The following is a 56467-nucleotide window of genomic DNA, read 5'->3' on the forward strand; positions in this document are numbered from 1 at the left end:
CAGCACCTCTTCGCCACCGCGGTGGACCCGCAGGTCGGTCACGGCGATCGCCGGCTCGTCCACGGCGTCCTCCTTCCCGCCCCGGACCACTCATGGTGAGCGCCGGGACGGGCCGGGACAAGGCCCGGACGAGGACAGAAGAGCAGGCAGGTGCGCCGAGGGGGGAGGAGGCGCACCTGCCTGCCGGTCAAACGCTAGCGGAGAGTCCGGCGATCCGCCGATCGAAACCCCTCAGCCGCAGGTCTTCCCGTTGACCGCGAAGGCCGCCGGCGACGGGTTGCTGCCGGTGAAGCTGCCGTTGAACCCGATCGAGACCGACTTGCCGGGCGCGACCGACGCGTTCCACGGCATCGCCGTCGCGGTGACGTCCGCACCCGACTGCGCCCAGGTCGCCGACCAGCCCTGGGTCACCTTCTGGTTGCCGGGGAAGCCGAACTTGAGCGTCCACGTCGGCCACGTCGCCGTCCCGGTGTTGGTCACCGTGAGGTACGCGGTGAAGCCGCCGGTCCACGAGTTCGCCGTGTAGACCACCGCGCAGCCGCCGCCCGAGGCGTCCGGCAGGGTCGTGAACTGCGTCGACGCCGAGTCCGGGCCGGTCAGGCCGGCGCCGTTGCGGGCCACCACGACCAGGGTGTAGGCCGTCGAGGGTGACAGCCCGGTCAAGGTCGCGGACGTCCCGGTGACGGTGGCGAGGACCTTGCGGGCCGAGCCGGTGACGCTGACGACGTCGTAGTTCTTGATCCCGCTCTCCGCGTCCGAGGACGCCGCCCAGCTCACCGTGGCGCCGGTGGCGGACACCGCGGACACGGCGGGCTTGCCTGCCGCGGCCGGCGCGGTCGTGTCGACGGCGGACGGCGACTTCTCGGCCGTCCAGTTCGCCAGCCAGGCCAGCGCCGAGTTCCAGTTGATCGCGACCTCGTTCACCGAGTACGCCTGGATGTCGTCGACGAAGCAGCGCTGGGGCGCGCAGCCGGCGAGCAGCCGGGCCGCCGTCGGGTCCTGCAGGCCGCTGTTGGGCCCACCGGACAGCGCCCCGGGCGGCGCGATCGGCAGCGAGGGGTCCAGCTCGTGCGCCCAGAACCGGTGGTGCACGTTCTGCACCGCCTGGTCACCGTGGCCGGAGACGTAGGAGTAGTTCGCCGGGTTGCGGCCCAGCAGGTAGTCCATCGCCTGGAACGCGCCGTCGCGGTACTTGTCCAGCTTGGTGAAGTCGTACGCCAGTGCGAGCACCACGCCGTTGTTGGCCACCAGGCCGTTGGAGCCCCACTCGTAGGTGCCGTCGGCGGTCCGGTATGGCGCCGGGTAGCCCATGCCCGCCATCTGCGCGAGGTGGCTGTCGGCGGTGGTGGTGACGGCCGACTTGATCGCCGCGACGTCCGCCCCGGGCAGGTCGGTGGGCACCAGGGCGAGCGTGATGTCGCCGAGCGCGCCCGTCGAGCCCCAGTCGAAGCCGTGGGTGTTGAAGCTGACGCCGCGGTAGAGCGACGAGCCGGTGACGTCGGTGCGGTAGGCGCTCTTCCCCGTGGTCGCGAACAGCTCCGCGGCCGCCCAGTAGAACTCGTCGGTCACCGTGTTGTCGCTGTAGGTGCCGCCGCCGGTCCCGTCGTTCGGGTCGGCGAGCACGGCCGGGTTGGCCTTCGCCGCGGCGTAGGCCTTCTCCGACGCCGCGAGCAGCTTCGCCGAGTAGGCCGGGTCGATCGTCCGCCACAGCCGGGACGCCTGGGCGGCGACGGCGGCCATGTTCAGCGTGGCCGCCGTGCTCGGCGGGGAGAGCCGGCGCGGCTGGCTGTCCTGGTCGGGCCGGGTGGGCAGGGCGGTCCAGGCCGCGTCGTGGATCTTGTGGTGCACCATGCCCGCGTTCGGCTTGCCGTCGGGCACCTGCATGGAGAGCAGGAAGTCGACCTCCCAGCGGGCTTCGTCGAGGATGTCGGGGACGCCGTTGGCCCGCTCCGGGATGGCCAGCTTGCCGTCGCCCAGCGCGCTCGCGTCGCCGAGCTTCAGCGCGCGCTCGTACTCGTCGAGCAGCTCCCAGGTCGCGATGCCGCCGTTGACGACGTACTTGCCGTGGTCACCGGCGTCGTACCAGCCGCCGCGGACGTCGAGGGTGTAGCCGCAGTTCAGGTCCGACCGGCAGGGGACGTTGTTGTCGCCCTGGTTCGGCGCGACGTTCACGTGGCCCGCGGGCCGCGCGTAGGTGGCCCCGACGTACTGGGCGTCGATCGCGATCCCGCTGCGCTGGTGGTAGAAGAACGCCAGGGCGTCGTAGCGCAGTTTCTTCAGCCCGTCGGCGGCGATGTCGAACGGGAAGCTCGTGTCCGAGCCGACGGCGAGGGTGTAGCCGGTGCCCGCGGTGTCGTAGGCCGAGAAGTCGATGTCGTGGACGTTCTCGCCGGAGGCGGCGTCGGCGCCGCGCGGGCGGGTCTGGCCGGTGGCCACCGCGGTGCCGGCCGCGTTGCGCAGCGTCCAGGTCACCGGGCTCGTCGAGCTGTTGATCACCGTGGCGTGCTTGGGCAGGCCGGGGGTGTAGCTCTCCTGGTTCACCCGGATGCCACTGGTCGGCGGCAGGCCGCCGGGCGGGATCACGCCGCCGACCAGCGAGATGTTGTCCAGGCAGACGGTGTTGTTCGCGGCCTGGCCGCCGAACCAGAAGGCCAGCTGGCCGTTGCCGGCGCCCGGGAAGTCCAATGTGGACGTGAAGGTGACGGTGAAGTGCTGCGTCGACGGCGTGACCGTCAGGTCGGTGCGGGAGATCTGCCGGTAGGGCGAGACCGCTTCGCCCGCGACGGCGGAGATCTGCTGGGTGGTCGTCGCGTGGGCGTCGAACTTCAGCGTGTACTGCTGCCCCGCCTCGAACGGGACGCCGTTCTGGCCGACCAGGGCGTCGTAGCCGTTGGCCGTGCCGCCGGTGACGTCGGTGCAGAACTCGCCGCCGGTGACGCGGCCGGTGGTCCCGGACCCGGCCCACCAGGGGTCGATCGTGCCACTGGCGAAGGTGCCGTTGAGGAGCCGCTCGTAGTCGGCGGCGGACGCGGGCACGGAACCCGCTGTCAGCCCGAGCGCCGTCACGGCCAGCAACACCAGTCCAGCCCGGAATCTTCTTACCCGCATTCGCCATCTCCTCGTCGTCGAGCTCGGCGGCAGTGGGAGCGCTCCCAGACAGGGGACTGTAATCACGCGGGTGCGGCTTTGGCAATGATCCGCGGAGGAGGCTGGACGCGGCAGGAACCTTCGTCTATACATACGTGGGCCACGGGTCGGCCACAGCGAAAACTTTCGGAAAGTTTCACCGCAGTCGGCGAAACCAAAAGTGTTAGCGCTAACTCTCGGTTCCCCGTCCGGAAAGGGGCAACGATGCCCGCTCGAACCCGTTCACGGGTCCTGCACCTGCTCGCCGCGACGGCCGCCGCGCTGTCGTTGTCCACGGCCGTGCCGCCGGCCGCCGTCGCCGCCCCCGGGAGCCCGGCGGTGACCCCGCCACTGGGCTGGAACAGCTGGAACAGCTTCGGCTGCAACGTCTCCGAGGCCACCATCCACCAGGCCGCCGACGCGCTGGTCTCCTCCGGCATGCGCGACGCGGGCTACCAGTACGTCGTCGTCGACGACTGCTGGTTCGACCCGCAGCGCGACTCCCAGGGCAACCTGCGCGGCAACGCGTCGAAGTTCCCCAGCGGCATGAAGGCCCTCGGCGACTACATCCACGCCCGCGGCCTGAAGTTCGGCATCTACCAGGTCCCCACCGACCGCACCTGCGCCCAGCGCGGCGGCACCTACCCCGGTTCGACCGGCAGCCAGGGCCACGAAGCCCAGGATGCCCGCACCTTCGCCTCCTGGGGCGTCGACTACCTCAAGTACGACTGGTGCTCCCCCGCCGGCACCCGCGACGAGCAGGTCAGCCGGTTCGGCCTGATGCGCGACGCGCTGCGCGGGACCGGGCGGTCGATCGTCTACAGCATCAACCCCAACAGCTACCACGCCATCACCGGCGACAAGTACGACTGGGGCCAGGTCGCCGACCTGTGGCGCACCACCGAAGACCTGCTCGACATCTGGCAGAACGGCAACACCAACAGCTACCCGATGGGCGTCGGCAACGTCCTCGACGTCACCGCGCCGCTGACCGCGCAGGCCGGGCCCGGGCACTGGAACGACCCGGACATGCTCGTCGTCGGACGGCCCGGGCTGTCGCTGACCGAGTCCCGCGCCCACTTCGCCCTCTGGGCCCTGATGGCCGCGCCGCTGATGGCGGGCAACGACATCCGCTCGATGTCCGCGGACATCAGCGCGGTCCTGCGCAACCCGCGCCTGCTGGCGGTCGACCAGGACAGCCGGGGTGCCGGCGGCCGCCGGGTCCGCGACGACGGCAACACCGAGGTCTTCGCCAAGCCGCTGTCGGACGGCTCCGTCGCCGTCGGGCTGCTCAACCGCGGCAGCGGCACGACGACGATCAGCACCACCGCGGCGCAGATCGGGCTCGCCGGGTCGTCGTTCACCCTGACCGACCTGTGGACCGGCGGCACGTCGGCCACCGGCGGCACGATCAGCGCGAACGTGGCGGCCCACGACATCGCGGTCTACCGCGTCTCGGGCGGCACCCCGCTCGCGTCCACGACGTCGCGGCTGCGCGGCACCGGCTCGAACCGCTGCCTCGACGTCGACAACGCCTCGACCGTCTCCGGCGCGGGCACGCTGCTGTGGGACTGCCAGACCGCCGCCAACCAGCTCTGGACCACCTGGGACAACGGGGAAGTCCGCGTCTACGGCGACAAGTGCCTCGAGGGCGGTTCGAGCGGTGCGCAGGTGCTGAGCCGCTCGTGCACCGGGCAGAACAACCAGAAGTGGACGTTCGGAGCGGACGACACGGTGCGGAACGTCCAATCAGGACTGTGCCTCGACGCCGAGGGCGCGGCGACGGCCAACGGGACCCGGACGATCCTGTGGTCCTGCAACGGCCAGGCGAACCAGAAGTGGAGCCGCGTCTGAGCCCAGCCAATCTATGAGACAGTTGACTCGCAGTGGCCGGCGTGCCAGCATGGCGTTCTGCGAGACAACTGTCTGGGGCGGATTGGTGGCACTGGGCGCGTCCTGGCTTTCGTTCGCCGTGATCCAGCTGCCGATCCAGCTGCACATCCGGGAAACGGCCGAGCGCCCGGCCATCGTGCGGTTGGTGCGCACCGACTGGATCCGGGTGCTGGCGATGGTGGCGCACTTCGCTTTCGCAGTTGTCGCGATCGCCGTCGCGGGCTAGTCCCGCCAGGTCCCCACGCTGTCGACGAGCCGGCCGATGAAGGCGCCGGAAACCGGGCGGCGTTGCGTCGTCGCCCGGTAGACGATCGGGCCGACCAGCAAGGCCGTCAGGTCCGCCTGCTCGATCTCCGTGACCAGTTCGCCGGCCGCGATCGCCGTGCGGATGGCCGCGTGCAGGCGTTCTTCGATCGTCCGGACCGACTCCTCCTGCCGGTGCGCGGCTTCCGGGTCCGCCAGCGCCGACTGCGCCAAGGTGAGCGCGACGGCGGCCACCGCGGGGATCGCCAGCTCGTCGGCCATCCGGCGCAGCTGGTCGCACAGCCACGGCCGCAGCGGTGGCTCCGGGTCCTTGAACAGCGGCAGGTCCGCGCCGCCCATCGCGTCGAGCAGCAGCTGATCCGCGCGTGGCCAGTGCCGGTACACCGTGGCCCGGCCGACCCCCGCTTCCTCGGCGACCCGCCGGTGCGTGACGGCGTCGAGCCCTTCGCCGGCCAGCAACCTCCTTGCCGCGGCGACCATCGCCGCCCGGCTGCGGGCCGCGCGCGGGTCGGTCGAATAGCTCACCGTCGCATCCTACGAGACCCGGCGCGCCCGGCCGGGTGCGTTGCCCGGTCACCTGACCGAGGGACACGACGGCCGTAACGTCCGGGCGATAACGGAGCGATAACGCGGGTACGGACCGCTCGACCACAGGAGAACTTTCGCGTGGAAACACCGTGCCGAGGCCCCATCGACGTCACCCGGGTCACCGGGTTCGACACCGGCACCGCCGACCCCGACGACCTTCGCCGCGCCGTGGCGGCGTCGCCCGGCTATGCCCGCGCCGCCGGGGAACAGCGGGCAGCGGTGCTCGACATCGTGCTGCGGGTGGGGACCACGCCCGTTCCGGAGCCGAGACGCCGCCGCGGGGTCGTCGCCCGGCTGCTCGGCCGCCGCTAGGCACGAAGACAGCCGCGACCGGATTCCGGTCGCGGCTGTCTTTTTGAACGGTTTTCGGTTGTGCGCCGGGTGGGACCGGCACACCGGCTCATCCCCGGTGGCCGGATCCCACCCGTGCCGGCGTCGGCGCCGGGTCGGTGCGTGCCCGGAACGGGGAACCGGAGTGTGCAGCTCGCTCCCTGTTCCGGGCACGCCGCACGACGACTGGCGCAGCGCCGGTTTCCGCGCCCCGGCCGGCTTCCGCACACACAACGGGCAGCCGCGGCGCGGGGACTCAGTGACCCTGGCTGGTGCCGCCGTCGGCGAGGCCGCCCGAGGCGCAGTTCTCCGGGTTCTCACCGCTGGCCTCGTGCTCGCCCGGCGACAGGATCGGCACGCCGATGCCGTTGAGGGAGTTCTGGATCGGCACCTGGACACCGAGCACGTTGATGTTGTTGTCGCACACGCCGACCACGGCGTTGACGTTGTGCAGCACGTCGGTGTTGTTCAGGTTGAGCAGGCCGAGCTGCCCGGTGTGGCCACCGTGGTGGTCGTGGTCGAAGGGCGTGTCGGCAGCCGCGACGCCGCCGGCCATGAATGCGCCGGCCGCCATCGCGGCCGTGACGAATCCCAGCTTCTTCAGCATTTGTTCTCCTCGTTTGACAGGTGCATCGGACAGGACGGCGGCGAGGGTGTGTTCTCCGTCCCGCGTGGGGAAAACGTACTGAAAGAATGGGAACTGTTCCACTTCGCGCCACCATCGGGTGTGCCCGGCAACCCGCTGACCGGGGCCGGATTGGCCCGATCGGGTCAGTGAGGTTTAGCACCGGAAATCCGATTCCGTGAAAGCGCGGCCGATTCGCACACTCGTTCAGGCAACAACCACCCGGAGAATCGCGACGGAAAGGCGGCGGACACCGTAGGGTCTGCAGGTACGGAAACCCGATCCCCTCGACCCCGGGAGCGGGTATCCGGCTGGTGAACCGGCGAGGCCTTGAACCCCAAGCCGAGCCCGCAGCCGGGCGACGCCCGTCCTCGCCGGTTCCCAGCGGTCAGCCGGCGTCGAGCAAGTGCTTGCAGAGCACCGCGCGGACCGCGCGCTCGGCGTCCGCATCGGACAGTCCCGGCCCGGCTTCGCCCCCGGCGGCGGCCACGACGACCGCGGCCACGTCGCGGAGCTTGACGTTGCTCAGCTGCGACACGGTGACCAGCACGCCGAACGCCTCGGCGGCGGTGCAGCCGCGCAGGAGCATCACCATCCCCTTGGCCTGCTCGATCACCGGCCGCGACGACAGCGCCTCGCGCAGCTGCGCGTTCTCGACCGCCGGGTCCACCTCACCGGCCACGGTCGCACTCCCTCGGCTCGTTTTCCGCCCAGCGAAAAGCCGCCGCGCGGACAGTGTCCACGCGACGGCTTCCCACCGGAGGTCGGTCAGCGGCCCTGGGCCGTCCCGCCGTCCGAAATGGCCCCGCTGGCGCAGTTCGACGGCGAGTCGCCGTCGGCTTCGCTCGCGCCAGGCGACAGGATCGGGACGTCGATGCCCTGCGCGACTTCCTGCACCGGGACCTGCACGCCGAGCACGTTGACCGGGATTTCGCAGACGCCGCCGTCCAGGTTCACGTTGTGCAGTGCGTCGATGCTCTGCACGTTGGCCAGGCCGTACTGCTCGCTCTGGTCGCCGGGGTGGCCGTCGACCGTCACGGTGGTCGCGGAGGCCGAGCCGCCGAAGGCGGCCAGACCGGCGGCCAGCGCGGTCGCGACGAATCCGAGCTGCTTGATCACGAGAAAGAACTCCTCAACTGCCCGCCCCGTCCGGGGCGGCGCACCACGGCGCAAACCGGTGCCGCGCCATTCTCGGAAATCGATTCTTCCCGCTGCCGCGGAAAGTGTCAGTCGCCCTGGCTGGTGCCGCCGTCGGCGAGCCCGCTGGAGGCGCAGTTGTACGGCGTCTCACCCTCGGCCTCGCTCGCGCCCGGCGACAGGATCGGCACGCCGATGCCGTTGAGCGACTCCTGGACCGGCACCTGAACGCCGAGCACGTTGATGTTGTTGTGGCACAGCCCGAGCGTGCCCTGCACGTTGTGCAGCGCGTCGGTGTTGTTCAGGTTCACCAGGCCGACCTGACCGGTGTGGTCGTAGCCGTGGTGGCCCAGCTCCTCGTCCGGCGTCCCGGCGGCCGCGATCCCGCCGGTCACGAACGCACCGGCCGCCATCGCGGCGGCGACGAAGCCGATTTTCTTCAGCATGAATTCTCCTCGACAAGACAATTGCTGGAGTGGCAATCAAGGCATTGTTCGGCCTTGGTGGGAAAAACGTACTGACGGCCCGCCGCGCGTTCCAGCCGATTCACCGATCGTGTGGGGTGCGCAAACCCCTGACCGGGGTTCGTATAGCTCGAACGGGTGGCTCACCCGGAGATCGCCGCCGTTCCCCGGTTGCCTATCGCCGGCGCACACCGAACTGTTACTACGCAACGTGTTCTGCCCCTCGGAACCCTGCGATGCGTCACGCTTTGGGGTTGCCCCCGGAGCGCAGATTCGTCTCGGAGCGTGACGAATTCCGGAACCCCATCCTTCGAAAGTGAAGCCACTTCCGCGTTCCTACGCTTTGCCGGGTCACCCGGTACGCGGTGCGGCACGTGGAGGAGTGGTTCGTGGTGGATTACGCGGTGCTCGTGGCTTCCGCGGTGCTCTACGCGGTCGGGATCGTCGCGCAGAGCGTCGCCGCGCGGCGGGCCGGAAACCGGCCGGGCGCGGGGCTGGGGCTGCTGGCCCGGCTCGCGGCCGACCGCCTGTACCTGCTGGGGTTCGCCGGTCAGGCCGGTGGTTTCGCGCTCGCCTTCTTCGCGCGCGCTTCCCTGCCGCTGTACCTGGTCCAGACCGCGTCGTCGTCGGCCATCGGGCTGGCCACGGCGTTCGGCGTGCTCGTGCTCGGGTGGCGGATCCGCACCGCGGAAGCGATGACGCTGGTGCTGCTGGCTTCCGGGCTGATCGTGCTCGCCGGTTCGTCGTCGGCCTCGGTCGCCACGGACCTGCCGCCTGCCGGGGTGCTCGCGCTGGTGGCCGTGGTGGTCGCGACCGGGCTGGCCATGATCCCGGCGGGCCGGGCGGCGACGTTCCTGCCGGCCGCGGTCCTGTCCGGGGTGGCGTTCGCCGTCGTGGCGGTGGCCAGCCGGACGCTCGCCCACCTCGAGCTCGCGGCCCTGCCCCTCCAGCCGCTGACCTGGCTGATGCTCGTGGCCGCCGTGCTCGGCCAGGCTTCGATGGCTTCGGCCCTGCAGCGCGGGCCGGCCGCCGCCGTGGTGGCCACCGCCGACGCGACCACGATCGTGCTGGCGTCGGTCACCGGCATCGCCGCCCTCGGCGACCACGTCGTCGCCGGGCACGGGCCGTGGGTGGCCACCGGGCTCGCCGTGGTCGTGTGCGGTGTCCTGCTGCTCGGCGTGCAGTCGCGCGCGGGCGCGCCCGCTCTCGCCGGGGAGGCCGCGTGACGCCGCGGCCGCTCGCGAGCGTCTCGGTCGACCTCGACAACCTGTGGGCCTACCTCAAAACCCACGGCGACCCGGGCTGGCGGGACCGGCCCAGCTTCCTGCCGTCCGCGGTGCCGCGGCTGCTGGAGATCCTCGGCGAGCAGGGGCTGACGACGACGGTCTTCGTCGTGGGTGCCGATGTCGTGCGCGAAGACGGCGCCAAGGCGGTCGCCGAGATCGCCGCCGCCGGTCACGAGGTGGCCAACCACTCCTTCGGCCACGAACCCTGGCTGCACCGCTATTCCCGCGACCGGCTCGAGGACGAGCTGAGCCGGACCGAGGCCGCGATCGCCGCCGCGGGCGCGCCCCGGCCGACCGGCTTCCGCGGCCCGGGTTACAGCGTCACGCGGGATCTGATCGAGCTGCTCGCCGAGCGCGGTTACGCCTACGACGCCAGCACGCTGCCGACGTGGATCGGCCCGCTGGCCCGTGCGTACCACAACCGCACGGCGAAGAGCGTCGACGAAGGGGCGGGCGAGCTGTTCGGCGGCGTCTCGCGGGTGCTGGCGCCGGTGCACGCCTACCGCTGGCAGACGTGCACCGGCAGCGCGCTGGTGGAACTCCCGGTGACGACGATGCCGTTGCTGCGCACGCCGATCCACGGCTCGTACCTGCTCCAGCTGCTGGCGGTCTCGCCGCGGCTGGCCCGCGGGTACTTCCGGGCGGCACTGCGGCTCTGCCGCGCCCGCGGGGTGGCGCCGTCGCTGCTGCTGCACCCCACCGACGTCCTCGGCGCCGCCGACGCGCCCGGGATGGAGTTCTTCCCCGGGATGGCCGCGCCGGGCGCGCGGAAGGTGGCCTGGCTCGGCTGGGTGCTTTCCGCGCTGCGGGAGCACTTCGACGTCGTCGGCACCGGCGAGTTCGTCGGCCGGACGAGCGTGCGGCGCACCCGGCCGGTGACCAGGTTGGACATCGGGAGATGACGACGATCGCGGTCGTCAGGCCCTCAGCACGCGAAGCCCGTGAGACAACGGCGCTGCGGGTCCTCGCGTGCGCGACCGTCGCTCTGGCGCCGGTCGAGGGCTACCTGACGGCCGTGCAGAGCCAGCTCGGCAAGGCCGCGCCCGCGCTGCTCACCGTGGTCTGGCTCGCCGTGCGGATCCGACGGCGGCAGCCGCCGCGCCCGGCGCCGTTGCCCGCCGTCCTCGCGCTCCTCGCCGTGGTGCTGGCGGTGACGGCGTCCGTGCACGCGGCCGGCGAGTTCACCGCCGAATACACCGTGCGGTGGCTGCCTTTCCTCGTGGTCACCGCGGCGCTCGCGGACGTCGCGAGCCGTGAGGTGCCGATCCGGTGGCTGCTGCTGGCCGCGGCGGCGGGCGCGACCGTCGCCGGGGCCGGTGCCCTCTTCAGCCTGGTCGCCGAGGGCGAAGCCCGCGCGAGCGGACCGCAACCGGACCCGAACGACCTCGCCTACTTCCTCGTCGCCGCGGTCCCGCTGCTCGCCGCGGTGCACCGCCGCGGCCGCGGGTTCCCGCTGACCGTCGCGGGCATCGTCCTGGTGGCCGGGGCGACCGCGACGTTTTCCCGCGGCGGCGGGCTCGGGCTGGCCGCCGCGGTCGGCTGGCTGCTGCTGCGCCGGGTGGTGCCGTGGCGGGTGCTGGCCGCGGTGGCCGTGGCGGTGGCCGGCCTGGCTCTGGGTGCCCTGCTGTTCGCCGGGCCGCAGCTGGACCGGGCGCTGCAGGAGAAGAGCTTCATCGCGGCGACCAATGTGGACACCCGCGAGCTGCGCTGGCAGGCGGCGGCCCGGATGCTGACCGGCCACCCGGTGCTCGGCGTCGGCCCCGGCGGGTTCCGCGAGCACTACGCCGCCGAGTCGCACAACGCCGAGGTCGACGAGCAGACACCGGTGGCGCACAACATGTACCTCGAGGTCGCCGCCGAGCTCGGCCTGCCCGGGTTCGCGCTGTTCGCCGGGGTGGTCGGCGTCGCCGCGGTGGCGAGCGAGCGGACGGTCCGGCTGGCCGGGCCGGGACCGCGGCGGACGGAAGCGGTCGCGATCCAGGCGTCGCTGCTGGCCGTGCTGGTCACCTCGACGTTCCTGTCGGAGCAGTACTACCTGCCGTTGTGGTCGCTGGCCGCGCTCGCCGCCGCGGCCGAAGCCCGGGTTCGAGAAGGAGAGGGAAGCGCCGATGCGGGTGCTGCACGTGATCAGTGAAATGGGGGCGGGCGGGGCGGAAACGCTCGTGGCCGGCCTGGTGACCCGCGGCGAGGAGTACGGCTGGGTGTCCGCCGTCGCCAGCGGCGGCGGCTTCCGCGCCGACGAACTGGCCGCGGGCGGCACGCCGACGTTCCCCGTGCCGCTCGCCCGCCGCAGCAAGGCGGGGGTGCTGAAGGCGGCGTGGGCGACCCGCCGGGCGGTGTCGCGGTTCCGGCCCGATGTCGTGCTGGCCCACAACGTCGGCGCGAGCCTGGTGACGCGCTTGGCCGGACGGCGGCCGATCACCGTCTTCCACGGCGTCGCCGACGACGAATACCCGGCCGCGGCCCGGATCCTGCGCCGGACGTCCGGCCGGGTCGTCGCGGTTTCGACAGCCGCCGCGGACCGGCTGGCGGCGTCGGGGCTGACGCGGCCGGTGGTGCTCCGCAACGCGGTGTTCCCGCGGCCGCCGGTGTTCGGCCGCGCGGAGATCCGCGCGTCACTCGGGGTGCCGGAGACGACGCCGGTCGCGCTGTGCCTGGCCCGGCTCGAACCGCAGAAGCGCCACGACGTGCTGCTGGACGCGTGGGCGGCGGTCGGCGGCGACGCCGTGCTGTGGCTGGCCGGCGACGGCAGCCTGCGGCCGGAGCTGGAGCGCCGGGCGCAGGCACTGGGCCGCCGGGTGGAGTTCCTCGGGACCCGCACGGACGTGCCGGACCTGCTCGCCGCGGCCGACGTCACCGTGCTGACCAGTGACTGGGAGGGCCTGCCGCTGGCGGTCCTGGAGTCGATGGCGGCCGGGCGGCCGGTGGTCGCGACGGACGTCGGCGGGATCGGCGGGGTGCTGTCCGGTGGCGGCGGGATCGTGGTGCCGCCCGGGGACCCGGCCGCGACGACCGCGGCCCTCGACCGCCTGCTGTTCGACCCGGCGGCGCGGGAAACCGCGGCGGCCGAAGGAATCCGGGCCGTCGAACGCGACTACGACCCGCACACGCTGATGAAGTCCTACGACGAGCTGCTCCGAGGTGCCCGATGAAGTCCCGCGATGTCGGTCTGAGCGTCGTCGTGGCGCTGCTGGTGGGGTTGCTGGTGCTGCTGGCCGGCTTGACGCGCGGCCCGGAGTACCAGGGCCGGGTCAGCCTGCTCGCCGGGCCCGCCGGGCCGGAGGGTGCTCCGTACGGCGAAGTCGTTTCGCTGGCGTTGCCCGCGTTGGTCGAGCTGGCCCGCAGCCCGTCGGTGCTGCAGGCGGCGGCGCCGGTGTCCGGGTACCGCCCGGACGAGCTGGCCGGGCACGTGTCCGTCGAGCTGGTCCCGGCCTCCGGCCTCGCCCGGCTGTCGGTGCGCGCGCCCTCGGCGGAGCAGGCGGGTGCGGCGGCGATGGCGCTGGGCAAGGCGATGATCGATGCCGACCTGCTCGCCCCGGCCGCGAAGCTGCGGACGCTGGACTCGCGGCCGGAGGTGATCACGATCGCGCCGGACGTGCCGCTGGTGGGCGGCCTGGCCCTGGTCGGCGCGGTCGCGGCCGGCCTGGCGACGGCGGCCCTGCGCCGGTTGACCCCGTTCGGTGCCGGCCCCGGCCCGGTCCGCCGCGCACTGGCGGCGGCGGGGGTCCGACGCCCGGTGGCGGTGCTGCGGGAGGAGGACCCGGCGACCCCGGACCGGCTGGCGGTCTTGTGCCGCGCGGCCGGACGCCCGGTCCGGGTGCTCCCGGCGGCACCGGAGCTGACCGAGACGGCGGCCAAGCTGGCGGCCGGCCTCCCGGAGGAGCACGGCGAAGGCGCTTCGGTGGTGGCGGTGACGCAGGGCGGCCGGGACCAGGACGGCCTGACGGCGACGGTGGGCGTGCTGCCCGCCGACGCGGTGCTGGTGGCGGTGGTGCTGGCATGAGCCCCAGACCGCCCACGGCCCACCACCCGGCCACCCCTCCCCGCATCGGCGTCGAAGGTCCGACCACGAGCCGGCGCGTGGCGGTCGATCCGGCGGGGGTCCCGGCATGACCACGCGACAACCCACCGCCGCCCCGCAGTCCGGCGACGCACGGCTGTCCCCGAAGCAGCGGCTCGTCCTCCTCCTCGCGACCCTCGCCGGCGCCGCGAGTGCCTGGCACGCCGTCAAACCGTCGTGGCAGGTACCGCTGCCCAGCCCCGCCGTCCTCGGGGAAGAGCGGCTGCAGGACTTCCGCGACGCCCTCTACTTCCCCGTCCGCGAATTCCTCGACGGCGGCAACCCCTACGACCCCGCCGCGATGTTCGCGCACTGGCCCGTGCGCCAGGACTTCAACCTCTACCAGCCCTACCACCTGCTGCTGCACGCCCCGTTCGCGCTGCCCGGCTACCGCGTCGGCGCCGTCGGGTTCACCCTCTTCTCGCTGCTGCTGCTCGTCGCGCTCGCCGCGTTGGCCGCGCACGCCGTCCGGCGGTACGTCCCGGTTCCCTTCGCCGTCACCACCGCCGTCGTCGCCGCGCTGCTGGTGACCAGCCAGGTCGGGAAGGCGCAGCTCTACGTCGGCCAGGTCAACCCGCTGATCGCCGTCGGCGCGGCCGGTGCGCTGCTCGCCCGGCGCGACCGGCCCGGGCTGGCCGCCGTCGCGCTCGCGCTCGCCTGGCTGAAGCCGCAGTACGGCTTCCCGCTGACCGCCCTCCTGTTCGTCCGCGGCTCGCGGCGGGTCGCGCTGCTCGGTACCGCCATCGCCGCGGCCGCCAGCCTGCCCGTCGTCGTGCTCCTCGTCGTGCGCGGTGGTGGCGTCGGGCCGTTCCTCGACGTCATCGTCGCGAACCTGACCCACGCCCGCGGCACCAGCTACGGCGCGGTGGATTCCGTGACCGCGCAACGCATCGACATCGCCGCGGTGTTCTTCCGCGTCACCGGCCGGACGCCCTCCGAGCTGGTGGTGCTGGCCGGTGCGCTCGTCGTGAGCGCGTTGCTCGTCCGGCGGGCGAAGGAGCCCATCGCCGATCTGCTGACCGTGCTCGCCGTCGTGGTCTGCGTCGTGCACCAGCCCGGTGACGTGCTGATCGCCGTGCCCGCGATGGCCGTCGTGGCCGTGCTGTGGTGGCGGCACCGGGGCGAGCCGGGGTGGACCGCGGCCGGGCCGGCCGTCCTCGCCCTCGCCGTCCCCTTCGCCCATTTGTACACAGTGGACTCCGCGGTGGTCTCGCTCTTCGGGTCGCGCACGGCGGTCACCGTGGACGGTGCCGCGGTGGTCGTCGCGTGGGTCCTCGCCGTGGTCGCCGCGCGGCGGGTGCGGGTCACGTGACCGCGCTCGGGACCCGCGCGGTCCGCGGCTCGCTGTGGCTGGGCGTGGTCAACCTGGTCAGCAAGAGCAGCCAGATGCTGGTCACGCTGGTGCTGGCCGCCCTGCTCACCGAGGGCCGGCTCGGCGCCGTGGCGCTCGCGGTGGCGCTGGTGAACCTCGGCCAGGTCGTGCAGTCGATCGGCGTCTACGACGTCATCGGCCGCACCGAACTCGACCCGCGCCGCACCGCGGGCACCGTGCTCACGCTGAGCGTCGGCGCCGGGATCGTGCTGGCCGTCGCGCTGGTGGCCACGGCCGGACCGCTCACGGCGCTGCTCGGCACGCCGGACGCCGCCGGGCTGGTCCGGCTGGCCGCGCTCGGCCTGCCGTTCTCGGCCGCGGGCGGCGTGCAGATGGGCCTGATGCACCGCGAGCTCGACTTCCGGCGGCGGCTCCTGCCCGACGGCGGCAGCGCGGTGCTGGGTGCGGCGCTGACCGTCGCACTCGCCGTGGGCGGCGCCGGAGCGCTCTCGCTGGTACTCGGCCTGCTGGCCACGGCGGTGGCGCAGCCGCTGCTGGGCGCCCTCGCGCGCGGCGGGGTCCGGCCGTGCTGGGACACCGCGGCGGCGCGCGAAGTCCTGCGCTGGGTGGCCGTGGTGGGCCCGGCCGCCGTCGTCGGCGCGCTGCTGGTCAACCTGGACTACTTCGCGGTCGGGCACGTGCTCGGGCCGGACGCGGTCGGCGTCTACTCGGTGGCGTACCGGCTGGCCTGGGTGCCCTACATCATGGTGGCGGTCGTGCTCGGCGCGGTCGCCTTCCCGGTGTTCACCCGGCTGCGGCGCGAAGGGGCACCGCTCGGCGGGGCGGTCACCCGCTTCACCCGCGCGGTCCTCGTGGTGACCGGCGGGCTGTACCTGGCGCTCGCGGTCCTCTCCGGCCACGTCGTCCTGCTGGGCGCGCGGTGGGCGGGCGCGGCCGGTCCGCTGGTGCTGCTGTCCGGCTACGGCGCGGGCATCTGCCTGCTGCAGATCTGGTACCAGGCGGTGAAGGCGACCGGGCACGTCCGCCGGTACCTGGCGCTCGAGACGACGCACCTGGTGCTGCTCGCGGCCGGGCTGGTGGTGCTGACCCACGCCGGGATCGGCGCGGTCGCCTCGGTGCAGTGCGCGGCGGCGTGGCTGGTCGTCCCCCTGGCCTGGCGGGTGCTGGCCGGGCTCGGCGTGGCGCCGTCGCCCGCCGAACTGGGCGGGATGGCCGTCCGCGTCGCGCTGGCCTGCCTGGCGGGCGCGGTGCCCGCGGTCGTGGCCGGGCCGTGGTTCGGGAACTCGCTGCCGGGAGTGGTGGCCGAGGCGGCGGTCCTCGTCGCCGGGTACGCCGGGGCGACGGTGCTGCTGCAGCGGACCGCGCTCGCCGAACTGCGGCGGGGAGGTCTCCGGTGAGGCTCGTGCACGTCTCCCAGCCCGTCACCGCGGGCGTCGCCGTGGTGGTGCTCGAACTCGCCGTGGCCCAACGGGACCGCGGCTGGTCGGTCACCATCGTCTGCCCGCCGTCCGGCTGGCTCGCCGAGCAGGCACGGGGACTCGGGATCGACGTCCGGGGCTGGCACGCCGGCCGCTCGCCGGGCCCCGGCTCGGCCGTCGAAGCCCTGCGGCTGCGGCGGCTCCTGGCCGAGCTCGACCCGGACGTCGTCCACCTCCACAGCTCGAAGGCCGGGCTGGCCGGACGGCTGGCCGTGCGCGGCGGGCGCCCGACGGTCTTCCAGCCACACCTGTGGTCGTTCGAAACGGCTCGCGGTCCGCTGCGCCGCGCGTCCGCCGCGTGGGAGCGGTTCGCGTCGCGGTGGACCGACCTCGTCGTCTGCGTGAGCGACGACGAACTGGCCGCCGGGCGGGCCGCGGGGGTGCGCGCCGACGCGGAAGTCGTCTGCAACGGCGTCGACACCACCCGGTTCGTCCCCGGCGACCGGGCCGCGGCCCGCCGCCGGCTCGGGCTGCCTCCGGATGCCCCCATCGCCGTCTGCCTCGGCCGGCTCGCCGAGCTCAAGGGCCAGGACCAGCTGCTGTCGGCCTGGCCGGCGGTGCTGCGGCGGCTGCCGGACGCGCGGCTCGTCTTCGCCGGTGACGGGCCGATGGGCCCGCTCTGGCGCGAACGGCACGCGGTGGCGGGACACGCGTCCGTGCGCTGGGCGGGCCACACCGACGACCCGGCGGCCTGGTACACCGCCGCGGACGTCGTCGTCCTCCCCTCGCGCGCCGAGGGCATGGCGCTGGTGCCGCTGGAGGCGATGGCGTGCGCGCGGCCGGTCGTCGCGTTCGACGTCGGCGGGATGCGGCAAAGCGTGGCGGACGCGGGCGCGGTGCTGCCACCCGGCGACGTCGACCGGCTCGCCGACGCCGTCGCCACGCGCCTCGCCGACCCCGGGCTGGCCCGGCGCGAAGGCGAACGCGGCCGCCGCCGCGTGGAACTGTCCTTCGACCGGGGGCGGATGACCGACCAGGTCACCGCACTGGTCGACAAACTCACCCCGTCGGAGCGCCTCTCGTGACCCGCATCGCCTATCTGCTCACCCAGGACCGCGGCGGCCCGGTGGACGTCACCGTCCGGCTGGCCGCGACGCTGGCCGCCGACGGCCACGACGTCCGCGTCTTCGGGCCGGTGCCCGCGCGGGGCGCTTCGCTGCTCGACGGCCTGCACGAGGAAATCGCGGTGGCCGACAAGGAAGACCTCGCGGCGGCGGGCCGGGCGCGGGCGGCGCTGCGGGCGTGGCGCCCCGACGTCGTGCACGCGCAGGACCGGCGGTCGGGGCTGGTGATCGCGGGGCTGCGGTTCGGCCCGCGGCCCGCGCTGGTCCAGACCTACCACGGCGTGCCCGACGACGTCGCGGAGCCGTGGTTCCGGGGTTCGCGCGGCGCCACCGGGCCCTCGGCGTACACCCGGACGGTGCTGGCCGCGGACGCCGTCGTCGCCCGCGTCCTGGACCGGACGGTCGTGCCGGCCGAAGCGATGGGGGCGTTCCTGCGCCGCCGCCTGCGGGTGCCGTCCGGGCGGCTGGCGCACATCGACAACTGCGTGTCGCCCGCCTCGCCGACGCCGCCGCGCGGGCCGGTGCGGCACCTGGTCTTCGCCGGGCTCCTGGTGGAGCGCAAGGGGATCCTCGACCTGCTGGCGGCGCTGTCCCTGCCGGGGGTGCTGCCACCCGACGCCCGGCTGACGGTGGCCGGCGACGGCCCGGAGCGAGCGGCGGCCGAGCGGGTCGCACAGCAGCCGCCGCTGGCGGGCCGCGTGACGTTCCTCGGCTTCCGGCCGGACGTCCCGGCCCTGCTGGCTGCCGCGGACGCGCTGGTTCTGCCGTCCACAATGGAGCAACAGCCGCTGGTGGTGGCCGAGGCGATGGCGGCGGGCAAGCCGGTACTGGCCACGGCCACCGGCGGCGTCCCGGCCATGCTCGACGTCCCGGACGCCCCGACGTTCCTGTCCCCACCGGGCGACGTCCCCGCCCTCGCCGACCGGCTACGCGCCCTGTTCGCGGAGCGGGACCCCGGCCGGCTGGGCCGCCTCCTGGCCGAACGCGCCCACGAGCGCTACCGCCCGGAGGCCTGCGCCCGCCGTCACCTGGACCTCTACCACCAGCTGATGAAGGTGTGTCGTCCCGCCAATCACGCGTAATGCCCTTTCAATCACGTGTGATGCCCTTCGGATCACGCGTGACTCCTGCTCCAGCACAGGAGGTGCGGCTCAGGCGCAACTGGGCTGCCCCGGGCAGCTCCGCATCATCCGGATGATCGGCGCGGCCGGGATCGTCCCGTCCGCTCCCGGCATCCCCTGCGGCCAGGAAATCGACAGCGCCACCGACGAAGAGTTGTTCCGGTAGTTCGTCTCCAGCAGGGTCCGGTCCCCGTTCACCGTGTTCACCAGGTCGTACGTCCCGGTCGGGACGTGGGTGATGTCCAGCCACTGGAAGTCGACCGTGTACTTGTAGTCGTCGCCCGAACCGACCGAAATGCCCTCCAGGACCTCGAGCACCGTGGGCTCGTGGTGGCGGCACATGTTCTCGCGCAACGTCTCGGCGAGGTCCGCGTCCGGGCCGCTGTCGCCCGGGACGTTGGCCAGCCGGTCGGCGTCGTGGACCTCGAAGCGGTCGCCCAGGCAGAAGCCGTTCTTGCGGTCGGTCACGATCGTCTTGCCCTGGCGGGAAACCAGCGAGAAGTGCTCGAAGTTCATCAGGTGCCAGTGCTGGTGGGCCAGCGCCGGCTCGTAGTACGTGTACGCCCCGGTGGCCCGCTGCGCCGCCGCGTAGCTGCCCGGGATCGCGCCGTCCGTTCCGTTGCGCAGTGCTTGGCGGACCGTCATGTTCGCCTGCTTCGTGCTGTCACGACGGCCGTACAGCAGCAGCGGTCCGTCGCCGACGTTCTCCTCCGAGCTGGTGAACCGCAGCCGGACCGCCTTCGCCACCGACGGGGCGACGCAGCGGCCGTTGGGCGCCGCCGGGTCGATCACCAGGCAGACGTCCCAGGCCGTGCACAGCGGGAGTTCGCCGGAACTGCCGCCGGCGCACCCCGGCGGCGCCTGCCGGAGGTCGGGCAGCAGGAGGTTCGGGGCCGCGTCGGCCCGGGGCGCGGACGCGGAAACGACGGCCGTGAGCGCGGCGAGCGCCAGTACCGCGAATTTTCTGAACAACAGCGGGGCCGTCCTGTCCGGTATTCCGATCGCGCTCATTCTAGGGCGTCCGCATTTCCGCCGGACGACACCGCGGTGTCACACGATCGACTGAGTCTCCCCCGGTTTCCCGGCTCCGGTCAGTAGCGTGCGGCGAACTCACCGCCCGAAAGGACCGCACCGCATGTCGACGACCACCGCAGATTTCCGCGCCACCCGTTCCCCGGCGGCCGGGGACGCCGGAACCGGTGAGGTCACGCTGGTCTGCGGCACCCGGCCGGAACTGATCAAGCTCGCGCCGCTGATGCGGGCGTTCGGCGACGCCTGCGCGGTCGTCTACACCGGACAGCACTACGACCGCTCGCTGTACGCGCGCATCCGCGCGGACCTGCCGCCGTCCGACCGGTTCCACGAACTCGGTGTCGGCGCCGGCCGCCGCGGTGGCCAGCTCGGCCGGACGGTCAGCGCGGTCGACGAAGTGCTGGCGGACCGGCCCGGCCGGGTGGTGGTCGTCCAGGGCGACACGACGTCCGCGCTCGCCGGCGCGCTGGCGGCCAACGCGCACGACCTGCCGCTGGTGCACGTCGAAGCCGGGCTGCGCAGCCACGACCGGGCGATGCCGGAAGAGCACAACCGCGTGCTGATCGACCACCTCGCCGACCTCTGCTGCGCGCCGACCGAGCTCAACCGGGCCCAGCTGCTGGCGGAAAACGTGCCGGACGAACGGATCGCCGTCACCGGCAACACCGTCGTCGAAGCACTGCAGGCCGCGCTGCCGCCCGCCGAGGACCGCCGGGCCGTGCTGGCGGCCCGCGGGCTGGAGCGCGACCGGTTCGTGCTGGCGACGATCCACCGCCCGGAGAACGTCGACGACCCCGCGCGGCTGGCGGTGATCCTGCGCGAGCTGGGCCGCCTGCCGCTGCCGGTGGTGTTCCCGCTGCACCCGCGCACGGCCAAGAGCATCGAGGCGGCCGGCCTGCGGCCGCTGCTCGACCCGCTCGTCGAGCTGGAACCGCAGGCCTACCCGGCGTTCCTGGCGCTGGCCGCGGAGGCGGCGGTGCTCGTGTCGGATTCCGGTGGCATCCAAGAGGAAGCCAGTGTCCTCAAGCGACCGGTGGTGGTGGTCCGGCGCAGCACCGAGCGCCCCGAGATCACCGGGACGTTCGGCACCCGCGTGCTGCCCGGGCCGTCGATCGGGACGGAGGTCGCCCGCTGGCTCGACGACGTGGCCGGCCACCGCGAGCGCCTCCGCCACCTCCCGTCCCCCTACGGCGACGGGTCCGCCACGGCGCGGATCGTGACGGCGCTGGCGGCCCTCCTCGATCAGCGGGCCGGCGCGACCGCCGGCTGATCCGCCACCAGGCTCACCACGTCGTTCGCCAGCCGGACGCTGGAGTTCCAGCTCGTCACGTCCGGGTAGACGTGGGCGGTGGTGGCCAGCAGGACGCCGGTGCCGTCCACCGTCACCGGCGGGCGCGCCGCCAGGTAGCCCAGCGGGTACACCGGTTCGACGAACGGGGCCTTGAACACCCGGACCTCCTCGATGCCGTCCGCACCGAGCTCCGGGTACAGCCCGCGCAGCTGGGCCGACCAGCGGGCCGCGATCGCCGCGTCGTCGTCGAGGTACAGCCGCGAGCCGCGGTCGGTGTAGTGCATGACGTACACGAGGTGGCGGCCGTCGTCGGCGCCGGCCAGCGCGGACATCGACACGACGCCGTCGAACTCCGTTCCCGAGTGCAGCACCGGCGTCCAGTAGTGCTCGGTGACCGGCCTGCGGAGGAAGAACACTCCGGTGACCACGCCCTGGTAAGGCAGCTCCGTCTCCGGCAGCCGGGCGGCGAGCGCGTCGTCCGCGAGGTGCCGGAGCAGGGGCAGCGGCACGGTCGAGATGACCTGGTCCGCGTCGAGGACTTCGCCGCCGGCCAGGGTCAGCACCGACCGGCCCTCCGTGCTGGACAGCCGCTCGACCGGCGTCGACGCGCGCACCACGCCGCCCGCCCGGGTGATCGACGCCTGCAGCGCGTCGATGATCGCCTTGTAGCCGCCGTCCGGGTAGCCGCGGGTGGCGACGTTGCGCTCCCGCCCCAGCCGCTGCCACAGGTACAGCGCCGGGACGTCGCCGAAGGCCGGCCCGAACTTCGAGCCGAACATCGGCGCGAAGAGCCGCTCCCACACGACGTCGCCGTAGAGCCCGCGCAACCAGTCCTCGGTGCGCAGCGTGTCGAGGTCGCGGCCCCGCCCCAACCGGCGCAGCAGCAGGGAAACCACGCCGAAGCGCACCCGGTCGGGCAGCCGCAGCGCCGGGAACCGCAGCAGGTCGAGCGCGGAGTTGAACGGGTGGTGGCGCCCGTCGACGACCATGCCCATCGTCGTTTCGCGCCACCGCACCGCGTCCCGCAGGCCGAGCTCGCCGAGCAGGGCCAGCAGGCTCGCGTCCGAAGGCATGATGCAGTGGTAGAAGCGCTCGAGCCACCGGTCGCCGTGCGCGAAGAACGTGCCGAGGCCACCGAGCTGGTCGCTGCTTTCGAGCAGGGTCACGCGGGTGCCGCGGCGGGCGAGGCGGTGGGCGGCGGCCAGGCCGCAGATGCCGCCGCCGATCACGGCCACGTGCGGGGAGTCGGGAGGGGTCACCGGGTCACAGCTTCCGGTAGGGCGCCGGGCTGAGCCGGTCGCGGGCGAGCAGTTTCAGGTATTGCACGACGGTCCGCCGCAGCTTCAGCTTGCTCGGCCCCTGCTTGCGGTCGTACCGCAGGGCCAGCGGGACCTCGGTGATCACCGGGCGGCAGTGGCGCAGCTTGAGCAGCAGCTCCACCATGCAGGCGAAGCCCTGCTCCTCGATCAGCCGCTCGCCCCAGTGCGCCGAAGCCCGCGCCAGCAGTGACGCCCGGTAGGCGCGGTAACCGCTGGTGAAGTCCCGGACGCCGTCGACGTCGAGGGCGCGGTGGAACAGCTGGGCCGCGCCGCGGGACAGCAGCCGCCGCCCGAACGGGGCGGTCCGGTCGTCGCCGCCCGGGACGAACCGGGAGCAGATGGCGACGTCGGCGCCGGCGGTGATCTCCGCCTGCAGCGGGCGGATCAGCGCCGGGTCGTGCGTGTCGTCGGCGTCCATCACCACGACGACGTCGTCGGGGCCCGCCTCCTCCAGCGCCGCGCGGAGCCCGGACAGGACCGCGCGGCCGAGCCCGAGGTTCACCAGGTGCCGCACGACGCGGACGTCGAGCCCGCCGTAGCCGGCCTCGGCCACGGCGACCGTGGCGTCGGCCGAGCCGTCGTCGACCACCCAGACGGTGACCTCTTCGGTGCGGGCCACGTCGGCGAGCCGGCGCAGCAGCGGCGGCAGGGACGCCTCTTCGTTGAACGCGGGCAGCACGACGTGCGCCCGTCCCCCGGTCCGGGCCCCTGCGGGATCCGGTCCGGTGCGGTCCGGTTCGGACAGTGTGGCCAGGGTGGTCTCTTCGCGCGCCACGGTTCCCCTCGTCTCGGTTGTCCTCGTCGTCGCCCATCACCCGGAAGGAATCGGGTTTGGTGGGGCCGTCGAGTCCTATTCGGCTATGTTGTGTGGTTTCTTTAGTGGCCCCGGAAGTCCCCCGGAAGGAAGCGCGTCATCAGAACTACTTGGTGTTTCCAGAAATCACCGGATCGGGTCGCTCACGCGCCCCGATCGAGTGCATTTCCGGGACTTCGCGGGAAAATTCACTCGATCGTGCCGGTGTTGCCTCGAATGGCTGAGTCGTGCTGAAAGCGAGAATGGAATCGTCATGTCAAGTAGAGGTCGAGGCCGGTGACTGAACTCAGAGACACGGTCGTCACCGAAGCGGTGCCGGCACAGCGGCGCGTCCGCACGGGCGAGCGGCCGCGCGACGCCGTGCGCGCCCGCCCGTTCCTCGCCCGGGTCAACGCCGTCGCCGTGCTGCTGGTCGCCGTCGACGGCGCCGCCTGGCTGACCGCGGTGCTGCGCACCGGGCCCGGCCCGGCGTGCGCGGCGGTGACCGCGGCGGCCCTCGCGGGCGCCCGGGTGGCCGGCCGCGTCCACCGCCGCCGCCTCTGGCTGTCCTGGCTGCAGGACCTGCCGCGCTCGGTCACCGCCACCGCGCTGGCGTTCGCGCTCGTCACCGGCTTCGGGCTGGTGTCCGGGATGGACGGTGACGACACGGCGCGGATGCAGGAAGTGGTGCTGTGCTTCGCCGTGCTCAGCGAAGCCGCCCGCCCGGCGGTCTTCGCGTTCGGCCGGTGGGGCAGGCGGCGGTTGCGGCGCTGCGACCGGGCCGTCGTCGTGGGGTCCGGCCGGATCGGCGGCGAGCTGGTCCGCACCATGCTGGAGCACCCGGAGTTCGGGCTGCTGCCGGTCGGCGTCGCGGCGTCCGGGCCGGACCCGGTGCCGCCGGGGCTGCCGGTCGAGCGGATCGAGGGCGACCTCACCGGGGCCATCGCCCGGCTGCGCGCGGGCACGGTGATCCTCGCCCCGGCCGACGAATCGGACGGCGCGATCGTCGACGCCGCCATCACCGCCCACCGCCTCGGCTGCGTCACCCTCGTGCTGCCGCACCTGTTCGAGCTCTGCCCGGACGGGCCCGGTGTCGACCGGCTCCGCAGCTACCCGCTGGTGTGGCTGGGTGGCGCGCCGACCCGGCGGCCGAGCTGGTGGGTCAAGCGCGCCGTGGAGACCGCGCTGGCCGCGGCCGCGCTCGTCGTCCTCGCCCCGGTCATCGCGGTCTGCGCGCTCGCGGTCGCCCTGGAGAGCGGGTTCCCGGTCTTCTTCCGGCAGGTCCGGGTCGGGATGGACGGCGGCACGTTCGTGCTTTTCAAGCTGCGCAGCGTGCGGCAGGCCGCCGTCGACGATTCGCAGACGCGCTGGTCGGTCGTCGGCGACCACCGGGTCGGCCCGGTCGGCCGCTTCCTCCGGCGGTCCTCTTTGGACGAGCTGCCGCAGCTGTGGAACGTCGTGCGCGGCGACATGTCGCTGGTCGGCCCGCGGCCGGAGCGGCCGGTGTTCGTCCACGAGTTCTCCGCCGTCCACGACCTGTACTGGGCCCGGCACCGGGTGCCGACCGGGCTGACCGGGCTGGCCCAGGTGCACGGCCTGCGCGGGGACACCTCGATCGCGGACCGGGCGCGCTACGACAACTACTACATCGCGAACTGGTCGCTGTGGCTGGACGTCAAGATCGTCATCCTCACGGTGGGAGAACTGCTGTGCCGAAGGCAACGCTGATCCGGCGGCACCCGGTGGTGTCCTGGACGTCCGCGGCCGTGCTGCTGGCGAGCTGCCTCGCGGGCTGCGTCGCCAGCTCGGCGCAGGAGCTCGCCGCTCCGCCGCCGAAGCCGCTCGCCCCGTGCGCGTGGTGGTACGGGATCGGCAAGCCGCCGACTTCGCAAGAGATCGAGCAGGCGGCCAAGCGCTACCAGGTCGTCGTGCTCAACGCCGACCAGGGCACGGCCATGCGCCGCCTGCACCAGCTCAACCCGCGGGTGAAGGTGCTGGTGTACAAGGACCTCTCCAGCACGCGCAACTACCCGGGCGCGGTCGACGGCGGCCAGGACGCGGTGTTCCTGCCCAGCGGGATCGGCTACGTCGCCGCGCAGGAGACCCACCCCGAGTGGTTCGCGCTGGACGTCAACGGCAAGCGCATCGAGTGGCAGGGCTACCCGAAGCACTGGCAGATGACGGTCTGGAACCCGGACTACCAGCAGGCCTGGACGGACGCCGTCGTCGCCGAAGTGAAGCGCGAAGGCTGGGACGGCGTCCTCGCGGACAACGACTTCAACTCACTGAGCCACTATTCGTCCGCGGTGCTCGCGGGCACGGCGAACGTCGCGGAGACCGACCGCAAGCTCCGCGACGGCCTGGACGCGTTCCTGGCCAAGGCCGGCGACGCGCTGACGAACGCCAACAAGCTGCTGGTGCCCAACGTGTCCGAGACGCACCTGGTGCCGGGCCGCTGGACCGCGCACTCGCGGTTCGGCGGCGCGATGGAGGAGAACTTCGGCTTCCGCGAGAACGGCGGCACCGGCGGCCTGCTGACCTTCCGCGGCAACGAGTTCCAGGAGCTGCGCGCGCAGGCCGCGCTCGGCGAGTCGCTGCTGCTGCTGGTGACCAGGACGCACAACGCGCGCGAGGAGCGGTCCGGGTACGCGAGCGCGGCCCTGCTCGCCGGGCCCCGCACGTGCTGGACGCGCGCGACGACCGACGACTACCGCACCCCGGAGTGGTCGTCACTGCAGGACAGCGGCCTCGGCGAGGCGGTCGACGCGGCCAGCCGGCTGCCGAACGGCGTCTGGAGCCGGACGTTCAGCCACGGCTGGGTCGCGGTCAACCCGACCGCGACCCGGCAGACGGTGGTGCCCCCGGACGGCCTGATCGCGCCCGGCGCGCCCCCGCCCACGACGACGCCCACCACGGCTCCCCCGGCCACCCGGACCACAGCGCCCACCATGGCGCCCACCCCGGCTTCGACCTCGCCTTCCCCGTCGACGTCGGCTTCGCCCACCACCACGACCACGCCCGCCCCACCGCCGATCACGCTGGAGGCCGCGGACGCGGTCGTCCTGATCGACCCCCAGCAGCTCGTGAAGCGCGGCGCGTGGCGGGTCAGCCGCGACGAGTTCCGGGTCGGCAGGCTCTGGGCCCGGTGACCGGCCCTACCAGGGACGGCCCGCGGTCAGGCGGGCCGTGAAGCCGGTCTCGTCGCGGTGCAGCGCCACCTCACTGCAGATCTGGTGCGCGATCCACAGCCCCCGGCCGCCGACGCGGCGCTCCGCCGGCAGCAGCCCGGCGAACGGGTCCGCCGGGCCGGGGCCCGCGTCGTGCACCGAAACGACCATCTGCCCGGCTCCGGCCCAGATGCGCACCCGGACCGGCGGCCGGCCGTGGCGCAGGGCGTTGTCCACGATTTCGCTCACCGCCAGCACGAGGTCGTCGACCTCGGCCGCGGGCAGGTCGACCGGCGCGGTGGCCAGCACCGCCCGGCGGGCGTCCCCGGGACTCGGGTCGGCGAGCTCGGCCCGCGGCGCCGTGTGCTCGATCGGGAGCGGCGTCATCGGCCGCGGGCCGGTCAGGAACGACAGCGGGTCGACGTAGCCGGTGTTGGCCTCGTGGCCGCCGGGGGTGGCGACGAAGGGGTGCGTCCTGGCGACGTCGTCGAGCACGTGCCCCGGGGTCGTGCGGGTGTCGTAGGCGCAGACGCTGCGCAGCGGGAACTCGCCGTAGGCGTGGTTGACGGCCGCCTCGTAGCGGGCCCACCAGTCCCAGGACGTGTCGATCGCGGCCGGCGGGATCTCGCCGAAGATGCTGATGCCCGCCGCGCCACCGGCGACGAACCCGGCCAGCAGCTCGCGGTAGGACCTGATCGCCGCCGCGGGCCGCGCGTACAGGTCGCGGGTGGACAGGTACTCGACCCGCGCGGACGGCGGCAGGGCGGCGCGCACCAGCTCGGCGCGCTCCGGCTCCAGCGACACCAGCGTCGGCTCGCCGGCGGCCAGCCCGCGCTCGAGGAACGGCACCGCGACGGCGAGCAGCTCCTCGTCACCGCGGTAGTGGACGGCGGCGTGGTCGTAGCCGGGGACGGCGGTCATGCCGCACGCTCCACGCGCACCCCGGGCAGCTCCAGCAGCTCGACGATCCGGGCCGGGGTCGACAGCCGCGTCCGCAGCACGACCGTGGTGGCGTGCCGCTCGGCGTAGCCGGCCAGTGCCATCAGGCTGCGGTGGTCGACGAAGTCGAGGCCGGTGGCGTCGATGGTGGTCGTCCCGTCCTCGGAGCGCAGCCCGGCGCGCTCCAGCGCCTGCGGCCAGAGCCGGCGGGACTCCGGGCCCAGTTCACCGTCGAGGGCCGCCGCGCTGCCGTCCGCGGTGTGCCCGTGCAGGTGGAACGGCGACCCGCCCGCGTGGGCGGCCGGGTGCATGCACGCGAGTTGAGTGACGACCTCGTCGCCGAGCTCGCCGGCGTCGTAGGCGCACATCGCCGACATCGGGTGGCCGGCCATGTAGTGGTCCACCAGGTGCTGGTAGCGGGCGAAGGCGTCCACCTGGGCCGGCGTGCGCACCAGCGACGTCACGTCGGCCGCGACCCGCAGCCCGGTGAACCCGGCCGCCAGCGCCTCGGACGTCGCCGCGGCGTAGTGCTCGACCTGGCCGGCGGGATCGACGACGGTGCCGCTCGGGTAGGCCGCGTCGACCGAGGCGACCTGGACGGCCCCGCGCTCCAAGCCCTGGTCACAGCGCTCGTCCGCGCGCAGCTGCCCGGTCAGCACGGCCTCGTCACCCCGGGCGACGTAGAGCACCCGGGCGCCGGCCGTCAGGCCCTCGGCGAGGAAGTCCTGCGCGTGGGCCACGAACTCGCCGCGCGCGCGGAAGCTCAGGCACACGTGGTCGCGGACCCGCGCGGGCGGGCCGTCCGCCCGCTCGGTCGGCATCAGCACGGACCTGAGACTACGCCGACGGAGGAGTTCCGGGGGTGGCCGCCCGTGCGCCGGGGTCCCGGACCTCGGCCGCCGGTTTCGCGCACACGCAGAACAGGTTGCCCTCCGGGTCGGCCAGGACGACCCAGTCGTCCGCCGGGTCGTCCTCGACGTGGCGGACGAACCGCGCGCCGAGGCCGATCAGCCGGTCGACCTCGTGCTGCTGGTCGTCGGTGTAGAGGTCCAGGTGCATCTGCTCACGCGTGGCGACCGGCGTCGAGGACCGCTGCAGCGAGAGGTTGACGTACCGGCCGCGCAGCAGGCGGAAGGCGTCGTCCTCGGACACCGGCTCGAGGTCCAGTGCCGCGGACCAGAAGCGGGTCATCGTGTCGAGGTCGGTGCAGTTGATCACCGTGCTGCCCAGCCTGATCGCCATGGTCGCCTCCCGCTCGCGTGCGGGCCGGTTACCCGTCACCCCGCCATCGCGAAACCCGGGTGCGGCGGCTGGTTGTAGGCCGTGTTCTGCCAGGCCACCGCCTCGCGGTACTGCCGGTCCTGCATCAGCGACACGTGCGAAATGCTCGTCGGGTCCGTGGTCGAGAAGATCCGCAGCGCCCGGTCGTCCGAAGTCGGCCAGACGACCTCCTCGCGCCAGTCGCCGAACAGGTCGGCCTGCAGCGACGGGGTGCTCTTCGTGCCGTTGTTCGCGTGCACACCGGAGGCGGTCAGCAGCCGGGTGTCGGCCGCGGTGCCGTACTTGTCGATGTGCGTCCCGTCCAGGAGCTCGCGCTGGGCGTCGCCGTCCCACCAGATGACGAAGTTCGCCGACGACGGCTTCCGGCCGATGGTCTGGCCGCTGGTGTTCAGCAGCCCGGACACCGCGGACGACCACGACTCCGCGCCCGGGCTGCCGGCGTAGACGTCGTCCGAGACGCCGCGGCCGTTGTCACAGGTGCAGGAGGCGTTCTGCCAGATGACCTGGCCGGTCTTCGCGTCGGCCATCCAGGCGGCCGGCTTGCTCTTGTCTTCGTCCACCTTGAACTCTTCCAGGCCGGGCCGCGCCGGGATCAGGTCACCGACGTGCATGGCGTCGCCGTGCCCCAGCCGCGTGTTCCACAGTGGACTTCCGGTGTCGTCGACCGCCATGGCGCCGAAGACGATCTCGTCCCGGCCGTCGCCGTCGACGTCGGCGACGGCCAGCTGGTGGTTGCCCTGGCCGGTGTACTGCGCGCCGGCCGAGTTCGAGTCGAACTTCCAGCGCTCGGTCAGCGCGCCGCCGCGGAAGTCCCAGGCCGCGATCACGGTCCGGGTGTAGTAGCCGCGGCTCATGACCAGGCTCGGGTGGACGCCGTCCAGGTAGGCCGTGCCGGCCAGGAACCGGTCGACGCGGTTGCCGTAGCTGTCGCCCCACGAGGACACCGTGCCGCGCGGCGGGTCGTAGTTCACCGTGGCCGCGGCTGCACCGGTCTGGCCGTTGAACACGGTGAGGAACTCCGGCCCGGACAGGACGTACCCGCTGGAGTTGCGGTAGTCGGCGCTCGCGTTGCCGATGACCTGGCCGGTGCCCGACCTGGTGCCGTCCGCGGTCTTCAGCGCGACCTCGGCCCGGCCGTCGCCGTCGTAGTCGAAGACCTGGAACTGCGTGTAGTGCGCCCCGGCGCGGATGTTGCGGCCGAGGTCGATCCGCCAGAGCCGGGTGCCGTCGAGCCGGTAGGCGTCGACGTAGACGTTGCCGGTGTACCCGGACTGCGAGTTGTCCTTGGCGTTGGTCGGATCCCACTTCAGCACGAGCTCGTACTGGCCGTCGCCGTCGAGGTCACCGGCGCTGGCGTCGTTGGCGGTGTAGGTGTAGGTCTCGCCGGCCGGGGTCGTGCCACCGGACGGCGGCTGGATCGGCACGTCCCGGGTGTTCGCGGCGAGCCCGCTGGTCAAGCTCAGCGACTCCTCGGCGGCGAAGGCCGACACCCGCTCGACGCCGCCGGTCACCGCGCGCACGGTGTACCGGGCCCCGGCGGGCGCGCCCGCGTCCACGAAGTTCGTCGGGCCGGTCACCGGGGTGGCGGTCACCTTGGTGCCGTCGCGGTAGACGTTGAACGCCACCCCGGCCGGGTCGTCGGCGAGCAGGCGCCAGGCGACGGTGTTGCCCTGGGCGGTGTGGACGCTGACCACGCCGCGGTTCAGCCGGTCGACCTGCGGCGCGGCGGCCGCGCTCGCGGCCGGTGCGGGAACCAGCGCGGCCACGAACAAGCCGACGGCGATGACCGCTCGCTGCCTGATGGGCATGAGGACTCCCTTGTCCCGAACGAATACAGTCCTAAATGGATTGATACAGCTCTTTCCCGACTGGGAGCGCTTCCACAGTAACACGGCGGAGCCGGGCGGAACACCGGCAGCGAGCCGGAAAGCGGGCGACCTGCTTAACGTTAAGTTCCGCGGTGGCCGGCTCCAGAAAGCGTTTTCTGGTCTGTCGGGCGCGGAAGACCGCCACCCCTGCCGGGTGAGGACCGTTTCCGCGGCGCTCGTCGTGGGTATCACCCCCTCTGCCGGTAACCGACCATGCGTGCGTGCGCACTGCGCGAGGTGAGGTCATGGTGACGACGACAGGCGAGAGCTTCCCGCTTCCGATCAGCATCGAAGACACCGACGTCGACCAGCTGGAAGCAGCCGTCGGCGTCCTGCGGGCCCTGGACTACCGGCAGGGCGGCGGGTTCTGCCGCGACGCCGTCCGGGTGGTCAAGACGGCGAGCCTGCTGCTGCACTGGGGCACCGTCCCGCAACCGTTGCGCGCCAGGCTGTCCACGGTGCTGGCCGACGTGCACAACCTGCTGGGCTGGACGGAGTTCGACATCGGCCGCGACGAGGCGGCCCGGCGCCGGTTCGAGCGCGCGCTGGAGATCGCGGCCGAAGCGGGCAACGACAACCTGCTGGCGAACATCCGCTACCGGCTCGGCCGGGTGCACCTGCACCGCCACGACGCCCGCGGCGCGCTGGCCGAGTTCGCCAGGGGCCGGGAAGCCGCCGTCCGCTCGGATTCCGGCCGGGCACTGGCCATCCTCGCGGCGAACGAGGCGTGGGCGTTCGCGATGGCCGGCGACGAGCGGCCGGCCCTGACCCGGCTGGCGGAGGCCGAGGCGGCCTTCGCCACGGCGGGCTCCTGGCCGGAGCCGAGGCCGTGGGAGGCGTTCTTCCGCGAGACGGACATGGCGGCGATGCACGGCACGGTGCTGACCGAGCTGGCCACCGCGGTGGCCGGCCGCTACAGCGGCGAAGCGATCACCCAGCTGACGTCGGCGGCCGGCGGCTACGGCGCGGACATGGCCAGGAGCCGGTCGTTGACGCTGGTCATGCTGGCCCAGAACCACGCGCTCCGAGGCGACTTCGACGAGGCCACCCGGATCGGCGGGGAGGCGGTCGACCTGGCCGCGCAGGTGGGCTCGGTCCGGCCGAAGGACCGGCTCGCGCCCCTGGAGCGGCTGCTCACCGCGCACCGCGGCGACGCGGCGGTTTCGGGGCTGGCCGACCGGATCGGACGGTACCGCTCGGAGCCGCTGGGCTGAGCCCGCCCACCGGGGCGACCGGCCGGGCAGGCGGGCCCGATCCGGCCCCAGGACCGGCCGGCGCGGCTGCTCACGGTCCTGAACCGAGCCCGCCCACCTCCGACGCGAACCCCTCGGCCGGACGACCCCGGCGACGACCGATGTTTCGCCGTCACGCGACCGGGGTACCTGCGATCCGGACCGACCCGTCCCGTGCTCGAGAAGGGATCCCAGCATGCACCCCAAGGGTGATCGTGACCGCTGACGGCAACCGCGTCCGGCCCCAGGACCTGCTGCGCGTGACGGCCCACCACTCCGGCCGCGCGGTCGTGCTGGCCGCGGTGGGCGAGGTGGACCTGCTCAGCGCGCCCGTCCTGAGCGACAGCGTCACCACCGCGCTCGCCGACGCGCCGGAACTGCTGGTGATCGACCTGTCCGAGGTGTCCTTCCTGGCCTCCATCGGCATCACGACCCTGCTCGAGGCGCGGCACGCGGCGGGCACCGGCACCCGGGTCCGGGTGGTCGCCCCCGAACGCGGCGTCGTCAACCGCACCCTCCAGCTGACCGGCCTGCACGAGACGCTGGCCCTCGCCACCACCCGGGACGAGGCGCTCACCGGCTGAACCGCGCCGCGACGGTGCGGAAGACCTCCTTCGGCTCCCAGGCGAGCCCCGGGTACGCCGTGCCGCTCCGCCCGGCGAGGACTTCGACCAGGCCGTAGCTCGCCAGGTCCAGGTCGCGCCGCGGGTCCGGATCGGACGGGTATTCGTAGCCGGCGAAGGTGAACCAGAACGCGCCGTGCACGCCCTCGGCCTCGAAGACGTCCATCAGCTCGGTGAAGTACGCCGCCTGGCCGGCCTCGTCGCGGACGTAGTCGCCGTTCAGCGCCCGCGGCTCGGCCTCGAAGTCGACGATCAGCCAGCCGGTGCCGCCCGCGTCGGCCGCGCCCCGGTGGGTGCAGCAGCCGAATTCCGTGACGACCAGCGGCTTCCCGCGGCTCGCGTGATCACGAACGAGCTGGGCGAAGCCTGCGGCGTTGCCGGCCGAGCGGTACAAGTTGACGGCCGCGAAGTCGAACTCCGCCCAGTCGATCTCCTCCCACTCCCCGGCGGCGTAGGTGAGCTTGCCGCCGAAGTGCGCCCGCGCGGCCGCGGCGATCTCACTCAGCACCGTGCCGAAGTCCCACTCGTGGGAAAACCCGGCCCAGGCGGCGGGGTCCGCCGCGTTGCGCAGGCGCTCCATCAGGACCGCGCCGGGCACGAAGCCGGTGCAGAACAGGGACATCTCGCAGCCGAGCACGAGCACGGTCTCGGGGTCACGCGCCCGGATCTCCTCCGCCCGCCGCGCGCACTCGGCGAAGTAGGGCGTCAGCTGCGGCGGCGTGAGGTCCATCGGGAACGGCGAAAACCACACGCGCAGCCCGGCGTCGACCGCGGCGTGCGCCGCCACGGTGAGGCGCTCCGGGTCGTCGCCGGTGATGCGGACCGCGTCGCAGTGCAGGTCCGCCGCGATGATCCCCAGTTCGCGGCGCACGACCGCGGGCTCGAACCCCCGGCGCGACCGGTCGCCGACCGCGCCGCCGAAGCCGGTGTCGTAGTTGATCCCCCTGAGCTGCATCGGCCCCTCCCCCGGATGCGCGGCCTGCCACCCGGAGCCGCAGGAACGCGCTCACCAGGGTGTCGATCGTCCGCGCGGCCATTGTCGCGGTACCGGTACGTCCTGGACAAGGATGGTCTGCTCGGCGGCTTCGCCCAGCGGCGCAGCCGACCACCTGCCCACGCCCGGACCGGGTCGGTGGCAAACTGTCGCGATGACCGGCACGTCGTTTTCCGTCGTCACCCGCACCACGGAGACCGGCGCGGTGGTGACCGTCACGGGCGAGATCGACGTGGCGACCGCGCCCAGTCTCCGCACCGGGCTGCAGGACGTCGCACTCGAGCCCGGCCACCGGCTGGTGGTGGACCTGGGCGGGGTGACGTTCTGCGACTCCAGCGGGATCTCCGCGCTGATCACCGCCTACAACGTGGCCAAGGCCGCCGGGGCGGACGTCGCGCTGGCCGCGGTGCCCGCCCGGCTGAGCCGGACGTTCGGGCTGATCGGCCTCGCGGACTTCTTCCCGACCTACCCGAGCCCCGAAGAGGCGCTCGGCGGCTGACGGTCCAGCTCGGCCAGCACCGCGCGGATCGCCGGACTCTCCTCGGCACTGCGCCGCCACACCGCGTGGACCTCCCGCTTCGGCGGCCGCCGCAGGGGTCGCGCGAGCAGCTCCGCGCCCAGCGGCGGCCGGGCGAGCCGCGGGATCAGCGCGACCACCCGCCCGGAGGCCACCAGCGAAAGCTGCGTCGCGAAGTCGTCGACCAGGTGACGCACGTCCGGTTCCGTTCCCGCCGCGGCGAACAACCGCCGGAACCACTGGTGGCACACGGTTCCCGGCGGGCTGGTCACCCACGCGTGCCCGGCCAGCGCGGCCTCGTCGAGCGGCGTGGCGGCCTCGGCCAGCGGGTGGGTCCGGCCGACGACGACGTCACCGACGTCGGTGTGGAGCCACCGCCGCGCCAGCGACGGCGGCCACGGGGCAGGCAGCAGGCCGTCGGCGTCGTGGACGAGGGCCAGGTCGGCCGTGCCCGCGCCGACGCTGTGGAGTGCCTCGCCGGGGTCCTGCTCGGTGAGTTCGACGCGCAGCTGCGGGCACCGCGCCGCGAGCGGGGGCACGACGGGCGCGAGCAGGCCGCGGATCGCCGTCGAGAAGGCCACCACCCGGAGCGTGCCGCGCGGCGCGCCCGCCGACACCGACCGGGCGGCCTCGGCGCAGCGCTCCAGCGCCTGGAAGACCTCCGGCGCCGAGTCGGCGATGGCCTGCCCGGCCGGGGTCAGCACCACCCCGCGGCCCGCCGGCGCCAGCACCGGGACACCGACCTGGCGTTCGAGCCGCTTGATCTGCTGCGAAACGGCCGACGCGGTGAACCCGAGCTCCTCGGCGGCTCGCGCCAGCGTCCCCAGAGCGGCCACCGCGCGCAACGCCCGGAGCGCGCCCACCTCGATCATGAAATCAGGCTACGCAATATCGGCAAAAAAGCATCGCTGGACCGCAGTAATCGGGCCGGGCATCTTCGGGAACATGACCGAATTCGGCACGAACCTCGCCGCGATGGTGACCCCCATGCAGCCCGGCGGCGCGCTCAGCGAGCCCGGCCTCGCCCGGCTCGTCGAGCACCTGCTGGCCACGGGCTGCGACGGCCTGGTCGTCGGCGGGACGACCGGCGAGTCACCGACGCTGTCCGAGGCCGAAGCCGCGGGCCTGGTCCGGGCGGCGGCAGCCCGGGTGGCGGGCCGAGCCCGGGTGATCGCCGGCGTCGGCACGTACGACACGGCGTCGAGCATCCGCCGGGCCCGCGAAGCCGAGGAGGCGGGCGCGGACGGGTTGCTGCTGGTCTGCCCGTACTACTCCCGGCCGACGCAGGAGGGCGTGCTGGCTCACTGCCTGGCGGTGGCGGACGCGACCGAGCTGCCCGTGATGCTCTACGACGTCCCGGCGCGAACGGGGGTGGCGATGGCGCCGTCGACGCTCATCGAGCTGGCCGGCCACCCCCGGATCCGCGCGGTCAAGGACGCGAAGGGGGATCTGTTCGAGGCGATGGCGGTGATGTCCCGGACGTCGCTGGCGTACTACTGCGGGATCGACGAGCTCAACCTGCCGTACCTGGCTTGCGGGGCGGCGGGGTTGGTCAGTGTGGTGGCCAATGTGGCGGCCGACCGCACGGCCTCGCTGATCCAGGCCGTCGGCGACGGTGACCTGGTCAAGGCGCGGGCGGTCCACGAGGGGCTGATCCCGCTGATGGACCGCTTGCTGCGCTCGGGGACGGCTGCGGCGAACACCAAGGCCGCGTTGGCCGAGCTGGGTGTCATCCCGCACCCGAGTGTGCGGCTCCCGCTGCTCGAAGCCGAGTTCCGCCCCTGATCACACGAGTTCCGGCCTCGATCACGCCAGTTCCGCCGTCGATCACGCGATTTCGGTCCAACCCACCAAGCTTGCCCGATTTCGGGCAAGAATTTGGGGTTCGCGACTGGGCAAGGCATGATGGCCCGCGTGGAGGACACCGACATCGTCGAGCGCGTGGCCGCGTCCACCGGGCTGCCGCCCGGGGTCGCCGCCCGGGTGGTCGACGACGTGCTGGCCTTCTACCGGACTCCCACCGAGGACTACGTGCGCCGCCGGCACGCCGAGCTGCAGGCGCAGGGCCGGAAGAACCCCGAGATCTTCCCCCTGATCGCCGCCGAGCTCCGCGGGCGGCTGGTGGCCGCGCCCGTTCTCTCCGAGCGGCAGCTGCGCCGCATCGTCTACGGCTAGGAAGAGGTCACCCCATGTGCGGGATCGTCGGCTACATCGGCGGCCAGAACGCCGCCCCCATCCTGATCGAGGGCCTGACCCGGCTCGAGTACCGCGGGTACGACTCCGCGGGCATCGCCGTCCTCGGCGCGAAAGGCGCGCCGCAGGTCCACCGGGTCGTCGGCCGGGTGCGCAACCTCGCCGCCGCGCTGCCCAAGCGGCTCGCCGGGAAGGCCGGCATCGGGCACACGCGCTGGGCCACGCACGGGCCCGCGTCGGAGGCCAACGCGCACCCGCACTCCTCCGAGGACGGCCGGATCTGCGTCGTCCACAACGGCATCATCGACAACGCCGACGCGCTGCGCGCCCAGCTCGCCGACGCCGGCGTCACCCTCGCCTCCGAGACCGACACCGAGGTCCTCGCCCACCTGATCGCGCGTTCGGGCGCCGAAACCCTCGAAGACGCCGTCGTCGAGGCGGTCTCGCGGGTCACCGGCACCTACGCCATCGCCGTCACCGACAGCGCGCACCCGGACCGGCTGGTCATCGCGCGCAACGGCTCGCCGCTGATCATCGGCGTCGGCGAGCGCGAGATGTTCGTCGCCAGCGACCTGGCCGCGCTGGTGCGGCACACCTCGCAGGTCGCGCACCTCGACGACGGCGAGTTCGCGACCGTCTTCGCCACCGGCTACCGCACCTTCACCGTCGACGAGAGCGACACGACCAAGCCGGCCACCGAGATCGACATCGACGCCGAGGACCTCGACCTGGGCGGCTACCCGCACTACATGGCCAAGGAGATCCAGGAGCAGCCGGAGTCCGTCGAGCGGATCATCCGCGGCCGGCTGGACGACCGGTTCGGCGTCGCCCGCCTGGACGGGCTCAACCTGACGCCGCGGGAGCTGCGCGGGTTCGCGCGGGTGAAGATCCTCGGCTGCGGGTCCGCCTACTACGTCGGCCAGATCGGCGCGACGATGATCGAAGAACTCGCCCGGATCCCGGCCGACGCCGAGGCCGCGTCGGAGTTCCGCTACCGCAACCCGATCATCGAGGCCGACACGCTCTACATCGCGGTCAGCCAGTCCGGCGAAACGATCGACACCGCCTTCGCCGTCGAGGAGATCAAGCGCAAGGGCGGCCGGGTGGTCGGCCTGGTCAACGTCGTCGGCTCGACGATCGCCCGTGCCTGCGAAGGCGGCGTCTACCTGCACGCCGGCCCGGAGATCGCGGTCGCCTCGACCAAGGCGCTGACCAACATGGCCGTCGGGTTCGCGCTGATCGCGCTGGCGCTGGGCCGGGTGCGCGACCTGTCCAATGCGGACGGTCAGCGGATCATCGACGCCGTGCGGGCGCTGCCGGGCCAGATCAAGTCCATTCTGGACTTCGAGCCGGAGATCGCCGAGCACGCGAAGACGGTCGCCGCGGCGAAGAGCCTGTTCTTCGTCGGCCGCGTCCGCGGCTACCCGGTGGCCCGCGAGGGCGCGCAGAAGTTCAAGGAGATCTCCTACCGCCACGCCGAGGCGTACCAGACGTCCGAGCTCAAGCACGGCCCGCTCGCCCTGATCGACGAAGCACTCCCGACGGTCGCGGTCGTGCCGTCGGACGAGCTGACCGAGCGCAACCTGGCCGCGGTCCAGCAGATCAAGGCCCGCGGCGGCGCGGTACTGGCGGTGACCCACGCGAGCGTCGACTTCGGCGAACTCGACGTCCCGCGGATCGTGGTGCCCAAGACCGAGCCGGAGCTCGACCCGATCCTGCTGACCATCCCGCTGCAGCTGCTCGCCTACCACGCGGCGCTGACGCTGGGCTACGACATCGACAAGCCGCGCAACCTGGCCAAGTCGGTCACCGTGGAGTAGGGCCTACTCGCGCTCGACCTTGCGCAGGCCGCCTTCGGGCGTCCACCACTCGACGACCAGGAGGGTCGCCGCCGCGTTCAGGTGGGTGTGCACGACCTCGGCGACGTCCACCACGAACCGCTCGCCGTCCGCGGTGCGCACCCGCCCGGCGATCTTCGCCTCGCCCGGCCACTGCGCCTCGGCGCCCTCCACCGGGTCGACCGTCGCGCTGTGCAGCGCGAACCGCGGGTCCCGCCGCAGGTCCGCGCCCTTGCGCGCGTCCGGCATCGACCCGAAGGTCAGCTCGCCGTCTTCGAAGACCGTCTCGATGCCCGAGATCCGCGGCGAGCCGTCCGCCCGCAGGGTCGCGATCGTCTTGTGCTTGTGCGCGTCGAACAACGCCCGCACCCGCCCCGCGAACTCCGGTTCCGCCGCTTCGAACTCCCGCCACGCCGTCATGCGTCCATGGTCCCGCACCGCAGGCCCGCGACGAGGATCCCGGCCAGCCGCCGCGCGTCGTACTCGGGGTCGGCGTCCGCGCCGATGCAGAGGTTGCCGACACCGCGCATGAGCTCCAGCGGGCGCACCTCGGCCCGGATCTCGCCTGCCGCGACCGCCGCGTCGAGCAGTTCGGCGCACACCGGCACCAGGCGGTCGAGGAAGTAGGCGTGCAGCGACTCGAAGCCGGCGTTGTCGGACTGGAGCACCCCGGCCAGGCCGTGCTTGGTGACCAGGAAGTCGACGAACAGGTCGATCCACCGCGCGAGCGCGGCGTACGGCGAGTCGTTCGCGGCCAGCAGCGCCGGGCCCGCCTCGGTGCAGGCGTCCACCTGGTGCCGGAAGACGGCGATGATCAGGTCCGCCCGGGTCGGGAAGTGCCGGTAGATGGTGCCCATCCCGACACCGGCCTTCGCCGCGATGTCCCGCACCGGCGCGTCGACGCCGGAGGCGACGAAGACGGCGGCCGCCGCGTCGAGCAACGCCTTCTCGTTGCGCCGGGCATCCGCGCGCTTGGGCTTGTCCACGGGTCCTCCTTGCTAAGCGGAGCATTGTTCCGTATCGTTAGCGGAGCAACGTTCCGTTTGCTCATCATGCCACGGAGGCACCCCCATGCAGTACCGCACCCTGGGCCGCACCGGCGTCCAGGTCAGCACCCTCGCGCTCGGTGCGATGAACTTCGGCGCCATCGGGAACACGACGCAGGACGAGGCCACCGCCATCGTCGACGCCGCCATCGAAGCCGGCGTCAACCTGATCGACACCGCCGACATGTACGGCCAGGGCGAGTCGGAGGTGATGGTCGGCAAGGCGATCGCCGGCCGCCGCGACGACCTCGTGCTGGCCACCAAGGCGACCATGCCGATGGGCGAAGAGCGCAACCACCGCGGCAACTCGCGCCGGTGGCTGGTCCGCGCGCTCGAAGACAGCCTGCGGCGCCTCGACGTCGACCACGTCGACCTCTACCAGCTCCACCGCTGGGACCCCGCCACCAGCGACGAGGAAGCGCTTTCCGCACTGACCGACCTGCAGCGGGCCGGGAAGATCCGGTACTTCGGGTCGTCGACGTTCCCGGCGTACCGCATCGTGCAGGCGCAGTGGGCCGCCCGCGAACACCACCTCGGCCGGTACGTCACCGAGCAGCCCAGCTACTCGATCCTGCAGCGCGGCATCGAGGCCCACGTGCTGCCGGTGACCGAGGAGTACGGCATGGGCGTGCTGGCCTGGAGCCCGCTGGCTTCGGGCTGGCTGTCGGGCGCGGTACGCGCGGGCCAGGAGCTCAGCGGCAACCGCGCGAAGGTCCTGCCGCAGCGTTTCGACCTGGACATCCCGGCCAACCGGGCGCGGCTCGACGCCGTCGAGAAGCTGGCCAAGCTCGCCGAGGCGGCCGGCCTCACCCTGATCCAGCTGGCGCTCGGCTTCGTCACCGGGCACCCCGGCGTGACGTGTGCGCTGATCGGCCCCCGGACGACGGAGCACCTGCGCTCGCAGCTCGCCGCGGCCGACGTCGTGCTGCCGACCGACGTCCTCGACGAGATCGACGGCATCGTCGCCCCCGGCGTCGACCTGGCTCCGGACGAGAAGTTCGACACCCCGCCCGCCCTGCTCGACCCGGCCCTGCGGCGGCGCCGATGAGCTTCGGCATCATGACCGCACCGCAGCAGGTCGGTTACGACGAGATCCAGCGCGTCTGGCGGGAGGCCGACGCGGTGCCGGAGATCGAGCACGCGTGGCTGTTCGACCACCTGATGCCGATCGCCGGCGACCCGGGCGGCCCGATCTTCGAGGGCTGGACCCTGCTTTCGGCGCTGGCGGCGCAGACGTCGCGGCTGCGCCTCGGCTTGCTGGTCACCAGCAACCGCTTCCGGCCGCCTGCCATGCTGGCGAAGATCGCCACGACGGTCGACATCGTGTCCGGCGGCCGCCTCGACTTCGGCATCGGCGCGGGCTCCCGGCCCAGCCACCCGCTGGCCCGCCGGGAGTACGACGCGCACGGCCTGCCCTACCACGACCAGGCGGACGCGGTCGCGGCGCTGGCCGAGGCGTGCACGGTGATCCGTCGCTTGTGGACATCCCCGGAGCCGTTCGACTTCGCGGGTGCGCACGTCTCGGTGAAGGGAGCTTTCGGGAATCCCTGGCCGGTGCAGCGGCCGCACCCGCCGATCGTGATCGGCGGCCGGGCGAGCGCAACGCTGCGCGTGGTGGCGGAGCACGCGAACGTGTGGAACATCCCGGGCGGCGGCGACATCGAGGACCTGGCGGGCCGGAGCCGCTTGCTGGACAAGTACTGCGAGGAGATCGGCCGCGACCCGGCGGAGATCACGCGGTCGATCTTCCTGCCGGTGGACTACGAGCGGCCGGCGGTGACGCGGGGGAAGATCGCGGAGGCGGCGGGCGCGGGGTTCGGGCACTTCGTGCTCGGGTTGGCGAATCCGTACCCGGAGGGGGTTGCGGAGTGGGTGGCGGAGGAGCTGATCCGCCGGTAGCGCGGCGGGGTGGGGTGGCCTCCGGCCCCCGGTTGCCAGCTTACCTTGCGGCACCGACAGTTCCGGGCGACGGCGGCTGCGGTCAGTCCGGGTTGGGCTGTGGTCCAGGGTCGGCTCTGGTCAGGCCGGGTCGGGCGGCGGGTTCGACCCTCGTCAGGCCGGAACGGGCGGCGAATTCGACCCTCGTCAGGCCGGAACGGGCGGCGAATTCGACCCTCGTCAGGCCGGAACGGGCGGCGGACTCAGCCGTGGACAAGCCGAGCGGGGCTGCGGGTTCGACCCTGGACAAGCCGGGCCGGGCTGCGGTCAGTCCGGGTTCGCCAGCCGGGCCAGTGCCGAGCGCAGCAGCCGGCGGGTCTCGGGCGGCAGGCCCGCCAGCTTGCGCTCCTCCACCTCGCGGATCGCCGCCCGGACCGCCGCGTGCCGCCGGGTTCCTTCCGGCGTCAACCGGACCACGCGGGCTCGGCGGTCCGCGGGGTCGGGCTCGCGGGCCACCAGCCCCTCCGCCTCGAGGGCGTCCAGCAACGCGATCAACCGCGTCTTGTCGTAGCGGATCTGCTGGGCCAGCACCAGCTGGCTCGGCACCGCCCCGGCGGCCAGTGCCGACAGCACGACGTACTGCCACATCGAGAGGCCGTGGCGGTCCAGCACCGGCCGCTCGGCTTCGGCCAGGCTGCGGCCCGCGCCGGCGCAGAGGGCAGCGAGATCGTCGTCCTCGTTCACCGGCAGGATTTTACGCTTCGGCAAATCATCCGCAGGTGCGATCGTTTGCCACCCCGGCGACGGCCTCTTCGGCGCACTCTCCCCCTCACCGGCAGCTTCCGCCGACACCGATGAGGAGGAAAGCCGGTGAACCTCAGCCCGCCGCGCAGAGGACGCCGTTCACCCTGAACGCCGCCGGGAAGATGTTCGGCCCGCCGTAGTCCGCCGTGAACCCCACATCGACCCCGGACGCCGGCGGGGCCGACGACGACACCGTCACCGTCGTCCCGTTCTGCGCCCACGTCCCGCTCCAGCCACCCGTCAACCGCTGCCGTGCCGTCGGCCAGTCGAACGTCAGCGTCCAGTCGCCCACCACGCCGGTCGCCGTCACGTGGATTCCGCCGACGAAACCGCTCGCCCAGTCGGTCACGTCGGTCATCCGGACCGTGCAGCTGCTCGCCGCCGGTGCGCCCGTCGTCAACGTCAGCGGTGGCGAGGCCGCGGACACGTTGCCCGCCGTGTCGCGGGCCAGCACGTTGACCGTGTACCGGCTGCCCGGCACCAGGTTGCCGACGTCGAACGACGTCCCCGTCGTCTCGCCCCACTGCTCACTCGTCGCCCCGAGCTGCCGGTAGACCTCGTACTTCGCGATCGGGTGGGCGCCCGGCGCGGCCGCCGTCCAGCTGATCGACGCCGTGCGGTCGGTCGCCGTGCCGGTCGGCTGCCCCGGCGCCCCCGGTCCGGCCGGCGCCCCGGCCGCGGGGTGCAGCACCACCGTGGTGAGCGAGTACGGCGGCAGCGTCTGGGAAGTGCTCGTCCCCGTCACCGCTTCCGAGACCGCCGTGGCGCCGTTGGTGAAGGCGAACACCCGTGGCGCGCCCGGGGCCGGCGTGTAGCCCGCGTAGTTCAGCGTCACGGCCCTGGCCTGGTCCGGGTCCTTGTTGAGCAGCAGCACGTCGAGGTCGCCGTTCGGCCGGCGGACGGCGTGCGCGCCGACGAGCGGGTCGTCCGCGGCCGCACGGACGAACTGGTCGCCGGGGTGGGCGAACGTGCTCAACACCTTCAAGCCGTAGTAGGGCGCGAACGGCGTGTTGAGCGGCGGCTCGCAGACGCCGCCGTCCAGGCAGGTGCCGCTGGAGAGGAGGCCGCCGTCGCCGTAATCCGGGTATCCGGCCACAGTGGACAGTTTCGTCGGCCCGTTGTGCGTGTCCCACCAGTCGATCGTGAACACGCCGTTCGCCAGCAGCGAGCTGTAGGTTTCGGCGGCGAACAGGGCGCCGGGCTGGGTGTTCACGCCGACCGGCGTGTTGGTTTCGGTCATCGAGATGCCGATGCGGCCGGAGTTCGCGCCCGCGTACCGCGCGATCTGCTGTCGGGTCAGGTAGATCATGTCGTCGATCTGCTCCGGCTTCGCCAGCGCTTCCGCCGCCGTCGCACCGGTGGGGTACCAGTGCAGGATGACGAAGTCGATGTGCGGGCCCGCGATCGAGAGCACGGTCTGGTTCCAGCTCGCGGTGTCCCCGGAGCCGACGATGGCGTCCGGCCAGTTCGCCGGGGTGGTCAGCACGGCGCCGATCTGCACGCCCGGGTCGACGGCCTTCATCGCGTCGGCGTAGGCGACGACCCCGTTGGCGTAGGCGGCCGGGCTCTTGTCCGCGTGGTCGTCGGCTTCCCAGTTCGCCCCGTAGTGCCCGTTGCCGTAGAGCTCGTTGCCGATTTCCCAGTACTTGACGCCGTACCCCTTGGTGACGTTGGCGTACCGCACCCAGTCCGCGGCTTCCCCCGGCGTGCCGGTGCCGTAGTTGGCGATGATGATCGGCTGGGCACCGGCTCTCCGGACGCCGCCCATGAACGTGTCGAAATCGGTGTTCGGCGCCACGTACCCACCCGGCGCGGTGTTGTCCTTCCAGTGGTAGATGTCGCCGTAGGACCCGCCGGGGTACCGCATGGTGCGGACGCCGGCGGCGCCGAACAGGTCAGCCACCTCGTCGGTTCCCAGCTGGCTGTCCCAGACCGCGTGGTTGATGCCGATCCCGGTGTCCGGCACGGTCGCCAGCCCGGCTCGGGCGTTGACGGTGACCGTCGCCGTGGGCGCGGTCGCCGCCCCGGCGGTCCCGGCCGCCGGGATCGCCGCCGCGAGCACGGCGATCACCGGCCACGCTGCCCAGCGCAGACGTCGAGCTGTCATGAAGGTCCATCCTCACTTCGTCGGGCACGAACGGATGACTGGGAGCGCTCTCAGGAGAGAACCACCGCGTGTCGGGGAAGTCAACGGAAGCCTTCGAATTTTGAGGAACGATCGTTCTTGACTGATCGTTCCTCAAAAGGCTACGGTCGTGGCATGGGCAGGCGAAGGGCGTTCGACGAAGACGAGGTGATGCACGCCGCCGTGGAGCTGTTCGGCGGCCGCGCGTACGACGGGGTGTCGGTCGACGACCTGGTCACCCACCTCGGCGTGCACCGCAACAGCCTCTACAAAACGTTCGGCAGCAAGCGCGGTCTCTACCTGATCGCGCTGCGCCGCCACGTCGCCGACGACGTCCGGCCAGTGGCCGATGCGCTCTCGGCGGCACCGGACGCCGCCGCCGCGCTGCAGCTGGTCACGGCGGCCGACCTCGGCCTGCTGCTGCTCGCGGCGGTCGAACGGGCACCGGCCGACGAGGAGGTGGCCGCCGAGGTGGCCACCGCGCTCGCCGCCCTCGACCAGGCGATCGCCGACGCGCTCGGCGTTCCCCCCGAACTGGCCGCCGCCATCACCGCCGCCGCGCTGGGCATCCGCCTGCGCGGCAACCCCGACGGTGTCGGCGCCGAACTGGCCCGGCACCTCGATCCGCTCGGCTGAAAGGGAAACCGACATGGCACTGGTCCGCATCGACGGCGAGGACCTCGTCGTCGTGATGGAAGGTCTCGACAAGCTCTGGGCCTTCAAGAGCAGCCTCACCATTCCGCTGGCCAACGTCCGCGGCGCGACCGCGGACCCCGGCATCGCCGCCGACCCCAAGGGATTCCGGGCGCCGGGTGCCCACCTGCCCGGCGTGATCACGGCGGGCACCTTCCACCAGGACGGGGAAAAGATCTTCTGGGACGTCCGTGACGCGTCGAAGGCCGTCGTGATCGAACTCGCCGACGAGCGCTACTCCCGCCTGGTCCTCCAAGTCGACGACCCGCGCACGACCGTCGCGCTGGTCGAGAACGCCCTGCGCTGAAACGGAAATCGAGCTCCCCCACCCCACCCCACCCCGATCGCGCTGGCGCCGGCCGTCGTGACCGCACCCCCGGCCGAGGCGGAATCCCGGCTCGTGCCGGCCGCAGCGGCCCCGCCGACCGCGACGGCAGCCAGCCGCCCGCGGGACTCTCCCCCCGGGGGAGAGTCCAGGGCTTGACCCTCCCGCGTCGCGAGCCCACACGGTGGGCTCATGACACAGCACACCGATCTCCCCTCCGATCTGCTCCCGGCCACCGTGCGCGAGTTCTTCGCCGCCCACGTCGTCCGCGACGCCGACACCGCCTCGTCGTTCCTCACCGAGGACGCGGTGATCATCGACCAGGACGAGACCTTCCGCGGCCGAGAGGACGTCCACGCGTTCCTGCGGGACGCCGGGTCCGAGTTCGAGTACACGACCGAACAGCTCGGCGCCCACCGCGCCGACGACAACCACTGGGTCGTGACCGTGCGGCTCGAAGGCACCTTCCCCGGCGGCATCGCCGAACTCGACTACCGGTTCACGCTCCGGGACGACCGCATCGCCGAAATCGTCATCGCCAACCACGCGGCCTGACCGAACCCGCGCACGTCGATCTTGAATGGAGAAAAGATCATGAAGACTTGGTTCATCACCGGTGGGACGCCCGGAGGGTTCGGCCTGGTCTACGCCGAGGCCGCACTGGACCAGGGCGATCGAGTCGCGGTGACCGCCCGTCGGCCTGCTGAGCTGCGGGAATGGGCTGAGCCCTACGGCGACCGCGTGCTGGTCCTCGAGCTCGACGTCACCGATGCCCAGCAGGTGCGTGCGGCGGTCAAGGCGGCGGAGGAGCGGTTCGGCGGAATCGACGTGCTCGTCAACAACGCGGGCCGCGGCTGGTTCGGCTCGATCGAAGGGGCCCCCGACGAGACGATCCGCCGCACGTTCGACCTCAACCTGTTCGCCGTGGTCGACGTCGTGCGTGCGGTCCTGCCGGGTATGCGGGCCCGCGGCGACGGCTGGATCGTGAACATGTCGTCGGTGGCGGGCCTCGTCACCGCGCAGGGGTTCGGCTACTACTCGGCGGCGAAGTTCGCGGTCGAAGGACTGTCGGAGACGCTGCGGCTCGAGGTCGAGCCGTTCGGGGTGCGGGTGCTCGCCGTGGAGCCGGGAGCCACCCGCACCAAGGCCTTCGCCGGCTTCCAGGACCAGCCCGTGAACGAGGTCGTCGACGCTTACGTGCCGATGATCGAGAGCGTCAAGGCGGCGTTCGTGGCCCACAACGGCAAGCAAGAGGGCGATCCCGTGCGGGGAGTGCGGGCCGTGATCAGCGCGATGAACGCACCCGTTCCGCCGCGCCGGATCGTGCTCGGCAACGCCGGCTACGACGTCGTCACCGCGATGCACGAGAACGCCCTCGTGGAGCTGCGGGCCAACGAGAAGCTTTCACGCAGCACGGACTTCTAGTTGTGATGTCCAGGGGCCGTACTCGCGCAGCGCTGACCGGTCACCGGAAGTCGCGCGAAGGCCCGGTCCGCAACGAGAGTTCCAGGGTTTCCAGGCGATCGGCGACGAGCGTGACGACCCCTTCCGCGGCTTGCACCCGCCCGCGGACCAGCAGCGCCGCACTGGTGCGGGCGACCAGGCGCTGCCGGTGCCACAGCCCCTGCGAGACGACGACGTTGGCCATACCGGTCTCGTCTTCGAGGTTGAGGAAGGTGATCCCACCCGCGGTCGCCGGGCGCTGCCGGTGGGTGACCGCGCCGCCGACCCACACCCGGGCGCCGTCCTCGGCTCGCATGAGCTCGGCGACGGTGATCGCCCCGCGCTGCGCCAGCAGCTCGCGCAGGTACTCCACCGGGTGACTGTCCGGGGAGACGCTGGTGGCCCACAGGTCGGCGGCCGTCACCTCCAGCCGCGTCATCCCGGGCAGGGCCGGGGCGTCGAGGCCGGGGGCCAGGCCGGGCAGGTGGCCGGGCCGGGTCGTCGCGGCGGCTCCGGCGGCCCACAGGTCCTGGCGGCGGTCGCCGCCGAACCCGCTGAAGGCGCCGGCCGTGGCCAGTGCCTCCACGGCGTTCTTCTTCAGCTGCACCCGGCGGGTCAGGTCGCCGATGCTCGTGTACGGGCCGTGCGCCTCGCGCTCGGCGACCACCTGGGAGGCAACATCTTCACCGAGGTGGCGGACGGCGGCGAGGCCGAGCCGCAGCGCGACGCCGCCGGTGCTGCCGTCGTCCGGTTCGAGGGTGGCGCCGGCGAGGCTGGTGTTGATGTCGGGTTCGCGGACGTGGACGCCGTGCCGGCGGGCGTCCGCGACCAGCGACTGCGGGCTGTAGAAGCCCATCGGCTGGGCGCGCAGCAGCCCGGCGCAGAACGCCGCCGGGTAGTAGCGCTTGAACCACGCCGACGCGTACACCAGCAGCGCGAAGGACATCGAGTGCGCTTCGGGGAAGCCGTAGCCGGAGAAGGCGTGGATCTGCTCGAAGATCCGGGTGGCCAGCTCGCGGTCGAGGCCGTTGGCTTCGCAGCCGCGGAAGAACCGCGCCATCAGGGCCTTCATCTTGGCGCTGGACCGCTTGGCGCCCATGGCGCGGCGCAGCTGGTCGGCTTCGGCCGGGGTGAAGCTCGCGACGTCGACCGCCATCTGCATCACCTGCTCCTGGAACAGCGGCACGCCGAGGGTGCGGTCCAGTGACCCGGCCAGCAGCGGGTGCGCGTGCTGCCACTCCTCGTCGCCGCGGCGGCGGCGGATGTAGGGGTGCACCGAGCCGCCCTGGATCGGGCCGGGCCGGATCAGCGCGACTTCGACGACGAGGTCGTAGAACTTCCGCGGCCGCAGCCGCGGCAGCGTGGCCAGCTGGGCGCGCGATTCCACCTGGAACACCCCGACGGCGTCGGCTTCGCAGAGCATGTCGTAGACCGCGGGGTCGGCCAGATCGAGGTCGCCGATGTCCACTCCTGCGCCGTGGTGTTCGGCGACGAGGTCGATCATGTGGTGCAGCGCCGAAAGCATGCCGAGGCCGAGCAGGTCGAACTTGACCAGCCCGACGGTGGCGCAGTCGTCCTTGTCCCACTGCAGGATCGACCGGTCGGCCATGGTCGCCCACTCGACCGGGACCACTTCGGACACCGGCTGCTTGGAGATCACCATGCCCCCGGAGTGGATGCCGAGGTGGCGCGGGAAGTCCTCGACCCGCGCGGCCAGGTCGAGGACGTCGTCCGGGATCGCCCCGGCGGCCTGCTGCCGGGTCGCGGCCACCCCGCCCCAGCGGTCCACCAGCTTGCCGTAGGCGTCCTGCTGCCCGGGGCTGTGGCCGAGCGCCTTCGCGGCGTCGCGGATCGCCGAGGGCGCGCGGTAGGTGATGACGTTGGCGACCTGCGCGGCGTGGAACCGGCCGTGCTTTTCGTAGACGTACTGGATGGCCTCCTCGCGGCGGCCGGACTCGATGTCGACGTCGATGTCCGGCGGCCCGTCCCGCTCCGGCGCGAGGAAGCGCTCGAACAGCAGGTTCCACCGCACCGGGTCGGCGTGGCAGATCTCCAGCGCGTAGCAGACCGCGGAGTTCGCGGCCGAGCCGCGGCCCTGGCAGAGGATGTTCGCCTCGCGGCAGAACCGGACGATGTCCCAGACCACGAGGAAGTAGCCCGGGAAGCCGAGCTTGTCGATGACGGCGAGTTCGTGGTCGAGCTGGGCGTAGGCCTTCGGGTTCTCTTCGCGCGTGCCGTAGCGCTTCCGCGCGCCCCGCCAGGTCAGCTCGGTCAGGAACGACATCTCGTCGTGCCCGGCCGGGACCGGGAACGGCGGCAGGTCCGGCGCCACGAGCTGCAGGTCGAACGCCACTTCGACGCCCAGGACGGCGGCCCGGCCCACCGCGCCGGGGTACCGGCGCTCGAAGCGGCGCCGCTGCTCCATCCCCGACCGCAGGAACGCCTGCCCCGACGGCGGCCGCCACCCTTCGAGCTCCTCGGCCGAGCGCCGGGCCCGGACCGCGGCGACCATGTCCGCCACGACGGCGTCTTCCGGGCGGGCGTAGTGCACGTTGTTGGACACCACCGTCGGCAGCCGGAATTCCTTGGCCAGCCCGTCGAGGAGGTCGTTGGCGGCGTCGTCCCGCGGCAGCCGGTGGTCGATCAGCTCGACGGCGACGTGCGACCGCCCGAACCGGTCCACGAGCCGGGCGAGCTCGGCGCGGGCGGCGGCCGGGCCGTGCTGCGCGAGCGCCTGCCGGACGGCGCCCTTGCGGCAGCCGGTGAGCACGACGACGTGCCCGGCCAGCTCGTCGGCCAGCTCGTCGAAGTCGTAGACGGGCCGCCCCTTCCGCCCGCCGGCGAGCTGGGCCCGGGAGATGACGCGGCACAGCCGGTGGTAGCCGGTCTGCCGGCGGGCGAGCACGAGCAGGTGCGAGCCCGCCGGATCGGGCACCCCGGCCTGCGGCGCGGGCAGCCCGAGCGAGAGCTCGGCCCCGAAGCCGACCCGCACGCCGAGCTCCCGCGCGGCGTCGTTGAACCGCACGGCGCCGTACATGCCGTCGTGGTCGGTGAGGACGAGCGCGTCCAGCTCGAGCCGCGCGGCCTCCTCGACGAGGGTCTCGGGGTGGCTCGCGCCGTCGAGGAAGCTGAAGTTGGAGTGGACGTGCAGCTCGGCGTAGGGCGCCCGGATCCGGTCCCCGCCGTCGTCCCGGCCGCGCCGGTGCCGCAGGTCCGCGGGCGCCCCGGCGTAGCCCTCCCGCTTGCGCGACCAGGCGGGGGCGTCGTTGCCGTCCCCGGGCACGGGCGGGCGCCCGGACGCGATCCGCTCCACTTCGGACCACGGAACGCGCGGGTTGTTGAACGCCAAGGCCGGCTCCCACTCCGTTCGCTGTGGGGAAGCCAGCGATCACTGTTCGAACACACGGGCGAATGCCGTGGTCCGATCCTGCGCCGGGCGCGCCTCCGGTGTCAACTGTGGAGCGGGCTCGGTCACAAGAGATCGATCACCCCCGGTGTGCGCCACCAGGCGAGAAGTCCAAAGTGGACTCTGGCAGAGTGCCCTCCGCCGACCGATCCACGAGGGCATCACGTGCGCAGCGCTCAAAACCCACGCCTTCCGCGCGCTGTTCAAGATCGCCGACCCGGCCCGGGGCTGACACGCTCGGCTGGATCACCGGGGGCAACGATGACTGCCCGTGTGGACATTACGCACCGGAATCACCCGGCGTACGCTCAGTGGTCAGGCTGCGAGCGGAGGAGGCCCTCCTTGCCGGAGTACCTGAAGACGGCCGGCGAACCGGCCCCGCCACCGAGTCCCGCCCGCCGCGCGGCCAAGACGGCACCGGGACTGCTCGCGCTGCAACGTGCGGCAGGCAACCGGGCCGTCACCGGCCTGCTCGCGCCGAAACCGCCCCGACCGGCAAACCCGCAGCCGGACGTGGTCGTGCAGCGGCGGCCGTGGCTGGAGGACCCGGAAGACTACGTCTACCGGGACAAGGTGGTACCCCAGGATCTCGCGTTCGTCGGCAACGTCGGCGGGACGAGCAACCTGGGTGTCTTCATGGACTACGCCAAGCTGGCCGGCTTCCAGGCGTTCTGCGCCGGCAAGACGTTCCACACCGACTGGATCATCAGGCCCTCGCACGACCACCACCGGAACTTCCGGCTGCAGGTCGGGACCGTCTGGCAGGAGCAGAACACCGCCGGCCGTCCGCTCGCGGTGGTCGTCCCCTGGGTTCCGGGAGGGATCGGCATCATCAGGGGGCTCATCGAATTGGGCACCGCGCAAGGCCCGGTCCTGCGCCGGGAGGGCGGCGGTTCCCGCCTGCCCCACGCGGAAGGCACCCTGTACTTCGACAACAGCTACACGGACAAGAACGACGTCCTGAAGCGCGGCTTCGGCATCGACGACGCCGATCTGGGCGACTACAGCAGCGTCACGGCGGCGCCCACCCAGGACCTGACCAGCCCGAAGCTGGCCGCCCAGGACGCCGGCGCGCAGTTCGCCCAGGGAAACGGCTACCTCTACGTGTCCACGGTGGTGGCCCGGCCGCGCGGCGGGCGGAAGCCCCGGGTCAACGGCATGCAGTACAGCCAGACCTTCCACAACTTGACCGACCCGGCCGAGATCCGGCGGCTCAACAGCTCGTACGACTCGATCCGCGCCGCGCCGGTGAGCACCGGCTGGGTCGGGGACCTGGCCGGTGGCCGGGAGGGCAGCCAGGACGAGGCGATGAAGAAGTGGAGCGCCTACGGCGCGGCCGCGTTCCACAACGCCCACCGGGCCGCCAACGGCGGGCCGGTGCCCGTGAACGCCGACAACTGGGAATGGCTGCACATCCGCGGCGCCCAGATCGGCGGCGGGACCGACTCCGGCAACCTGCTGGCGGGCACCTTCTCGGCCAACTCGCAGATGATCCCCTACGAAAGCCGGCTCCAGAAGTGGCACGTGGGCAACCACGGCCGGATCCGGGCCCGGTTCACCGCCGAGGCCAGGGACCTGGTGCTGGCCGAGCGGATCGTGATCGAGGTCTGCACCGACCGGCACAGCGAACTGGGCTCCATCCCGGAGGACGAGCCGCTGCGGGTGGAGTTCAGCCCGCTGACCGGCCGGGTCGTGGACAAACTGCTCGGGCAGCAGCGGGGCCAGGACTGGCGCCGGGAAGCCGGGCTGCGCGGCCGCCACCCCGGCATGAACCAGCTCATCGCCCTCGGCCCGCCGCGCCTGATGCCGGGCACCGGGCTGCCGGATCGGCTGCTGCTGCCGGGCCGGGCGCCGTTGCCGCCCGGGCTGTCCGGCCATTCGGCACTGGCACCGGGTACCGGCATGCCGTCGCAGTTCTCCGTCCGCATGCCGCTGCCCCGGTTCGCCGCGTTCGTCCCGTTGCGCGCCGGCGAGCTGAACCGGTTGTTCGACCTCCTGGAGCCGGTGCAGGGCTGGGTGACGCTGCACCGGGGCAACCGGCCGGTGGCCGTGCTGCGCAACCGCCGGGACGTGCCGCGGTTCAGCGCGCCGTTGCAGCTCACGCTGACCAGGAAACGGCCCGCGGCCGAGCGGCTCGAAGGCACTCCGGACGCCAAACGCGTGCACCTCGGCGCGGAACGGGCCGAAGAACCGGCGCCGGTCGCGAGGGACAGCGTGGCCATGGACGAGTACGAGGTCGAGGTCACCGTCCCGGCCACCGCGTTCACCACGGCGCCCTCGTTCGGGCAGCTGCCCTGGCTGACCCCCTTCGGCGGCCACCACCCACCGCCGCCGTCCGGGGGCGGCATCACGGGCTGAGGAAAAACGCCCGGGTCAGCCGGACCATCCGCAGCCGGCGGTGGAAGTGGGCGTCGACCACGACGACGGACGTCCACCGGACGGTGGTGACGACCTCGGGCACCGGGGCGTACGACGTCGTCACCGCGGCGGCGGGCGGCGCGGTCGTCGCCACCTCCGCCGCGCTCAGCAGCACGACGGCGAGCACGGCCGCGATCCGGCGCGGGGGCTTCACGGCACCGCCGGCATCAGGGCAGGCTGCGGCACGCGGACCGGGACCGCGTGGCAACGCCCCCTTTCGCCTCGTGGCCCGGACCCCGGCGCGCCTTCGTGCTGGTTCCCATCGTGACTCCCCCTCACGCCGGACCGTGGCCGAGCCGGCGCCCGGAGCCTGGCAGCGTTCACTGCAGCCGCACTGCAGTCTTACGGAACGTGGCCGGTCGGAGGTACCCTCGCGGACGGGGAGGGGGCGTTTCCATGCGTGATGTTCGCTTCGGCGTGCTCGGACCGATCACCGCCTGGCACGGTGCGGCCCCGGTCGAGGTGGGGCCGGGCAAGTGCCTCCGGGTGCTCGGCGTGCTGCTGCTGCACGCGAACCGGCGGGTGGACCGGGAGCAGATCATCCAGGCCGCCTGGGGTGCGCAGCCGCCGCGCAGTGCGGTCAACCTCGTCCAGAAGTACGTCGGTGACGTGCGGCGATCGCTGGAGCTCGACGACGGCGCGCTGCAGACGGTGGGCACCGGGTACCTGCTGCGGGTGGCGCCCGGCCAGCTCGACAGCGACCGGTTCGCCGCCCGGCTCGCCCAGGCGCGCGAGACCCGCGGCGACGGCGACCTGGCGGCCGCCCGGCAGCACCTCGCCGAGGCGATGACGCTGTGGCGCGGGCCCGCCTTCAGCGGCATCGACACCCCCGCGGCCGTCACCGAACGTGCCCGGCTGGAGGAGTACCGCCTGGGTGCGCTGGAGGACCTCGCCGAGCTCGACCTCCTGCGCGGGGAGCACGCGCCGGCCGTCGCCGAGCTGTCCCGGCTGGCCGACGAGCACCCGTACCGCGAACGCGCGCGGGAGCTGCTGATGCTCGCGCTCTACCGCAGCGGCCGCCAGGGTGACGCGCTCGCGGTGTTCCACGACATGCAGCGCCTGCTGGCCGAGGAGCTCGGCGCCGACCCCGGGCCCGGCCTGCGTCGCGTGCACGCGCAGATCCTGCGCGCGGACCCCGCGCTCGACCTGGTCACCGCGACCCGGGAGCAGCGGCCGGTCGCCCAGCTGCCCGCGGACATCCCGGACTTCACCGGCCGCGCCGGGCCCCTGGTCGAGCTGCTGGACCTGCTGCAGCGGCGCGGGGTGGTGGTCGTCGCCGGCGCGCCGGGGACCGGGAAGTCGGCGCTCGCCGTGCGCGCGCTGCACGAAGCCCGTGACGCGTTCCCCGACGGCCAGCTCTACCTCGACCTGGCCGGCACCTCCGCCGTGCCGCGCGACCCCGCGATGATGCTGGCCGAGTTGCTGCGCGCGCTCGGCGTCACGGACGCGGTCATGCCGCCCGGCCTGCACGAACGCGCGGCCCTGTACCGGTCGCGGCTGGCCGATCGCCGCATGCTGGTGCTGCTCGACGACGCCGCCGGTGCCCAGCAGGTGCGGCCGCTGCTGCCGCCGTCCGGCGGCTGCGCGGTGGTGGTCACCAGCAGGCACCGGCTGGCGGACCTGGCCGGGGCCGAGCACCTCGAGCTGGACGTGCTGTCCCACGAAGACGCCCGCGACCTCCTCGCCCGGATCGCCGGGGCCGAGCGCGTCGAACGGGAACCGGAGCAGGCCGACGCGATCGTCCGGCTGTGCGGCCGCCTGCCGCTGGCGCTGCGGATCACCGGGGCGAAGCTCGCGAACCGGCGGGCGTGGACCCTGCAGGTGCTGCGCGAACGGCTGGAGGACGAGTCGAAGCGGCTGCGCGAGCTGCGGGTCGGCGACCTCGACGTGCGGGCCAACTTCGACCTGAGCCTGCGGCTGCTGCCCGAGGAGGCCGTCCGGGCGTTCCGGCTGCTGGGCCTGCTGGGCGCGGAAACGCTCCCCGCGTGGGTGATCGGCCCGCTGCTGGGCGCCCCGGCGGGCGACGAGGTGCTGGACGCGCTGGTCGACGCCTGCCTGGTGCGCCTGGTGACGACCGATCGCGCGGGCCAGCCGCGGTACCGGCTGCACGACCTGCTGCGCGCGTACGCGGCGGAAGGCGCGCAGGAGCACTACCCGGCCGAGGACCGCCGGGCGGCGGTGGAACGGGTCCTCGCCGCCTGGCTCGCCCTCGCCGAGCAGGCCCGCGACCTGTGCTACCCCAGCCTGTTCCGGCCGACGCCGGGCCGCTCGCCGCGCTGGGTCCCGGACTACACGGTCGTCGACCCCATCGCCTGGTTCGACGCCGAGCGCGGGACGTTGCTGCGGGCGATCGGGCTCGCCGCCGAGTGGGGGATGGCCGGCCTGGCCTGGGAGCTGGCGGTCGCCGCGGTGCCGTACTACGACCACCGCAGCCTCTACCAGGACTGGAACCGCAGCCACCAGGTCGCGCTGGAGGCCGTCACCGCGGCCGGCGACACCCACGGCGAAGCGGCGCTGCTGCAGGGGCTCGGCCAGGTGCACATCTACCTCGACGAAATGGCCGAGGCCCGCGAGGACCTGCACCGGTGCGTGCAGCTGTACCGGGCGATCGGCGACCGGCGCGGCGAAGGCCTGGCGCTGGCGAGCCTGGGCACGGTGCACCGCGTCCGCGGCGAGCTCGACGAGGCACTGGCGACCGACAAGGAGGCGCTGGAGCACGTGGTGGCGGCCGGCCACCGCCAGGCGGAGGCCCAGCTCCGCACGGCGATCGGCATCATCGGCTTCGACCAGGGCGCCGGCGACGCCGGCCCGTGGATCGAGGAGGGCCTGCGCATCGCCCGCAGCCTCGGCGACCGCCACCGGCAGGCGGTGATCCTCCGCACGCTCAGCCGCTACCACCTCGACACCGGCGAGACGGCGGCCGCGCTGCACGACCTCACCGAAGCACTGACGATCTTCAGCGAGATCAGCGACGAGCGCTGCGGCGCGTACACGGACCAGAGGTTGGGCGCGATCTACGCCGAGCTGGGCGACGGCCCTCGGGCCGATTCGGCCCTCCAGCGAGCGGCCCACGTGTTCCGGGCCAACGGTGACCGGAGCAACGAGGCGGCGTGCTGGCAGCGGCTGGGCGAGCTGGAGCACGAACTGGGCGAGACGGCGGCGGCGCGGCACCACCTGGGTCTGGCGGTGGAGCTGTGGCGGGCGGTCGGGCTGCCTGAGCGGGCGGAGAAGGTCGAGGCCATGTTGGTCGCGGTGGGCTGAGGGGCGGGTTCGGCGGACTGCGGCATTTCTCTCCGGTTCGCGACCCCGCGGACGGTGCCGAGACGTGTGGTGCGGCCCGGCGGGCGCCGGCAACTCGCAGCGGTCCACTGTGGATCGCCAGCGACCGCGCCGAGGGTGCGGTTCCGCTCGGCCCGTTGCTAGTCGTAGCAGCCCTCCACGATCCACGCCGAGGCTGCGGTCCCGCCCGCCCCGGCGCACTGTTGCCGTATCAGCTCGCCATAGTCCACTGTGGATCGCCACCGACCCGCGCCGACGGGCGCCGTCCCGCTGCTAGTCGTAGCAACCCTCCACGATCCACCGCGGATCCTCGCCGACCGTGGCCCTCAGCAGCAGGGCGATGTCGCCGTCCGGGGCGGTGTCGCCTTCCAGGACCACCTGGATCCGGGCGAGGGGGCGCTCGCCGCGGCGGCCGGGCAGGGCCGGGTGCACCACCCAGGGCCCGGCCGAGCCGATGACCCGGCGCGGCGGTCCCCCGTCGACCGCGACCGTCGACGGCGGGTAGCCGAGCTCGCCGCGCGCGGTGCAGCGGACGACGTCACCGACCGCGTCGAGCACCTCGGCCGGCACCGGACGCGGCGGGACGACCGTCGGCGAGGGCGCGGGCAGCCGCCCCGGCCACGGGCGGTCCGCGGCGAGCGGACGGCGCGGCTCGCCCCACGGGACCAGCCGGACGCGCTCGGCCGGGCCGCGGCCGCCGTCCAGCAGCGGGGTGACCACCGCGTCCGGGCCCAGCAGGCCCTGGATGCGGACCAGCGCGCGGCCGGCGCGTTCGGCGGCGTCGGCGTCGCGGCCCACCGAGCCGAGCTGCAGCTGCAGGGCCTGGCCGCCGACGACCTCCTCGGGGTCGAGGCGCAGCCGCACGATGCCGGCGGTGGGCCGGTCGCGGGTGGTCAGCCAGCCTTCGCACTGCCAGCGCACGCGGTCTGCCGTCGAGCGGGCGGTGAGCGGCTCGGCGCACCGCCAGACGCGTACGCGTTCTTCGCCGGCTTCGGTGATGGCGACGATGGCCAGGCGGGTACAGGCGAGGCCGTGGTTCGCGAGACCGGCGAAGAAGCGTTCGCCGAGCGTCTTCGCGACGAAGGCGGCTTCGTCGACCCGCTTGAGGGGCTCGTCGAAGGTTTCGGTGACGGCGAGATCCGGCGGCAGCGCCCGGCGCAGCGGCGGACGTTCGGACCGGCCGCGGGCGAGCCG

At 73.1% G+C, this 56467-nt stretch carries 52 protein-coding genes (2 of these 52 only partly in view); 29 read left to right on the forward strand and 23 right to left on the reverse strand.

The features are described 5' to 3' along the window. Together ABZX11_RS25000 and ABZX11_RS25005 are read right to left on the reverse strand one after the other, a co-directional pair. A protein-coding gene (locus ABZX11_RS25000) for an ABC transporter ATP-binding protein (RefSeq protein WP_354916934.1) crosses the window boundary here: on the reverse strand, positions 1-63 show its 5' end (the start). The gene continues 663 nt to the left of window position 1, outside the view; 63 of the gene's 726 nt are visible here — the first part of the coding sequence; it begins with the start codon at positions 61-63; its stop codon lies off the left edge, out of view. Positions 64-231: 168 nt separating this feature from the next. Further along, entirely contained in the window at positions 232-3108 is a 2877-nt protein-coding gene (locus tag ABZX11_RS25005; protein ID WP_354916937.1) for a glycoside hydrolase family 9 protein, read from the reverse strand. 243 nt (positions 3109-3351) lie between these two features. Here ABZX11_RS25005 and ABZX11_RS25010 point away from each other — a divergent pair, with 243 nt between their 5' ends. Beyond that, on the forward strand, positions 3352-4980 hold the full coding sequence (locus ABZX11_RS25010; RefSeq protein WP_354916940.1) for a ricin-type beta-trefoil lectin domain protein: 1629 nt from the start codon (positions 3352-3354) through the stop codon (positions 4978-4980). Positions 4981-5029: 49 nt separating this feature from the next. Then, complete coding sequence (locus ABZX11_RS25015; RefSeq protein WP_354916943.1) at positions 5030-5245, forward strand: hypothetical protein; 216 nt, start codon at positions 5030-5032, stop codon at positions 5243-5245. Here ABZX11_RS25015 and ABZX11_RS25020 read toward each other — a convergent pair. Continuing rightward, positions 5242-5808 carry a TetR/AcrR family transcriptional regulator gene (locus tag ABZX11_RS25020; protein ID WP_354916946.1) on the reverse strand — a complete coding sequence of 189 codons (567 nt, stop codon included), beginning with the start codon at positions 5806-5808 and terminating at the stop codon, positions 5242-5244. The genes ABZX11_RS25015 and ABZX11_RS25020 overlap by 4 nt on opposite strands. A gap of 141 nt (positions 5809-5949) precedes the next feature. On the opposite strand from ABZX11_RS25020, the gene ABZX11_RS25025 reads away from it, so the two are divergent. Beyond that, positions 5950-6183: a hypothetical protein gene (locus tag ABZX11_RS25025; RefSeq protein WP_176175518.1), complete on the forward strand. Its 234-nt coding sequence runs from the start codon at positions 5950-5952 to the stop codon at positions 6181-6183. Between the two features lie 274 nt (positions 6184-6457). Here the strand turns inward: ABZX11_RS25025 and ABZX11_RS25030 are convergent, their stop codons facing one another. The 4 genes from ABZX11_RS25030 to ABZX11_RS25045 form a co-directional block, all read right to left on the reverse strand. Further along, entirely contained in the window at positions 6458-6808 is a 351-nt protein-coding gene (locus ABZX11_RS25030) for a hypothetical protein (protein ID WP_176175517.1), read from the reverse strand. A 406-nt stretch (positions 6809-7214) separates the two neighbouring features. Beyond that, on the reverse strand, positions 7215-7508 hold the full coding sequence (locus tag ABZX11_RS25035; protein ID WP_354916950.1) for an ANTAR domain-containing protein: 294 nt from the start codon (positions 7506-7508) through the stop codon (positions 7215-7217). A gap of 86 nt (positions 7509-7594) precedes the next feature. Next, positions 7595-7945, reverse strand: coding sequence for a hypothetical protein (locus ABZX11_RS25040; RefSeq protein WP_354916953.1), 351 nt, complete (start codon positions 7943-7945; stop codon positions 7595-7597). A 107-nt stretch (positions 7946-8052) separates the two neighbouring features. Further along, positions 8053-8409 carry a hypothetical protein gene (locus tag ABZX11_RS25045; RefSeq protein WP_176175515.1) on the reverse strand — a complete coding sequence of 119 codons (357 nt, stop codon included), beginning with the start codon at positions 8407-8409 and terminating at the stop codon, positions 8053-8055. Positions 8410-8801: 392 nt separating this feature from the next. Between ABZX11_RS25045 and ABZX11_RS25050 the strand changes: the two genes are divergently transcribed. The 9 genes from ABZX11_RS25050 (at position 8802) to ABZX11_RS25090 (ending at position 18730) form a co-directional block, all read left to right on the forward strand. After that, positions 8802-9653, forward strand: coding sequence for a hypothetical protein (locus ABZX11_RS25050; protein ID WP_354916956.1), 852 nt, complete (start codon positions 8802-8804; stop codon positions 9651-9653). Then, a complete protein-coding gene (locus ABZX11_RS25055; RefSeq protein WP_354916958.1) occupies positions 9650-10615 on the forward strand; it encodes a polysaccharide deacetylase family protein in 966 nt (321 codons plus the stop codon). The genes ABZX11_RS25050 and ABZX11_RS25055 overlap by 4 nt, the downstream gene beginning before the upstream one ends. Continuing rightward, complete coding sequence (locus tag ABZX11_RS25060) at positions 10612-11847, forward strand: O-antigen ligase family protein (protein ID WP_354916961.1); 1236 nt, start codon at positions 10612-10614, stop codon at positions 11845-11847. Before ABZX11_RS25055 ends, ABZX11_RS25060 begins: the two co-directional genes overlap by 4 nt. Further along, positions 11822-12865, forward strand: a complete 1044-nt coding sequence (locus tag ABZX11_RS25065; protein ID WP_254897204.1) for a glycosyltransferase — start codon at positions 11822-11824, stop codon at positions 12863-12865. Before ABZX11_RS25060 ends, ABZX11_RS25065 begins: the two co-directional genes overlap by 26 nt. Then, the gene (locus tag ABZX11_RS25070; protein ID WP_354916964.1) at positions 12862-13716 is read left to right on the forward strand and encodes a hypothetical protein; all 855 of its coding nucleotides are present in this window, start codon (positions 12862-12864) and stop codon (positions 13714-13716) included. Before ABZX11_RS25065 ends, ABZX11_RS25070 begins: the two co-directional genes overlap by 4 nt. A 106-nt stretch (positions 13717-13822) precedes the next feature. Further along, positions 13823-15085, forward strand: coding sequence for a glycosyltransferase 87 family protein (locus tag ABZX11_RS25075; protein WP_354916967.1), 1263 nt, complete (start codon positions 13823-13825; stop codon positions 15083-15085). After that, positions 15082-16503 carry an oligosaccharide flippase family protein gene (locus ABZX11_RS25080; RefSeq protein ID WP_354916970.1) on the forward strand — a complete coding sequence of 474 codons (1422 nt, stop codon included), beginning with the start codon at positions 15082-15084 and terminating at the stop codon, positions 16501-16503. The genes ABZX11_RS25075 and ABZX11_RS25080 overlap by 4 nt, the downstream gene beginning before the upstream one ends. Further along, a complete protein-coding gene (locus ABZX11_RS25085) occupies positions 16500-17609 on the forward strand; it encodes a glycosyltransferase (protein ID WP_354916972.1) in 1110 nt (369 codons plus the stop codon). Before ABZX11_RS25080 ends, ABZX11_RS25085 begins: the two co-directional genes overlap by 4 nt. Next, the gene (locus ABZX11_RS25090) at positions 17606-18730 is read left to right on the forward strand and encodes a glycosyltransferase family 4 protein (protein WP_354916975.1); all 1125 of its coding nucleotides are present in this window, start codon (positions 17606-17608) and stop codon (positions 18728-18730) included. The genes ABZX11_RS25085 and ABZX11_RS25090 overlap by 4 nt, the downstream gene beginning before the upstream one ends. Before the next feature lie 69 nt (positions 18731-18799). On the opposite strand, the gene ABZX11_RS25095 is transcribed toward ABZX11_RS25090, so the two are convergent. Next, entirely contained in the window at positions 18800-19741 is a 942-nt protein-coding gene (locus ABZX11_RS25095; protein WP_354916978.1) for a lysyl oxidase family protein, read from the reverse strand. Positions 19742-19904: 163 nt separating this feature from the next. Here ABZX11_RS25095 and wecB point away from each other — a divergent pair, with 163 nt between their 5' ends. After that, positions 19905-21071, forward strand: coding sequence for a UDP-N-acetylglucosamine 2-epimerase (non-hydrolyzing) (gene wecB / locus ABZX11_RS25100; protein ID WP_354916981.1), 1167 nt, complete (start codon positions 19905-19907; stop codon positions 21069-21071). On the opposite strand, the gene ABZX11_RS25105 is transcribed toward wecB, so the two are convergent. After that, complete coding sequence (locus ABZX11_RS25105) at positions 21044-22351, reverse strand: NAD(P)/FAD-dependent oxidoreductase (RefSeq protein ID WP_354916984.1); 1308 nt, start codon at positions 22349-22351, stop codon at positions 21044-21046. The two genes, wecB and ABZX11_RS25105, sit on opposite strands and share 28 nt — an antisense overlap. Positions 22352-22355: 4 nt before the next feature. Continuing rightward, the gene (locus ABZX11_RS25110) at positions 22356-23186 is read right to left on the reverse strand and encodes a glycosyltransferase (RefSeq protein ID WP_176175504.1); all 831 of its coding nucleotides are present in this window, start codon (positions 23184-23186) and stop codon (positions 22356-22358) included. A 315-nt stretch (positions 23187-23501) separates the two neighbouring features. Between ABZX11_RS25110 and ABZX11_RS25115 the strand changes: the two genes are divergently transcribed. Then, positions 23502-24932, forward strand: coding sequence for an exopolysaccharide biosynthesis polyprenyl glycosylphosphotransferase (locus ABZX11_RS25115; protein WP_176175503.1), 1431 nt, complete (start codon positions 23502-23504; stop codon positions 24930-24932). Further along, a complete protein-coding gene (locus tag ABZX11_RS25120; RefSeq protein WP_354916988.1) occupies positions 24914-26353 on the forward strand; it encodes a putative glycoside hydrolase family 15 protein in 1440 nt (479 codons plus the stop codon). Before ABZX11_RS25115 ends, ABZX11_RS25120 begins: the two co-directional genes overlap by 19 nt. Before the next feature lie 6 nt (positions 26354-26359). On the opposite strand, the gene ABZX11_RS25125 is transcribed toward ABZX11_RS25120, so the two are convergent. Genes ABZX11_RS25125 through ABZX11_RS25140 form a run of 4 tightly spaced genes read right to left on the reverse strand, consistent with a single transcriptional unit; the run spans position 26360 to position 30399 of the window. Beyond that, positions 26360-27292, reverse strand: a complete 933-nt coding sequence (locus tag ABZX11_RS25125; protein WP_354916991.1) for a sensor histidine kinase — start codon at positions 27290-27292, stop codon at positions 26360-26362. Then, positions 27289-28131 carry an MEDS domain-containing protein gene (locus tag ABZX11_RS25130; protein ID WP_354917139.1) on the reverse strand — a complete coding sequence of 281 codons (843 nt, stop codon included), beginning with the start codon at positions 28129-28131 and terminating at the stop codon, positions 27289-27291. The genes ABZX11_RS25125 and ABZX11_RS25130 overlap by 4 nt, the downstream gene beginning before the upstream one ends. Positions 28132-28147: 16 nt before the next feature. Continuing rightward, positions 28148-28552, reverse strand: coding sequence for a VOC family protein (locus tag ABZX11_RS25135; RefSeq protein WP_354916994.1), 405 nt, complete (start codon positions 28550-28552; stop codon positions 28148-28150). A gap of 35 nt (positions 28553-28587) precedes the next feature. Further along, positions 28588-30399 (reverse strand): rhamnogalacturonan lyase, encoded by a 1812-nt coding sequence (locus ABZX11_RS25140; RefSeq protein WP_354916997.1) that lies wholly within the window; start codon positions 30397-30399, stop codon positions 28588-28590. Positions 30400-30704: 305 nt separating this feature from the next. On the opposite strand from ABZX11_RS25140, the gene ABZX11_RS25145 reads away from it, so the two are divergent. Both ABZX11_RS25145 and ABZX11_RS25150 read left to right on the forward strand, forming a co-directional pair. Then, a complete protein-coding gene (locus ABZX11_RS25145; protein ID WP_354917000.1) occupies positions 30705-31673 on the forward strand; it encodes a tetratricopeptide repeat protein in 969 nt (322 codons plus the stop codon). A gap of 233 nt (positions 31674-31906) precedes the next feature. Then, on the forward strand, positions 31907-32275 hold the full coding sequence (locus ABZX11_RS25150) for an STAS domain-containing protein (protein ID WP_254897202.1): 369 nt from the start codon (positions 31907-31909) through the stop codon (positions 32273-32275). On the opposite strand, the gene ABZX11_RS25155 is transcribed toward ABZX11_RS25150, so the two are convergent. After that, positions 32265-33269, reverse strand: a complete 1005-nt coding sequence (locus tag ABZX11_RS25155) for a hypothetical protein (protein ID WP_354917003.1) — start codon at positions 33267-33269, stop codon at positions 32265-32267. The genes ABZX11_RS25150 and ABZX11_RS25155 overlap by 11 nt on opposite strands. 193 nt (positions 33270-33462) lie before the next feature. On the opposite strand from ABZX11_RS25155, the gene ABZX11_RS25160 reads away from it, so the two are divergent. Continuing rightward, a complete protein-coding gene (locus ABZX11_RS25160) occupies positions 33463-33807 on the forward strand; it encodes an STAS domain-containing protein (RefSeq protein ID WP_176175495.1) in 345 nt (114 codons plus the stop codon). Here the strand turns inward: ABZX11_RS25160 and ABZX11_RS25165 are convergent. Next, positions 33774-34697 (reverse strand): LysR family transcriptional regulator, encoded by a 924-nt coding sequence (locus ABZX11_RS25165; protein WP_354917006.1) that lies wholly within the window; start codon positions 34695-34697, stop codon positions 33774-33776. The two genes, ABZX11_RS25160 and ABZX11_RS25165, sit on opposite strands and share 34 nt — an antisense overlap. A gap of 73 nt (positions 34698-34770) precedes the next feature. Here ABZX11_RS25165 and dapA point away from each other — a divergent pair, with 73 nt between their 5' ends. From dapA to glmS, 3 genes are all read left to right on the forward strand, one after another. Further along, complete coding sequence (gene dapA / locus ABZX11_RS25170; RefSeq protein WP_354917009.1) at positions 34771-35610, forward strand: 4-hydroxy-tetrahydrodipicolinate synthase; 840 nt, start codon at positions 34771-34773, stop codon at positions 35608-35610. A 117-nt stretch (positions 35611-35727) separates the two neighbouring features. Then, positions 35728-36000 (forward strand): hypothetical protein, encoded by a 273-nt coding sequence (locus ABZX11_RS25175; RefSeq protein ID WP_086842019.1) that lies wholly within the window; start codon positions 35728-35730, stop codon positions 35998-36000. A gap of 14 nt (positions 36001-36014) precedes the next feature. After that, positions 36015-37838: a glutamine--fructose-6-phosphate transaminase (isomerizing) gene (gene glmS, locus ABZX11_RS25180; protein ID WP_354917012.1), complete on the forward strand. Its 1824-nt coding sequence runs from the start codon at positions 36015-36017 to the stop codon at positions 37836-37838. 3 nt (positions 37839-37841) lie between these two features. On the opposite strand, the gene ABZX11_RS25185 is transcribed toward glmS, so the two are convergent. Together ABZX11_RS25185 and ABZX11_RS25190 are read right to left on the reverse strand one after the other, a co-directional pair. Next, positions 37842-38276, reverse strand: a complete 435-nt coding sequence (locus ABZX11_RS25185; protein WP_176175491.1) for a pyridoxamine 5'-phosphate oxidase family protein — start codon at positions 38274-38276, stop codon at positions 37842-37844. Continuing rightward, positions 38273-38842 carry a TetR/AcrR family transcriptional regulator gene (locus ABZX11_RS25190; RefSeq protein ID WP_176175490.1) on the reverse strand — a complete coding sequence of 190 codons (570 nt, stop codon included), beginning with the start codon at positions 38840-38842 and terminating at the stop codon, positions 38273-38275. Before ABZX11_RS25190 ends, ABZX11_RS25185 begins: the two co-directional genes overlap by 4 nt. An 85-nt stretch (positions 38843-38927) precedes the next feature. Between ABZX11_RS25190 and ABZX11_RS25195 the strand changes: the two genes are divergently transcribed. Then, positions 38928-39950, forward strand: coding sequence for an aldo/keto reductase (locus ABZX11_RS25195; protein WP_354917016.1), 1023 nt, complete (start codon positions 38928-38930; stop codon positions 39948-39950). Beyond that, positions 39947-40801: an LLM class flavin-dependent oxidoreductase gene (locus tag ABZX11_RS25200; RefSeq protein ID WP_176175488.1), complete on the forward strand. Its 855-nt coding sequence runs from the start codon at positions 39947-39949 to the stop codon at positions 40799-40801. Before ABZX11_RS25195 ends, ABZX11_RS25200 begins: the two co-directional genes overlap by 4 nt. 306 nt (positions 40802-41107) lie before the next feature. On the opposite strand, the gene ABZX11_RS25205 is transcribed toward ABZX11_RS25200, so the two are convergent. Both ABZX11_RS25205 and ABZX11_RS25210 read right to left on the reverse strand, forming a co-directional pair. Then, positions 41108-41524: a MarR family transcriptional regulator gene (locus ABZX11_RS25205; RefSeq protein ID WP_176175487.1), complete on the reverse strand. Its 417-nt coding sequence runs from the start codon at positions 41522-41524 to the stop codon at positions 41108-41110. 133 nt (positions 41525-41657) lie between these two features. Continuing rightward, complete coding sequence (locus ABZX11_RS25210) at positions 41658-43691, reverse strand: cellulose binding domain-containing protein (protein WP_354917020.1); 2034 nt, start codon at positions 43689-43691, stop codon at positions 41658-41660. Between the two features lie 153 nt (positions 43692-43844). Here ABZX11_RS25210 and ABZX11_RS25215 point away from each other — a divergent pair, with 153 nt between their 5' ends. The 4 genes from ABZX11_RS25215 (at position 43845) to ABZX11_RS25230 (ending at position 46152) form a co-directional block, all read left to right on the forward strand. Further along, complete coding sequence (locus tag ABZX11_RS25215; RefSeq protein WP_354917023.1) at positions 43845-44345, forward strand: helix-turn-helix domain-containing protein; 501 nt, start codon at positions 43845-43847, stop codon at positions 44343-44345. Between the two features lie 13 nt (positions 44346-44358). Then, a complete protein-coding gene (locus ABZX11_RS25220) occupies positions 44359-44709 on the forward strand; it encodes a hypothetical protein (protein ID WP_354917026.1) in 351 nt (116 codons plus the stop codon). Positions 44710-44919: 210 nt separating this feature from the next. Beyond that, entirely contained in the window at positions 44920-45282 is a 363-nt protein-coding gene (locus ABZX11_RS25225) for a nuclear transport factor 2 family protein (RefSeq protein WP_176175484.1), read from the forward strand. A 39-nt stretch (positions 45283-45321) separates the two neighbouring features. After that, a complete protein-coding gene (locus ABZX11_RS25230) occupies positions 45322-46152 on the forward strand; it encodes an SDR family NAD(P)-dependent oxidoreductase (RefSeq protein ID WP_354917029.1) in 831 nt (276 codons plus the stop codon). Positions 46153-46192: 40 nt separating this feature from the next. On the opposite strand, the gene ABZX11_RS25235 is transcribed toward ABZX11_RS25230, so the two are convergent. Continuing rightward, positions 46193-49519 carry an error-prone DNA polymerase gene (locus tag ABZX11_RS25235; protein ID WP_354917032.1) on the reverse strand — a complete coding sequence of 1109 codons (3327 nt, stop codon included), beginning with the start codon at positions 49517-49519 and terminating at the stop codon, positions 46193-46195. Between the two features lie 399 nt (positions 49520-49918). Between ABZX11_RS25235 and ABZX11_RS25240 the strand changes: the two genes are divergently transcribed. Continuing rightward, positions 49919-51934, forward strand: a complete 2016-nt coding sequence (locus tag ABZX11_RS25240) for a hypothetical protein (RefSeq protein ID WP_354917035.1) — start codon at positions 49919-49921, stop codon at positions 51932-51934. Here ABZX11_RS25240 and ABZX11_RS25245 read toward each other — a convergent pair. After that, positions 51924-52148, reverse strand: a complete 225-nt coding sequence (locus ABZX11_RS25245) for a hypothetical protein (protein WP_354917038.1) — start codon at positions 52146-52148, stop codon at positions 51924-51926. The genes ABZX11_RS25240 and ABZX11_RS25245 overlap by 11 nt on opposite strands. A gap of 242 nt (positions 52149-52390) precedes the next feature. On the opposite strand from ABZX11_RS25245, the gene ABZX11_RS25250 reads away from it, so the two are divergent. Continuing rightward, positions 52391-55255 carry a BTAD domain-containing putative transcriptional regulator gene (locus tag ABZX11_RS25250; protein ID WP_354917041.1) on the forward strand — a complete coding sequence of 955 codons (2865 nt, stop codon included), beginning with the start codon at positions 52391-52393 and terminating at the stop codon, positions 55253-55255. 291 nt (positions 55256-55546) lie between these two features. On the opposite strand, the gene ABZX11_RS25255 is transcribed toward ABZX11_RS25250, so the two are convergent. Beyond that, on the reverse strand, positions 55547-56467 hold the 3' portion of the coding sequence (locus ABZX11_RS25255; protein WP_354917044.1) for a DNA polymerase Y family protein. 660 nt of this gene lie beyond the right edge of the window; 921 of the gene's 1581 nt are visible here — the last part of the coding sequence; its start codon lies beyond the right edge, outside the window; the stop codon is at positions 55547-55549.

Source organism: Amycolatopsis sp. NPDC004169, assembly GCF_040610315.1.
Taxonomy (GTDB): Bacteria; Actinomycetota; Actinomycetes; order Mycobacteriales; family Pseudonocardiaceae; genus Amycolatopsis.

Bases quoted from the DNA above. Each gene is read 5' to 3' on its own strand.
- ABZX11_RS25005 (WP_354916937.1), bottom strand. From the start codon at position 3,108: ATGCGGGTAAGAAGATTCCGGGCTGGACTGGTGTTGCTGGCCGTGACG.
- ABZX11_RS25010 (WP_354916940.1), top strand. From the start codon at position 3,352: ATGCCCGCTCGAACCCGTTCACGGGTCCTGCACCTGCTCGCCGCGACG.
- ABZX11_RS25015 (WP_354916943.1), top strand. From the start codon at position 5,030: ATGGCGTTCTGCGAGACAACTGTCTGGGGCGGATTGGTGGCACTGGGC.
- ABZX11_RS25030 (WP_176175517.1), bottom strand. From the start codon at position 6,808: ATGCTGAAGAAGCTGGGATTCGTCACGGCCGCGATGGCGGCCGGCGCA.
- ABZX11_RS25045 (WP_176175515.1), bottom strand. From the start codon at position 8,409: ATGCTGAAGAAAATCGGCTTCGTCGCCGCCGCGATGGCGGCCGGTGCG.
- ABZX11_RS25060 (WP_354916961.1), top strand. From the start codon at position 10,612: ATGACGACGATCGCGGTCGTCAGGCCCTCAGCACGCGAAGCCCGTGAG.
- ABZX11_RS25065 (WP_254897204.1), top strand. From the start codon at position 11,822: ATGCGGGTGCTGCACGTGATCAGTGAAATGGGGGCGGGCGGGGCGGAA.
- ABZX11_RS25070 (WP_354916964.1), top strand. From the start codon at position 12,862: ATGAAGTCCCGCGATGTCGGTCTGAGCGTCGTCGTGGCGCTGCTGGTG.
- ABZX11_RS25075 (WP_354916967.1), top strand. From the start codon at position 13,823: ATGACCACGCGACAACCCACCGCCGCCCCGCAGTCCGGCGACGCACGG.
- wecB (WP_354916981.1), top strand. From the start codon at position 19,905: ATGTCGACGACCACCGCAGATTTCCGCGCCACCCGTTCCCCGGCGGCC.
- ABZX11_RS25125 (WP_354916991.1), bottom strand. From the start codon at position 27,292: ATGACCGCCGTCCCCGGCTACGACCACGCCGCCGTCCACTACCGCGGT.
- ABZX11_RS25130 (WP_354917139.1), bottom strand. From the start codon at position 28,131: ATGCCGACCGAGCGGGCGGACGGCCCGCCCGCGCGGGTCCGCGACCAC.
- ABZX11_RS25135 (WP_354916994.1), bottom strand. From the start codon at position 28,552: ATGGCGATCAGGCTGGGCAGCACGGTGATCAACTGCACCGACCTCGAC.
- ABZX11_RS25140 (WP_354916997.1), bottom strand. From the start codon at position 30,399: ATGCCCATCAGGCAGCGAGCGGTCATCGCCGTCGGCTTGTTCGTGGCC.
- ABZX11_RS25145 (WP_354917000.1), top strand. From the start codon at position 30,705: ATGGTGACGACGACAGGCGAGAGCTTCCCGCTTCCGATCAGCATCGAA.
- ABZX11_RS25155 (WP_354917003.1), bottom strand. From the start codon at position 33,269: ATGCAGCTCAGGGGGATCAACTACGACACCGGCTTCGGCGGCGCGGTC.
- ABZX11_RS25160 (WP_176175495.1), top strand. From the start codon at position 33,463: ATGACCGGCACGTCGTTTTCCGTCGTCACCCGCACCACGGAGACCGGC.
- ABZX11_RS25165 (WP_354917006.1), bottom strand. From the start codon at position 34,697: ATGATCGAGGTGGGCGCGCTCCGGGCGTTGCGCGCGGTGGCCGCTCTG.
- dapA (WP_354917009.1), top strand. From the start codon at position 34,771: ATGACCGAATTCGGCACGAACCTCGCCGCGATGGTGACCCCCATGCAG.
- ABZX11_RS25175 (WP_086842019.1), top strand. From the start codon at position 35,728: ATGATGGCCCGCGTGGAGGACACCGACATCGTCGAGCGCGTGGCCGCG.
- glmS (WP_354917012.1), top strand. From the start codon at position 36,015: ATGTGCGGGATCGTCGGCTACATCGGCGGCCAGAACGCCGCCCCCATC.
- ABZX11_RS25185 (WP_176175491.1), bottom strand. From the start codon at position 38,276: ATGACGGCGTGGCGGGAGTTCGAAGCGGCGGAACCGGAGTTCGCGGGG.
- ABZX11_RS25195 (WP_354917016.1), top strand. From the start codon at position 38,928: ATGCAGTACCGCACCCTGGGCCGCACCGGCGTCCAGGTCAGCACCCTC.
- ABZX11_RS25200 (WP_176175488.1), top strand. From the start codon at position 39,947: ATGAGCTTCGGCATCATGACCGCACCGCAGCAGGTCGGTTACGACGAG.
- ABZX11_RS25210 (WP_354917020.1), bottom strand. From the start codon at position 43,691: ATGACAGCTCGACGTCTGCGCTGGGCAGCGTGGCCGGTGATCGCCGTG.
- ABZX11_RS25215 (WP_354917023.1), top strand. From the start codon at position 43,845: ATGGGCAGGCGAAGGGCGTTCGACGAAGACGAGGTGATGCACGCCGCC.
- ABZX11_RS25220 (WP_354917026.1), top strand. From the start codon at position 44,359: ATGGCACTGGTCCGCATCGACGGCGAGGACCTCGTCGTCGTGATGGAA.
- ABZX11_RS25225 (WP_176175484.1), top strand. From the start codon at position 44,920: ATGACACAGCACACCGATCTCCCCTCCGATCTGCTCCCGGCCACCGTG.
- ABZX11_RS25230 (WP_354917029.1), top strand. From the start codon at position 45,322: ATGAAGACTTGGTTCATCACCGGTGGGACGCCCGGAGGGTTCGGCCTG.
- ABZX11_RS25250 (WP_354917041.1), top strand. From the start codon at position 52,391: ATGCGTGATGTTCGCTTCGGCGTGCTCGGACCGATCACCGCCTGGCAC.